This is a genomic window from Halobacillus litoralis (assembly GCF_009856415.1).
Taxonomy (GTDB): domain Bacteria; phylum Bacillota; class Bacilli; order Bacillales; family Halobacillaceae; genus Halobacillus; species Halobacillus litoralis_C.
Map to the genome: position 1 here is coordinate 1 of NZ_WMEZ01000003.1, position 56709 is coordinate 56709.

At 46.6% G+C, this 56709-nt stretch carries 61 protein-coding genes, 1 riboswitch and 1 other annotated feature (1 of these 63 only partly in view); of the genes, 13 read left to right on the top strand and 48 right to left on the bottom strand.

All coding sequences use genetic code 11. The features are described 5' to 3' along the window. Together GLV98_RS09665 and GLV98_RS09670 are read right to left on the bottom strand one after the other, a co-directional pair. The coding region (locus tag GLV98_RS09665; protein ID WP_160914556.1) for an MFS transporter at nt 1-1114 on the bottom strand (1114 nt) is incomplete at its 3' end. A 60-nt stretch (nt 1115-1174) separates the two neighbouring features. Continuing rightward, on the bottom strand, nt 1175-1765 hold the full coding sequence (locus tag GLV98_RS09670) for a metalloregulator ArsR/SmtB family transcription factor (protein WP_160914558.1): 591 nt from the start codon (nt 1763-1765) through the stop codon (nt 1175-1177). 220 nt (nt 1766-1985) lie between these two features. On the opposite strand from GLV98_RS09670, the gene GLV98_RS09675 reads away from it, so the two are divergent. Further along, complete coding sequence (locus tag GLV98_RS09675) at nt 1986-2246, top strand: hypothetical protein (RefSeq protein ID WP_160914560.1); 261 nt, start codon at nt 1986-1988, stop codon at nt 2244-2246. A gap of 99 nt (nt 2247-2345) precedes the next feature. Here GLV98_RS09675 and GLV98_RS09680 read toward each other — a convergent pair whose 3' ends face one another. The 7 genes from GLV98_RS09680 to GLV98_RS09710 form a co-directional block, all read right to left on the bottom strand. Then, entirely contained in the window at nt 2346-3050 is a 705-nt protein-coding gene (locus GLV98_RS09680) for a LutC/YkgG family protein (protein WP_160914562.1), read from the bottom strand. Continuing rightward, nucleotides 3047-4474, bottom strand: a complete 1428-nt coding sequence (locus tag GLV98_RS09685; protein WP_160914564.1) for a LutB/LldF family L-lactate oxidation iron-sulfur protein — start codon at nt 4472-4474, stop codon at nt 3047-3049. Before GLV98_RS09685 ends, GLV98_RS09680 begins: the two co-directional genes overlap by 4 nt. Nucleotides 4475-4489: 15 nt before the next feature. Beyond that, nucleotides 4490-5206, bottom strand: a complete 717-nt coding sequence (locus GLV98_RS09690; RefSeq protein ID WP_160914566.1) for a (Fe-S)-binding protein — start codon at nt 5204-5206, stop codon at nt 4490-4492. Nucleotides 5207-5284: 78 nt separating this feature from the next. Beyond that, complete coding sequence (locus tag GLV98_RS09695) at nt 5285-5989, bottom strand: FadR/GntR family transcriptional regulator (protein ID WP_160914568.1); 705 nt, start codon at nt 5987-5989, stop codon at nt 5285-5287. A gap of 79 nt (nt 5990-6068) precedes the next feature. Next, the gene (locus GLV98_RS09700) at nt 6069-7652 is read right to left on the bottom strand and encodes an L-lactate permease (RefSeq protein ID WP_160914570.1); all 1584 of its coding nucleotides are present in this window, start codon (nt 7650-7652) and stop codon (nt 6069-6071) included. Between the two features lie 188 nt (nt 7653-7840). Beyond that, nucleotides 7841-8473 carry a flavodoxin family protein gene (locus tag GLV98_RS09705; protein WP_160914572.1) on the bottom strand — a complete coding sequence of 211 codons (633 nt, stop codon included), beginning with the start codon at nt 8471-8473 and terminating at the stop codon, nt 7841-7843. A gap of 87 nt (nt 8474-8560) precedes the next feature. Beyond that, a complete protein-coding gene (locus tag GLV98_RS09710) occupies nt 8561-9421 on the bottom strand; it encodes a DUF1028 domain-containing protein (RefSeq protein ID WP_160914574.1) in 861 nt (286 codons plus the stop codon). Nucleotides 9422-9701: 280 nt separating this feature from the next. On the opposite strand from GLV98_RS09710, the gene GLV98_RS09715 reads away from it, so the two are divergent. Next, nucleotides 9702-10049, top strand: coding sequence for a general stress protein (locus tag GLV98_RS09715; protein ID WP_160914576.1), 348 nt, complete (start codon nt 9702-9704; stop codon nt 10047-10049). Between the two features lie 39 nt (nt 10050-10088). Here GLV98_RS09715 and GLV98_RS09720 read toward each other — a convergent pair whose 3' ends face one another. The 4 genes from GLV98_RS09720 to GLV98_RS09735 all read right to left on the bottom strand — a co-directional run bounded on the left by GLV98_RS09720 (nt 10089) and on the right by GLV98_RS09735 (nt 14688). After that, nucleotides 10089-11537 carry a phospholipase D family protein gene (locus GLV98_RS09720; protein ID WP_160914578.1) on the bottom strand — a complete coding sequence of 483 codons (1449 nt, stop codon included), beginning with the start codon at nt 11535-11537 and terminating at the stop codon, nt 10089-10091. A 718-nt stretch (nt 11538-12255) separates the two neighbouring features. Next, nucleotides 12256-12822, bottom strand: coding sequence for an energy-coupled thiamine transporter ThiT (gene thiT / locus GLV98_RS09725; RefSeq protein ID WP_160914580.1), 567 nt, complete (start codon nt 12820-12822; stop codon nt 12256-12258). Between the two features lie 88 nt (nt 12823-12910). Next, nucleotides 12911-13011: riboswitch (TPP riboswitch) on the bottom strand. 80 nt (nt 13012-13091) lie between these two features. Continuing rightward, complete coding sequence (locus GLV98_RS09730; RefSeq protein WP_160914582.1) at nt 13092-13832, bottom strand: alpha/beta hydrolase; 741 nt, start codon at nt 13830-13832, stop codon at nt 13092-13094. After that, complete coding sequence (locus GLV98_RS09735; protein WP_160914584.1) at nt 13786-14688, bottom strand: SDR family oxidoreductase; 903 nt, start codon at nt 14686-14688, stop codon at nt 13786-13788. The genes GLV98_RS09730 and GLV98_RS09735 overlap by 47 nt, the downstream gene beginning before the upstream one ends. A gap of 217 nt (nt 14689-14905) precedes the next feature. Here GLV98_RS09735 and yfkAB point away from each other — a divergent pair, with 217 nt between their 5' ends. Continuing rightward, on the top strand, nt 14906-16030 hold the full coding sequence (gene yfkAB, locus GLV98_RS09740) for a radical SAM/CxCxxxxC motif protein YfkAB (RefSeq protein WP_160914586.1): 1125 nt from the start codon (nt 14906-14908) through the stop codon (nt 16028-16030). A gap of 18 nt (nt 16031-16048) precedes the next feature. Then, nucleotides 16049-16630 (top strand): YgjP-like metallopeptidase domain-containing protein, encoded by a 582-nt coding sequence (locus GLV98_RS09745; RefSeq protein ID WP_160914588.1) that lies wholly within the window; start codon nt 16049-16051, stop codon nt 16628-16630. Between the two features lie 44 nt (nt 16631-16674). Here GLV98_RS09745 and zupT read toward each other — a convergent pair whose 3' ends face one another. Then, nucleotides 16675-17481 carry a zinc transporter ZupT gene (gene zupT / locus GLV98_RS09750; protein WP_160914590.1) on the bottom strand — a complete coding sequence of 269 codons (807 nt, stop codon included), beginning with the start codon at nt 17479-17481 and terminating at the stop codon, nt 16675-16677. Nucleotides 17482-17697: 216 nt separating this feature from the next. After that, nucleotides 17698-18363, bottom strand: coding sequence for an SIMPL domain-containing protein (locus GLV98_RS09755; protein ID WP_160914592.1), 666 nt, complete (start codon nt 18361-18363; stop codon nt 17698-17700). Between the two features lie 127 nt (nt 18364-18490). On the opposite strand from GLV98_RS09755, the gene GLV98_RS09760 reads away from it, so the two are divergent. Next, nucleotides 18491-19948: a flavin monoamine oxidase family protein gene (locus GLV98_RS09760; protein WP_337193740.1), complete on the top strand. Its 1458-nt coding sequence runs from the start codon at nt 18491-18493 to the stop codon at nt 19946-19948. Between the two features lie 261 nt (nt 19949-20209). On the opposite strand, the gene GLV98_RS09765 is transcribed toward GLV98_RS09760, so the two are convergent. Then, nucleotides 20210-21367: a S1C family serine protease gene (locus tag GLV98_RS09765; RefSeq protein WP_160914594.1), complete on the bottom strand. Its 1158-nt coding sequence runs from the start codon at nt 21365-21367 to the stop codon at nt 20210-20212. 11 nt (nt 21368-21378) lie between these two features. Then, nucleotides 21379-22530, bottom strand: a complete 1152-nt coding sequence (locus GLV98_RS09770; protein ID WP_160914596.1) for a zinc-ribbon domain-containing protein — start codon at nt 22528-22530, stop codon at nt 21379-21381. A gap of 442 nt (nt 22531-22972) precedes the next feature. Between GLV98_RS09770 and GLV98_RS20385 the strand changes: the two genes are divergently transcribed. Continuing rightward, complete coding sequence (locus GLV98_RS20385) at nt 22973-23467, top strand: 3D domain-containing protein (protein ID WP_160914598.1); 495 nt, start codon at nt 22973-22975, stop codon at nt 23465-23467. A 201-nt stretch (nt 23468-23668) separates the two neighbouring features. On the opposite strand, the gene GLV98_RS09780 is transcribed toward GLV98_RS20385, so the two are convergent. Beyond that, complete coding sequence (locus GLV98_RS09780) at nt 23669-23905, bottom strand: hypothetical protein (protein ID WP_160914600.1); 237 nt, start codon at nt 23903-23905, stop codon at nt 23669-23671. Between the two features lie 565 nt (nt 23906-24470). Between GLV98_RS09780 and GLV98_RS09785 the strand changes: the two genes are divergently transcribed. Continuing rightward, the gene (locus tag GLV98_RS09785; RefSeq protein WP_160914602.1) at nt 24471-25718 is read left to right on the top strand and encodes a YeeE/YedE family protein; all 1248 of its coding nucleotides are present in this window, start codon (nt 24471-24473) and stop codon (nt 25716-25718) included. Nucleotides 25719-26043: 325 nt separating this feature from the next. Here the strand turns inward: GLV98_RS09785 and GLV98_RS20390 are convergent, their stop codons facing one another. From GLV98_RS20390 to GLV98_RS09815, 6 genes are all read right to left on the bottom strand, one after another. Next, complete coding sequence (locus GLV98_RS20390; protein WP_146813494.1) at nt 26044-26148, bottom strand: putative holin-like toxin; 105 nt, start codon at nt 26146-26148, stop codon at nt 26044-26046. A 156-nt stretch (nt 26149-26304) separates the two neighbouring features. Then, the gene (locus GLV98_RS09795; protein WP_160914606.1) at nt 26305-26700 is read right to left on the bottom strand and encodes a secondary thiamine-phosphate synthase enzyme YjbQ; all 396 of its coding nucleotides are present in this window, start codon (nt 26698-26700) and stop codon (nt 26305-26307) included. A 4-nt stretch (nt 26701-26704) separates the two neighbouring features. Further along, the gene (dapF, locus tag GLV98_RS09800; protein WP_160914608.1) at nt 26705-27673 is read right to left on the bottom strand and encodes a diaminopimelate epimerase; all 969 of its coding nucleotides are present in this window, start codon (nt 27671-27673) and stop codon (nt 26705-26707) included. A gap of 75 nt (nt 27674-27748) precedes the next feature. After that, entirely contained in the window at nt 27749-29773 is a 2025-nt protein-coding gene (locus GLV98_RS09805; RefSeq protein ID WP_160914610.1) for an iron ABC transporter permease, read from the bottom strand. A 14-nt stretch (nt 29774-29787) separates the two neighbouring features. After that, nucleotides 29788-30810 carry an ABC transporter substrate-binding protein gene (locus GLV98_RS09810; RefSeq protein WP_202410006.1) on the bottom strand — a complete coding sequence of 341 codons (1023 nt, stop codon included), beginning with the start codon at nt 30808-30810 and terminating at the stop codon, nt 29788-29790. Between the two features lie 191 nt (nt 30811-31001). Then, entirely contained in the window at nt 31002-31823 is an 822-nt protein-coding gene (locus GLV98_RS09815) for a helix-turn-helix domain-containing protein (protein WP_160914612.1), read from the bottom strand. A 390-nt stretch (nt 31824-32213) separates the two neighbouring features. Between GLV98_RS09815 and GLV98_RS09820 the strand changes: the two genes are divergently transcribed. Then, nucleotides 32214-32510, top strand: a complete 297-nt coding sequence (locus tag GLV98_RS09820; protein WP_160914614.1) for a hypothetical protein — start codon at nt 32214-32216, stop codon at nt 32508-32510. A gap of 25 nt (nt 32511-32535) precedes the next feature. Here GLV98_RS09820 and GLV98_RS09825 read toward each other — a convergent pair whose 3' ends face one another. The 12 genes from GLV98_RS09825 to GLV98_RS09880 all read right to left on the bottom strand — a co-directional run bounded on the left by GLV98_RS09825 (nt 32536) and on the right by GLV98_RS09880 (nt 42357). After that, complete coding sequence (locus GLV98_RS09825; protein WP_146813506.1) at nt 32536-32742, bottom strand: hypothetical protein; 207 nt, start codon at nt 32740-32742, stop codon at nt 32536-32538. A 20-nt stretch (nt 32743-32762) separates the two neighbouring features. Further along, complete coding sequence (gene qoxD / locus GLV98_RS09830; RefSeq protein WP_160914616.1) at nt 32763-33128, bottom strand: cytochrome aa3 quinol oxidase subunit IV; 366 nt, start codon at nt 33126-33128, stop codon at nt 32763-32765. 1 nt (nt 33129) lies between these two features. Then, nucleotides 33130-33735 (bottom strand): cytochrome aa3 quinol oxidase subunit III, encoded by a 606-nt coding sequence (qoxC, locus tag GLV98_RS09835; RefSeq protein WP_089651036.1) that lies wholly within the window; start codon nt 33733-33735, stop codon nt 33130-33132. Nucleotide 33736: 1 nt separating this feature from the next. Continuing rightward, nucleotides 33737-35680 (bottom strand): cytochrome aa3 quinol oxidase subunit I, encoded by a 1944-nt coding sequence (gene qoxB / locus GLV98_RS09840; protein ID WP_160914618.1) that lies wholly within the window; start codon nt 35678-35680, stop codon nt 33737-33739. A gap of 24 nt (nt 35681-35704) precedes the next feature. Next, nucleotides 35705-36652: a cytochrome aa3 quinol oxidase subunit II gene (gene qoxA / locus GLV98_RS09845; protein ID WP_160914620.1), complete on the bottom strand. Its 948-nt coding sequence runs from the start codon at nt 36650-36652 to the stop codon at nt 35705-35707. 431 nt (nt 36653-37083) lie between these two features. After that, nucleotides 37084-38118 (bottom strand): zinc-binding dehydrogenase, encoded by a 1035-nt coding sequence (locus GLV98_RS09850; RefSeq protein ID WP_160914622.1) that lies wholly within the window; start codon nt 38116-38118, stop codon nt 37084-37086. 101 nt (nt 38119-38219) lie between these two features. Next, nucleotides 38220-38660, bottom strand: a complete 441-nt coding sequence (locus tag GLV98_RS09855; RefSeq protein ID WP_160914624.1) for a GyrI-like domain-containing protein — start codon at nt 38658-38660, stop codon at nt 38220-38222. Between the two features lie 40 nt (nt 38661-38700). Further along, a complete protein-coding gene (locus tag GLV98_RS09860; RefSeq protein ID WP_160914626.1) occupies nt 38701-39123 on the bottom strand; it encodes a GNAT family N-acetyltransferase in 423 nt (140 codons plus the stop codon). 92 nt (nt 39124-39215) lie between these two features. Further along, the gene (locus GLV98_RS09865) at nt 39216-39716 is read right to left on the bottom strand and encodes a DUF4188 domain-containing protein (RefSeq protein ID WP_160914628.1); all 501 of its coding nucleotides are present in this window, start codon (nt 39714-39716) and stop codon (nt 39216-39218) included. A 313-nt stretch (nt 39717-40029) separates the two neighbouring features. Beyond that, nucleotides 40030-40497 carry a thioesterase family protein gene (locus GLV98_RS09870; protein ID WP_337193741.1) on the bottom strand — a complete coding sequence of 156 codons (468 nt, stop codon included), beginning with the start codon at nt 40495-40497 and terminating at the stop codon, nt 40030-40032. Nucleotides 40498-40510: 13 nt separating this feature from the next. Continuing rightward, on the bottom strand, nt 40511-41464 hold the full coding sequence (locus GLV98_RS09875; RefSeq protein WP_160914632.1) for a 3-hydroxyacyl-CoA dehydrogenase NAD-binding domain-containing protein: 954 nt from the start codon (nt 41462-41464) through the stop codon (nt 40511-40513). Between the two features lie 2 nt (nt 41465-41466). After that, nucleotides 41467-42357, bottom strand: a complete 891-nt coding sequence (locus tag GLV98_RS09880; RefSeq protein ID WP_160914634.1) for a 3-keto-5-aminohexanoate cleavage protein — start codon at nt 42355-42357, stop codon at nt 41467-41469. A gap of 364 nt (nt 42358-42721) precedes the next feature. Here GLV98_RS09880 and GLV98_RS09885 point away from each other — a divergent pair, with 364 nt between their 5' ends. Both GLV98_RS09885 and GLV98_RS09890 read left to right on the top strand, forming a co-directional pair. Beyond that, nucleotides 42722-44266, top strand: coding sequence for a BCCT family transporter (locus tag GLV98_RS09885; RefSeq protein WP_160914636.1), 1545 nt, complete (start codon nt 42722-42724; stop codon nt 44264-44266). A 16-nt stretch (nt 44267-44282) separates the two neighbouring features. Continuing rightward, nucleotides 44283-44684 carry a carboxymuconolactone decarboxylase family protein gene (locus GLV98_RS09890; RefSeq protein WP_160914638.1) on the top strand — a complete coding sequence of 134 codons (402 nt, stop codon included), beginning with the start codon at nt 44283-44285 and terminating at the stop codon, nt 44682-44684. Nucleotides 44685-44738: 54 nt separating this feature from the next. On the opposite strand, the gene GLV98_RS09895 is transcribed toward GLV98_RS09890, so the two are convergent. Next, a complete protein-coding gene (locus GLV98_RS09895; RefSeq protein WP_160914640.1) occupies nt 44739-45281 on the bottom strand; it encodes a TetR/AcrR family transcriptional regulator in 543 nt (180 codons plus the stop codon). A gap of 56 nt (nt 45282-45337) precedes the next feature. Beyond that, nucleotides 45338-45580 carry a hypothetical protein gene (locus GLV98_RS09900; RefSeq protein WP_160914642.1) on the bottom strand — a complete coding sequence of 81 codons (243 nt, stop codon included), beginning with the start codon at nt 45578-45580 and terminating at the stop codon, nt 45338-45340. Between the two features lie 220 nt (nt 45581-45800). On the opposite strand from GLV98_RS09900, the gene GLV98_RS09905 reads away from it, so the two are divergent. Next, entirely contained in the window at nt 45801-46832 is a 1032-nt protein-coding gene (locus tag GLV98_RS09905; protein ID WP_160914644.1) for a hypothetical protein, read from the top strand. 103 nt (nt 46833-46935) lie between these two features. On the opposite strand, the gene GLV98_RS09910 is transcribed toward GLV98_RS09905, so the two are convergent. The 4 genes from GLV98_RS09910 to GLV98_RS09925 form a co-directional block, all read right to left on the bottom strand. Beyond that, nucleotides 46936-47124: a hypothetical protein gene (locus tag GLV98_RS09910; RefSeq protein ID WP_160914646.1), complete on the bottom strand. Its 189-nt coding sequence runs from the start codon at nt 47122-47124 to the stop codon at nt 46936-46938. A gap of 51 nt (nt 47125-47175) precedes the next feature. Continuing rightward, nucleotides 47176-47727 carry an ATP-binding protein gene (locus GLV98_RS09915; RefSeq protein ID WP_237417104.1) on the bottom strand — a complete coding sequence of 184 codons (552 nt, stop codon included), beginning with the start codon at nt 47725-47727 and terminating at the stop codon, nt 47176-47178. After that, nucleotides 47720-48199 (bottom strand): VanZ family protein, encoded by a 480-nt coding sequence (locus tag GLV98_RS09920; protein ID WP_160914648.1) that lies wholly within the window; start codon nt 48197-48199, stop codon nt 47720-47722. Before GLV98_RS09920 ends, GLV98_RS09915 begins: the two co-directional genes overlap by 8 nt. Before the next feature lie 126 nt (nt 48200-48325). Next, nucleotides 48326-49552, bottom strand: coding sequence for an MFS transporter (locus GLV98_RS09925; protein ID WP_160914650.1), 1227 nt, complete (start codon nt 49550-49552; stop codon nt 48326-48328). Nucleotides 49553-49613: 61 nt separating this feature from the next. Further along, nucleotides 49614-49861, bottom strand: a binding site (T-box leader). Between the two features lie 128 nt (nt 49862-49989). Between GLV98_RS09925 and GLV98_RS09930 the strand changes: the two genes are divergently transcribed. Continuing rightward, on the top strand, nt 49990-50985 hold the full coding sequence (locus tag GLV98_RS09930) for a hypothetical protein (RefSeq protein ID WP_160914652.1): 996 nt from the start codon (nt 49990-49992) through the stop codon (nt 50983-50985). An 82-nt stretch (nt 50986-51067) separates the two neighbouring features. Here the strand turns inward: GLV98_RS09930 and GLV98_RS09935 are convergent, their stop codons facing one another. The 4 genes from GLV98_RS09935 to GLV98_RS09950 all read right to left on the bottom strand — a co-directional run bounded on the left by GLV98_RS09935 (nt 51068) and on the right by GLV98_RS09950 (nt 54426). Then, a complete protein-coding gene (locus GLV98_RS09935) occupies nt 51068-51937 on the bottom strand; it encodes an SDR family oxidoreductase (RefSeq protein WP_160914654.1) in 870 nt (289 codons plus the stop codon). A 73-nt stretch (nt 51938-52010) separates the two neighbouring features. Beyond that, on the bottom strand, nt 52011-52382 hold the full coding sequence (locus tag GLV98_RS09940) for a VOC family protein (protein ID WP_160914656.1): 372 nt from the start codon (nt 52380-52382) through the stop codon (nt 52011-52013). Nucleotides 52383-52537: 155 nt separating this feature from the next. Further along, nucleotides 52538-52957 (bottom strand): NUDIX domain-containing protein, encoded by a 420-nt coding sequence (locus GLV98_RS09945; RefSeq protein ID WP_160914658.1) that lies wholly within the window; start codon nt 52955-52957, stop codon nt 52538-52540. Nucleotides 52958-53061: 104 nt separating this feature from the next. Further along, a complete protein-coding gene (locus GLV98_RS09950; RefSeq protein WP_160914660.1) occupies nt 53062-54426 on the bottom strand; it encodes a DUF2254 domain-containing protein in 1365 nt (454 codons plus the stop codon). 432 nt (nt 54427-54858) lie between these two features. Between GLV98_RS09950 and GLV98_RS09955 the strand changes: the two genes are divergently transcribed. After that, nucleotides 54859-55728, top strand: a complete 870-nt coding sequence (locus tag GLV98_RS09955) for a DMT family transporter (RefSeq protein ID WP_160914662.1) — start codon at nt 54859-54861, stop codon at nt 55726-55728. 85 nt (nt 55729-55813) lie between these two features. Here the strand turns inward: GLV98_RS09955 and GLV98_RS09960 are convergent, their stop codons facing one another. Next, nucleotides 55814-56167, bottom strand: coding sequence for a DUF2200 domain-containing protein (locus GLV98_RS09960; RefSeq protein ID WP_160914664.1), 354 nt, complete (start codon nt 56165-56167; stop codon nt 55814-55816). Nucleotides 56168-56312: 145 nt separating this feature from the next. Then, a protein-coding gene (locus GLV98_RS09965) for an STAS domain-containing protein (RefSeq protein WP_160914666.1) crosses the window boundary here: on the bottom strand, nt 56313-56709 show its 3' end. Its footprint extends 440 nt past the window's final position; 397 of the gene's 837 nt are visible here — the last part of the coding sequence; its start codon lies beyond the right edge, outside the window; the stop codon is at nt 56313-56315.

The window sequence follows — 56709 nt, forward strand, 5'->3', positions numbered from 1 at the left end:
TTCCTCCAGTTATCCCGATCCCTCCCCCCCATAAACCGAGAGTCCGGGGGGTGAAAATATCCAAAAACCAACCAGAGACGAACATCATCAGTCCAAGTTGAACGTTCGTCCATGATTCCACCCTGCCGAAGACACGTCCTTGTTCTTCTGCCTTCACATTTTTCATGAGAATTGTATCCAGGAAGGCCCCCATTACGCCACCGGTCAAGGCGATGGATACAAACGTCAGCCATAAACCAGGAAAAGAGGCTATCCGGCTCGCCCGCATATGGAGCACACCTTCAAGAATGAGAAGAGCCAGACAGAAAGGCATACCATAAGTTTTGATCTTACTTGAAAATAAGAAGCTCACCACCAGTCCTGTGCCGAGGGCTCCATACAAGAAGCCGACGCCAAGTTCTCCAAGTTGAAACGTTTCTGCTCCATACACACTGATTAAAACATTGAACGCTCCGTCCATCGTAGCGCCGACAAGCTGGATGGCAAGCACAAACATCATCCATCCTTCCCAACGGATGCGCTTGGTATTTTCTTTTTCATCGAAAGGACTATACGATCTATTTTTCTTTAAGGGAAGAACTAGTAGAGCTGCCGCGATAAAGGACAGGCCGTTCAGCCAGAAGGCGAAAGAAGTTCCGAAAATGTAAGCGACCAATCCCCCTGTAATGGAACCGGCAATCAAAACCACTCCGAGAAGAAGCTGCTCCCAACCGTTCACCTTCAGCAAATTCTCTTTTTCTACGATCGTAGCAATATAGCTCTTCCGCACAGGTTGATAAACGGCCTCACCGCAAGCTAGGACAAACATCGCCGTGAAGGCGAGCCACACCATCTCCTTCGTATCCACTAACAAAAAACTGAGAGCAAACGGAATTCTGAAGACATCAGTCAGCACGAGCATCCACTTTTTGTGAAAGCGGTCAGCGAGCTTTCCACCGAGTGGAGATAGCAGCAAGTAGGGAATCACCCTCAAACCAAGAGCCATCCCTACGGCCACCCCTGAACCAGTGAGTTGCAATAGGAGTGTTAAAACAGCGACCTGACTGAACCGGTCACCAATCCCATTGACGATCCCTGAATAAAACAAATAACGGTAAGAATGACGGCGAATCATAAAAACCACAACCAGTTAGATATACATCTAATTAGATTTTCAAAAAAAGGAGCCAAGTCGTCACCTTTGGACGACGACCGGCCACATTTCTACAGGGTTCAGCTCATATTGATTGTTCTCCCTGTACATGAACTGCTGCATGATCCATTCCCGTCTGACGGTCGCAAAATCATCGAAGAATGTTTTGATATATTCATTGACTTCTTTCTCGTCATAGGTTTTCCCATGCTCAAACCATTGGACAAAATAAGAGAGGATCACATTTTTCTTCTTCAGCTGGCTTGGCATCTGTTTCAGTTTCCCTTCAACCGTGACAAAGTTCTTAACAATTTTCGCCTGATCCTTGGCATCGACTTTCAATTCTTCGGCTACCACTCGTTCATCATCTCCAATCCTTAAGATGGCGGTCGTCATGAATTCCAAATTCTGTTCATTCAAATAGAAATAAATCGTATTTTTATCCCTTCTCGAGTAGACCGCTCCTGTATCCTTCAACTTTTTCAAATGATGGGTAATCGTCGGCGGACGCAGTCCTAACTTCCCTGCAATCGCCTGCCCGTGCAGCGGACCCTTCCGGAGAAGCGCGATAATCCGCAGTCGTGTCGGATCTCCCACCGCTTTATGAAACGCGACCATTTTTTCTAATTGCATCTTTCCACCCCGCTAATTAAATGTATATCTAATTAAACAGTAATCTAATTAGATGATAGTGTCAATACCAATTCCTGATTCAAGTCCTATGGACGGAAGGATTCCTACCTCCACAAAACGATTTGTATAATTTTTCTAGTTCTGAAATAATAGAGTCCAAGCCTTATGTATGTTCTGATAAATGAAGAAAAACTTCGTCTATGTAGGAGAGGAGATTCTTATGAAAAAGCTATTTTTCCTTTTTCTATTATTTGTGAATGTATTTTATATCGCGAACGCCCTATTTGGCTTTGGACTCAAGATGTCCCTGGAGTGGAACGTTCTGCTCGGTCTTTTACTCATAACGAGCCTTCTCTATTCCAGCATCCATCTCTTACGCTCCAAAAAATACGCTCTTTTGAGCGTGGCTGTCTTATCGCTCAGTTTAGCCTCACTTGGTTGGTTTACGTTCATCAACTATCTCTCTTTGATCATGGGGTAATGGAGGCAGGAAATAGAGCGAGGCTGAAGACGTTTCTTTTTCATTGAGCAGACACTAAAAAGCACCCTAAACCGGGGTGCTTTTTCATTAGGAACATCCTTATAAATCTTCTACCAGAATATAGGTCGCTTTCACAGGTCCATGAACACCGACGATCAAGTTCATTTCAATATCCGCGCTGTTGCTCGGTCCAGTAATAAAACTGACGCATGACGAGACAGGATTCCCTTTCTGTTCCTGTTCATGAATGACCCTGGCCGCCTGCGTCATTCTCGGTACGAGCGTACTTTTCGGAATGATGGCAATGAACGTTTCCGGGAGAAGGCTGATGGATCTGCCATTATGTTTATCGTTGAAAAGGGTCACCGTCCCGGATTCTGCAAGCGTGATGTCACTAAAGACAATTCCGACGCCTGCCTGTTCAGCGAAAGGAATGTCACCATCCTGATCATTCCAAATGCGAAAGTCGAAGCCTTCTTTTCCAAGCTCTTCATACATCCCCCGCATGCCGAATTCATCCAACCTCGGACCTCCAGCGCTGATGACTTTTCTAGAACCCTCAAAGGTTGCGAGTACTTTTTGTAGGGAGTCACCCAAGTCGGCTAGCGTTGTCCGTTTGAAGGAAGTATGGATGACCTGACATTGGGCTTCCAGCTTCTCAATCAGTTCGTCCTGGGTGGCTCCTTGGAAAACACGGTCCTGTGGCTGTACGGAATAAACAGGAGCTTTCACTTCTGTCCGCCGCTCTCGTCCAAGATTCTCGGCGACACGATCCAGAAACGATGTCCGGTTATGAACGGTCATGCCTCTCCCCTCCTTTTTTCTCGTTGTTTATACCATTCACGGAAGTTCTTTTTCGCAGGAGCAGGAAAGTCCCTGCTCTCCGTCCATCCCTTCAGCGGACCCGGTCCTTTTTCAATCTGTTCGTCTTTCGTCCAAGGTTTCATGGCTGTCCTCGCCATTTTCGTACTCAACTTATAGGCGGCAGGCGTGGAGGCCCATTTGGCGAATCCTTTCATCATCCATTCCTCTGACTTCGCTCCCATGTGTTCCCGTTCGACGATGATCTCACGGTGGCGGATCAAATGTTCATGGAGGGGAATTTTCACAGGACACGCCTCTGTGCAGGCGGCGCACAACGTGGATGCATAAGGCAGATCTTTATGGTCTTCGTAACCATCGAGGAGGGGTGTCAGGACCGCACCGATCGGACCTGGATAAATCGATCCATACGAGTGGCCGCCCACATGACGGTACACCGGGCAGGCGTTGATACAGGCCGCACAGCGAATACAATGAAGCGCCGACTGAAATTCCGTCCCCAAAATTTTCGAACGGCCGTTATCGACAATGACGAGGTGAAAATCCTCCGGGCCGTCCGTTTCGTCTTCTAACCGTGTTCCTGTAAGTGCCGTGATGTAACTCGTCAGTTTTTGGCCGACGGCCGCTCTCGTAAGTAAACTGACGACGACTTCAAGCTCTTCCCACGTTGGTACGACGCGTTCCATACCCATGACGGCGATATGAGTATCAGGGAGAGAAGTGACCATGCGGGCATTTCCTTCATTCGTGACGAGCGTCACGGCCCCTGATTCGGCGACAGCGAAATTGCATCCGGTCACACCTAAATCAGCTTCCAGGAAATCTTTTCGGAGCTGTTCGCGGGCAAAAGCGGCCAGTTCCTCGGGCTGATCCGTTTTCGTATAGCCTTTTTTATTCGCAAACGTTTCGCGGATCTGCTCTTTATTTTTGTGAAGGGCAGGCGTGACGATGTGGGACGGAGGATCTTCATCAAGCTGCAGAATCCACTCCCCTAAGTCTGATTCCACTACTTCACACCCGCTTTGTTCCAACGCTTCATTCAAGCCGATTTCTTCTGTGACCATCGACTTTGATTTCACCACTTTGCGGGCCTGCTTTTTCGTTGCGACTTCCTGGACGTACGCATTCGCTTCCTCAGCGGTTTCAGCAAAAAATACCGTTCCGCCGCGTTTTTCCACTTGCTCACTGAGCTGATGCAAATAGTAATCCAGGTTTTCCATCGTATGATGACGGATTTCTTCGCCAAGCGTCCGCCAATCTTCCCAATCGCCGAGTTCTTCAGCGGCTTTCAGGCGTCCGGTTCGGAAGCGGCCCTGCGCCGAAGATACGGCCTGTCTCATAAAGCTATTATCAATCCCGGCCTGAATCCGTTCGGCATATGGCTTATCCCCAATTCTTATCCCCATGTGACCTCTCCTTTCTTATTGGCTGTTCAACACTTGAGCGATATGCAGCACTTGCACGTCCTGTTTGTTGCGTCGCATGCAGCCACCCATGTTCATCAGGCAGCCCATATCGCCGCCGATGAGATATTCCGCTCCGGTTTCCTCGATATGCTGGGCTTTTTCTTCCACCATTTGACCAGATACGGCAGCATTTTTAACCGCGAACGTTCCCCCGAAACCACAGCAGTCTTCCTTCATCGGAAGCTCGATCAAGTCCAATCCTTCCACGTTTTCCAGTAAAATTCTCGGCGCATCCTTCACTCCTAGGAGACGGGTCATATGACAGGACGGATGATACGTCGCTGTCCCCTGGAACGTCGACTTCACATCCTCCACGTGTAAAACCTCTACTAAAAACTGCGTCAGTTCATACGTCTTTTCTGCGACCGCCTGGGCACGTTCACTCCATTCCGGGTCACCATTCAACGCATGAGGATATTCTTTGATCATCTGTACACAGGAACCAGATGGACCGACCACGTATTCGGATGTTTCAAAGGCTCTAATCATCTGCTTCATCGCTTGCATCGACTCTTGTTTATACCCACTGTTGAAAGCCGGTTGTCCGCAACAGGTCTGGTTCTCTGGAAAATCCACCTCACACCCGAACCGCTCCAGCAGTTGGACCGTGTCTTTCCCGACGTCTGGTGTGAACGTGTCGCACAGACAGGTAATGAATAACGATACTTTCAAGGTTATGTCCTCCCTTTTAAACATAAGGTCATCAGATGACTTATTTTTTGAGAAAGGATACTGTCAACAGAATCCTTTTCATGTTAAATATTCAGCTAAATGTTCTTCGACACTTTGCAGGTGACGGACCATCGCCTCTTGGGCAAGGGCTTCATCTTGAGCTGTCACGGCATCCAGAATTTGTTTATGCTGCTCCAGCAGGCGGCTCGTTCCTTCGGGCGTATGCAACAGTTTGCGGGTCTCCCTCATGGCCTGCATCATAATTTCTGAAACGCTGTTCATCAAATTGATCAAAATCTGATTCTGTGTCGCCTGGACAAGGGCGATATGGAATTCGAGGTCCGCTTTTTCGCCGAGCTCTCCGTTTCCTTTCGCTTTTTCCATATCGGACAAGGCCTGCGCCATCGCTCGGAGATCCTCCTCCTGCCTCGTACGCGCAGCTGTTCCGGCTGCGCCTACCTCCAAGATATGTCTCACTTCCATCAAGTCCTTCATATCTTCTTTTTTCATCAAAAAGGCGACGGATACGGGTAAAGAAAAACGCGACGGATCGAAAGCCTTCACATACGTCCCTTCTCCCTGGCGCATTTCAAGAATGCCCATGGCTCTCAGGGCGCTTAACGCCTCACGAATTGCCGACCTTCCAACACTGAAACTGCCAGCCAGGCTCTCGACACTGTCCAGTTTATCTCCTGGCTTCAGTTCTCCTTTTTTCAATGAATCCAAAAGTGAATCAGCCACTTGTTCGTATATTTTTTTCGTCCTTATCGGTTTATAATTCATGATGTTTCCTCCAAAGTTTCGCTTGTCTCTTCCTTCTATTCTAATGGAAAACCATACCCTTTAAAAGAGAAAGCGATTTCTAAGTAAAGAAGAGATAAACGAGTGAAGCGGTCCCGACAAGCAGTCCATACAACAATGCAGGGCCGATCGTTTTCCGGATGATATCCCCTTCTTTTCCTGCCAGTCCAACGACCGCTCCTGCAGCTACGACATTATGCACACAAATCATATTTCCGGCCGCTGAACCGAGCACTTGCAAAGACAGGACCGTATCTTTAGCCAGCGCTGTTTCTTGAGCAATGCTGTACTGAACGGGAGAAAACGTCAACGTCGATACTGTAGCGCTTCCGGTAATGAATGCTCCGAGCTGCCCTAAAAACGGTGCAACCATGACCCACATGGAGCCGAAGCCTGCAGCAAGGGTCTGGGCGATATACTGGGGCATGCTCACAAGGTCTTGGGCGTTCATTCCAGAATTCGTAAACACCTGGACAAGCGCAAGGGTCGCCACTAATGCCAAAGCCGCATCCTTCATGGATAGAACGGATTCTTTCGCCGCCTTCGTAAACCGGTCAAAGGATTTCCTTTGCACCACAACCGCCATGATGGCAGCAAAGACTAATACAGATCCTGGAGAATAAAGCACTTGCCAGGATGATGTAATGCCTTCGACACCTAAAATATCCGCCCAGGAAAGATCAACCCAGGTCAACGCAAATGTTTTAACTGGTTGTACGATCCTTGTCACAAGTAAGAGCAGGACAATGATCACATAAGGCGCCCAGGCTGCCCACAAGCTCATAGAAACTGGCTCATCGGCTCCCTTTTCCTCTTGAAGGGCTTCCTGCCAAGGTTCATCAGGAAGTAGCAAACCTTTCTTCGCCGTTAACGTAGCAACGAGCAGACCGGTCAACGAAGCTAAAATCGCAACGAACTCATGACCGAACAAGCTTGCATAAAGATAGGCAGATAATGTATAGGTGAAACCAATCAAAAGTGTCCACGGAATCATCTGCTTTATATCTTTAAGCTTCCGCTGCTTCCCAAAAAAGAGGGTTAAAATGACCACAAGAATAAGTGGAATGAAACTACCTGCAAACAGATCAAAAAAAGCGACTTGTACTCCGATTTCTTTGTAAAAAGAAAGATCTGCTCCTGGAATATTGCTCAATCCGACCTGGATCGGTGTTCCGACAGCTCCATACGAAACCGCCGAACTATCCGCGATCAACGCAATGGCTGCGGCAGCCAGTGGTGAAAAACCTAAAGCCACCATCAACGGCCCGGTCACAGCCGCCGGCGTACCAAACCCTGCAGCCCCTTCAATCAAAGCACCGAACAAGAAAGCCACAATGACAATCTGCACCCTCATGTCTTTGGAAATGCTCCGGAACCCTTGATTGATGCGGTCCACCGCTCCGGTATTCCTTAACGTGTTCAAAAGAACAATCGCTCCGAATAAAATAAACAGGATGGTCAACGTCTTATGCGCTCCCTCTAATATAGAGGCAGCAATCACCTTTTCCCCCACACCCCACACGAAGTAAGCAAGGCCGATCACAATGATCGCGCTATACAACATCCCCTTTTTTGCAGGCATCCGTAAAAGGACTAAAAAGATAAAAGGAGCGAGTATCGCGCTTAAAGCCACAAACAAAATCATGTTGTTCCTCCCCCATCACACGAATTGTCAACGCTTTCAAATCATGTATAAAAGTAAGGTCATCAGATGACCTGCTTTAATTATATTTTATACCTGGGATGGAGTTTTTGCAATCGCTTTTATGACAATCATGGAAAAAGACCAGAGGCTTTTGAAGCCCCTGGCCTTGTCCATTCCTTGAGAAAGGATTACTCCATCTGGTTTCCCTCCGCTGGAATCGGATTTTCTCTTAACATTCGTGCAAAATGAAGCGTGTTGTAGGCGAGCATTTCGACGTGTTTTTTCGTGAACTCGTTGTTTTGACCCTCCCCCTCTAAATAAGAAGGTCCAGGTCCGGCTTCGCCCACCCAGTATGCATCAACATTCGGCGGGACAACAAAACCGATGTGCGACATTCCATAAAGGACCGATGCTGCCGCATGCTTCGCGCCATCTTCGTTTCCTGTAATGATGACGCCTCCGACTTTGTTGTAAAAGATCGACTGCCCCTTGTCATTCGTTTCCCCGCTGCTGCCGTATAAGCGTTCCATCGCTACCGTAGCGAGACTACTTTTCTCACCAAGCCACAGGGGCGTTCCGAACAGGACGATGTCGGCTTCTTTCACTTTTTCAAAAATTTGCGGCCACATATCCCCGCCACCTAAATCTTCGCTGATACCATATGGAATATGATAATCCGCCAGGCGGACGATTTCGGTTTCAACGCCTTCTTTTTCAAGAATCTCCAGCACTTCGCGGCTCAGACCTTCTGTATGGGAAGGTTCTTCTGCCTTCGTCTGTTTCAAGGATGCATTCAGAACGATCGCTTTCAGTTTTGTCATGTCATCAACCTCCTATCCTGCCCCTTTCCCCTTTGTAAAAACGTTCAATCAAAAAGCCGCACATCTATCATGTACGGCTTTTCTCCATCATTGATTTTTCATATATTCAAGAACTTTCAAGTCGATCTTTCCGCGCTCTTGCTCACGGCTTTCAAAATTTTCCGTGTGCAGGTAGGTCGTGAACGAGTCGTAAAACTCATCAGGAGTGACGTCCTCTGTAGAGAGGTAATCGAGACGACGCAGGTGATGCTGGACCTCTTTTTTCACGTCCCCTTCCACTTCCACCACTTCATCAGGCTTCGATGCCCCGAAATAAAGTTGATGAAGCTGATAAATGCGGTCCAGTTCTTCAATTGGTTCCGGATGATCATCCACACGGAGATCGACGGCGACGTCACTGAGCTCTCCATAACCTGCTTTATCTTTGACGACGAGGATGGCTGCCGATTGCTTTCCACGGCTGTCTCCCCCCGCACGCTGGGCCGCTTTGATCGCAGTCATTAAACGGTCAGCAAGAGAACCTTCCGCCTGTTCAAAAGCCTCCCCCATATCGGTGACGGTTTCTTCATTCACAAGGATGTTGCCTTGAGCCGCATAGTGTTTGCCGACTTTGCCGCCTGCCCAATCGTAGCATTCTTTCCCCGTAAATGTAGCCCCGTTTCCTTTCGCATCGACAATCCCCACTTGGCGGTCTTCCTTTTGAGGATCGTCGGAAGTTAGCCGCTCGATCACTTCTTCAGCTGAAAACCCTTGTTCGAGCAGCTTCAGCCCGTCCGGTCCGTACTGCGGGTTGCCAAACGCCTGTGTAGCAATTGCCCCGACACCTGCCTTTGCCCAAGGGACAATCGATCCGACACCTAAAAACTTCGACTGTACCGCAACGCCCCACTCTCCCGTTTCAGGATCGTGGGCACAAATAGAAAACGTAGCAATTATTTTTGATTTCATTTTCTTCCCTCCAATCTTGTATGTAATTCGAGATGTTTGGACAAATTCCTGCAACATTCCGGTTTACGGTTGAACGCTAAGAACCTTAATTGATCTCTCTTCATTCTAATTGATATATTGAAAATTTAATTGATATATGAATTTTTCAGTTGATATTTTTATGTTTTGATTGATATCCTTTTCGGTTTGGATAATAATCATGACCCATTCAGAAGTTTATCCCACTTCAATCCGGGTACATTCCATACCGTAGCAGCTATAAAAAAAGGAGCGATTCTATATGAAACCAACAGTAAGAGAATACACAAATGATGAAAGACTGATGGAAGATGTGAAGCGCTTGAAAGATGAAGGAATCGACAACAAAGACATCTACATCCTGTCCCACGATGATGACCGCACCGATCGCATTGCGAAGAATGTCAATGCTAATACCATCGGCCTCTCCGAACAGGACATCAAGAACGTCATCAGTAATCTTTTCAGCAAACAGGGCGATGAACTACGTACAAAACTGCAGGAAATCGGCTTTTCTGAACAGGAAGCAGAAGAATACGAAGAAGACTTGGATGAAGGAAAAGTTCTCCTTATCGTGACAAACCCTGCAAAAGCAGAAACCCTATTATAAATAGAAAGGAGCGCACGGCATGTGCGCTCCTTTTTTTCATTAATATGTGGTAAACCATGTCCACTTCTGCAAATAGTAGGTAGCATAACGGATGAATGTTAAATTGTCCTGGTATTCTTTATAATCCGCCGTATAATGTCCCTCTTCGTTGTTCCAAATACGTGTAAAGTATTCATTGACATCTTGGAATACTTGCTCTTCCCCATTCCCTTTGATGACCACATCGGCTTCCAAATTCAAGTTGGATAGGTTGCGACGTGTATAGTTCGCTGACCCAGCGATGATGACATCATCTCCAGGATGATCAATGTAAAGCATCTTCGTATGATACTGCTCGATGTTGACATCGTACCAACGCAAATGGATATTTTCGTTACCCAGACGCTGCAGCTCGGCAGCTACAGGTAAATTGGGAATGCCGGTTTTTTCGTGACCAAACGCCTTTTTATTTGGGTCCATCACAATGTTCACCGTAGCTCCGCGGTTGGCTGCATCATCAAGCGAACTCATGATTTTCTTATCCGCCAGATAGTACATCCCGAGCCAGACGGTATCCCCTTCTCCTGCTTCCGACAATTCATCAAGAATCGCTCGATAAATTTTCCCTTCTGTTACAAATTGTGTCGTCAGAGGGCCTTCCTGCTCCTCCCAATTACGATTTTCATAATCAGGAAAATCTGCCTCACCCGAATAGTTAACGACCGCTTCTTCAGCTTCTAAAATATCTTTAATGATCGGTCCCTTCATCTTGAACGCGACGTTTTCATGATAACCACTGGCATCATGGGGATTGGCTGTCGAGACGATCGCAGATTTCTCCGTCACAAGGATTTTTCTATGATTGGCCTTGATGTTCAGCAACTTCATATAAGACCTTAGGGTCACATCCGGAGCTTCCTTAGCCATTGGATTGCTGATCCAACCATTTTCACCGGTGCCCATCCAGGAAAACAACAGACGCCAGACACTTGAATATAAAGGATTCGAATCTCTCAATTTATTCAAATTCGTCAAAACGACATCGACCCCGCCATCCTCCAGGCGCTTGATCGTCTCCGATTCATACGATCCATAAACCGTGTTGATCTGATCGGTTATGAAAACAACTTTCAAGTCAGGGACTTCCTCTTTCCTTTTTAATATGGCGTCCACCAAATTACTGGAGATCTTCGGAAACTCGTTTTTTCCATTCGTGTAGCCATTGAATAAAAACATATCCGCCACAATGAAATCCTCAGCTTCTGAGATCGTCTGGTTGATCTCTTCAAAAACCTGAAGATCATGTACCGTCTTTCCAGCTTCATTTTCGTATGTTAAATCACGGAAAAACTCGATATTTTCCATCTGGTGCGTTTCCCCTTCATAAGAAATCCCCTCAGGTAGAGCTTTCCATGAAGTGTGATAAGCAATCGTGACACTTAAAATAGCTATAATGATAACGATGATCCAAAACCACTTACTTTTCCCAATCCGCTTCAAACGGTCCATGATGTAGCCTCCTAATATAGAGTGCTTATCTTATTTTCACTATAATTGCCCCTTTCAAACCTTGATAGGAGAAAAAAATAAATTCGAAGGGTTTATTGAACAATATGGCAGGATTCTTGAAGACTTGATTTCGAGACGTTTCGGGGTTCGTTGCTTGGGATGAGCGTCAGGGGGTGGCTGGGAAGCTACTCGCTTTCCTGTGGGGGAGTGGTGAGCTTCCTCGGACTAAGTCCTGCGGGATCTCACCTATCTCCTTTCTCCCACGGGAGTCTCGCAGCTTCCCAGCCACCCCATTTGTCGTGCGGGTAACGAACCCCTACACCGGGAGAGACTGTCTTCCACTATCCTGGTATTATACGCATAAAACACTCTATAGCAAGCTTTACGCACTCAAAATAGCTCCCGTGGGAGGTAGTTTTCCTTCTGTTTTCACTGAATAAAGCTGCTTATTCTGGATGTGGTTTCGAGACATTTATATGGTAAAGGGGCGGAGGGAAACGGTGAGACTCCTATGGGACGTGTGGGACAGGTGAGACCCCGGAAGGCGTAGCCTGAGGAGGCTCACCGCCCGCCCCGTGGAAAGCGAACGGTTTCCCGCAGCCCCTATCCACTCAACAAAAGTCTCGAAACTGAGTCTTCCACAATAGGGAGCGTTTGTGGAATTAAACAATCATAAAAACCCCCGCTCGATGTCGGTACATCAAACGGGGGATTCTTATTAATGGCTTAAAAGTGTCGGTCGTTTTACGAATAGGAGACTGACGACGATACTGCTTAAAATGAACGCCGGGAGCATGTACCCGCCATTATAAACGAGAGAATACAACCACACCGGCTGACCCTCAGGAGCGAACTCGCCGTAAAAAACGATACCTGCGAAAAAGTGACCGAAAAAGCGCAGCACACTTCCGATCAGACAGCCGACAATGATCCATCCGACCAACCGACGGGACTCTTTCGATTTGATCGCCTTCCATAGCGGTTTCGCCACTAAACCAGCCGCTCCGATTACAGCAAAGGCGATGACATAGTCGAGAAACGCCTGGAGAGGGGTCATAATATAGGCACCTGTCATTATTTGATAGATTCCTAGTAACAGACCGGTGGTGACGCCCCCTTTCAAGCCCCAGCGAAAGGCCATGATGAATACTGGGACCATGGCAAAGGAAACCGATCCTCCCTGTGCCCACAGTTTAAAAGATAAAAACGGGATGATATCCAACAATAGTGCGAGTGCTGAAAAAATCGCAACCTCTACGAGAAATAAAACGCGACGATTTCTCATTTCAACATTCCTCCTAAAAAAAGACACAAAAAAAGCAACGCCAAATAGGGAAGCTTCCTGATGGAGGAGTCCCAATTCTGCATTGCACCATCAAAAAAGCCGCCATCCCTACGCCAGTGCTAACTGACAGGTTCGAAGGGTCAGAACATTTACGTTCACTCTCAGCCGGAGGCTCCCCTTGAAGGCTTTATACCGTTTACTTTTCTTGATTTGTCTCTATTATAATAAACTTTTTACTAGATTACAAAACCTTTCTATTTCCCGGGCAATCACTTTGTGTTCGTGTACATTTGGAAAAATTCCAGTGTACGCTCAATAATCATATCCTTATCATGGTCAAGCGTGGCCACATGGTAACTGTTTTCCAGATGGATAATCTCTTTATGTTCAGAAAATACCGATTCGAATACAACTTCTGAATTGTGAGGAGGAACGACGTGATCCTCATCCGATACGAAAATCATGATCGGGCAGTGGATTTCATCCAGCCTGTTCTTCACTTTACCCATCAAGCCGACGAGCTCGCCAATCGATCTCACCGGCGTGCGATCATACGCAAGCTCGACAGTTGCAGGATCCTTGATATCCGAGCCGATCGCATCTAAAAAGCGTTCGTCCGTTCCCTGGCTATTTTCCAATGCCGGAATATCAATCGCTGCATTGATAGGAATGACTCCCTCTATGTCCCGGTACTCACTGGCCATATACAACGCAAGGGTGCCCCCCATCGATAACCCGACGGCAAATATTTTCGAACACCTTTCATTCAACCAGGTGTAGGCTTCTTCCACGGATTGCACCCAGTCCAGATGAGAGGTTGACTCCATGTCTTCCGGGGTCGTTCCATGTCCTTTCAACCGTGGACAGCAGACGGTGTAACCCTCACGTGCATAGGCTTCGACTAGTGGCTTCATGCTTTGTGTTGTTCCTGTGAACCCGTGAGACACGAGGATGCCGACTTCATTACCCTCGAAGCGCATCTCCTCCGCTCCATGCATCACTTTTTCCATTCAACCCCACTCCTTTGGCTTTCTCTTTTCCAAGAATTTTTTCTAACACGGTCTTTTCCAGCCAGCTCCATGGCAGCAAGCGCTTGAACCAGACATTCGCCCTCACACCGGGACCGATCGGATAGCGTAATTTCCCAAGCGTTTCTTTTTCCATCAATCCGGTCATCAGGTCCGACACGTCCTGAGGATTGCCATGGGATTCACTATTCAAAGCATTCCACAACCCTTTTATGTATTCAGCATAAGGAGATTCAGGGTCCTGGACTTCTTCTGGCATCACAAGTCCGGACGACCAAATATTCGTCTGATAAGAGCCTGGCTCGATCAATGCGACATCAATGCCGAACGGTTTCACTTCGAAACGGAGACTTTCCGATAATCCTTCCAGCGCGTGTTTCGATGAGACATAAGCCGATAAGCCTGGAAAACCGATCAGCCCGCTCACACTGCTGACATTTAAGATTTTCCCTCTTCCCTGGGCACGCATTAATGGCAGAACTGCTTTCGTAACGGCAATCACACCGAAAACATTGGTATCAAACTGCTTACGGTACGTTTCAAGTGGCACCTGTTCAAGAAATCCTCCGACAGCATAACCTGCGTTATTGACGAGAACGTCCAATTGTTCCAGCGTGTTCACTTTTTCTGAAAAGCGCTCGATGGACTGTTCATCCGTCACATCCAATTGCCAAACATCAATGCGATTGCGGACCTCCTCCTCAAGCGTCTCATACGCGGATGCTTTTTCTATGTTTCTCATCGTGGCGATGACACGAAACCCTTTTTCTGCACATTTCACAGCTGTATGGAAACCGAATCCGCTGGATGCTCCTGTAATGAGTACGGTTTGTTTCATGTTCTGACTCCCCCTTGTGCTAATCGTTACCCCATATCATTCGCTGTCACACCCTTATTCTCCTCTTTCCATAAAAGCTTGGTAAAACCGAAACAGGTCTCCAGAGGGTATAACTGCACAATTCCGATACATAATGTATGGTTTTAGGCATATTAATGATAGAATGGTAAAGGTTATCGACCGAATAAATATTAATAGAAAGGAAGTTTCATATTTTATGAGTACGAACATGAAGCTTCAGGCGCTTACCCCCTCTTATGACCCGTGGGAAGCGTATATGGACATGGAAGAACACGGAAAAATGACGTTATCGAACATAGAATTTACGACGACGACGCTCTGCAACATGCGGTGTGAGCACTGTGCAGTCGGATATACGCTGGGTGCGAAGGATCCGGACGCATTGCCGATGGACTTGCTCCGGAAGCGGCTCGATGAAATCCCTCACCTGCGTACGCTAAGCATTACGGGCGGGGAGCCGATGATGTCAAAAAAATCGGTAGAAAATTATGTGGTGCCTCTCTTGAAATATGCCCACGAGCGCGGAGTACGGACACAAATCAACTCCAACTTAACGCTCCCTTATGAGCGTTACATTCCGATCATTCCTTATTTGGACGTTTTACATATCTCCCACAACTGGGGAACGATCGAAGAATTCATCCATACCGGATTTGCCCGGATGGAACGAAAACCATCGGAAGAAAACCGGAAGAAATTTTTTGACCGGATGGTGGAAAATTCTCAGCGTCTCTCTGATGAAGGGGTCATGGTCTCAGCTGAAACGATGTTGAACCGTCGTACGTTCCCTTACCTAGAATCGATTCATGATCATGTCAAAGAAATGAAATGTGCCCGCCACGAGATTCACCCCATGTATCCCGTGGACTTTGCCAGCAGCTTGGAAACGTTGAACCTGGAACAAATGCGTGAAGGCATCAACCGTCTCCTTGATCACCGGAATGACGACATGTGGATGTTGTTTGGAACACTGCCCTACTATCCATGCAGTTCTTCCCAGGACGATCTCGATATGCTGAAGCGCTTGTACAGCGAAAATAATGTGACGGTAAGAAACGATCCAGACGGGCGCTCCCGCTTGAACGTGAACATCTTTTCAGGCGATATCATCGTGACAGATTTCGGTGATGAGCCTGGCCTTGGGAACATTCAGGACACGAAACTTGGCGATGCTTACGAGAACTGGCTTTCCACGAAAACAGCGAAAAGCCTCAACTGCCATTGTCCGGCCGTAAAATGCCTCGGTCCGAATGTCCTTGTGAAAAACACGTACTATGAAGGTGTCGATTTCCAAAAACGGAAATCGAAGATCTCGTTATAAGTCAGAAAGGAGACCACGATGCCGACGGTTACGTTTGCAGAGAAAACAATCGCTTATACTGTAGAAAAGCAAGACGTCTCTTTTATCAAGATCTACCTTGATGATTTGAATGGAGTAAAAGTGACCGCTTCCCCTCTAAAAAAGGAGGAAAAGATTCAAGCCTTTGTTGAGAAAAAAGCGGAGTGGATTTTTGAAAAATGGCAGAAGACACATGAAGATTTATACGCCGTCGATGCCCTTATCGCTTCCGAGAACGAAAAGATTTCTTACCTTGGCCGCTCGTACCGGCTGAAAATGGAACATAAGGATGAGGCACACTTCGCTTTCCGAAAAGGAACTTTCCTTTTTGCCTATCCTGAATCATGGACAGGAGAAGAAGCGAACCACAAGCTCAGAACAGAAGTGAGCCAATGGCTTAGCCAGAAAGCGGAAGAGAGGTTTTCGACGCTTTCGGATTGGGAGGTCGTGTCAGAACCAGATTCCCTCAGACTTGGTGTGAAAGACCAAGACCGCATTCATCTCAACTGGCGGCTCGTTCAGAGACCGAAGCAAAAGATTCAAGAAACCATCAAAGATCTCATCAATGAAAAGACATGTTAACAAAAAAGGCCCAGCAAGCGAAATCGCTTGTTGGGCCTTTTCTTTTAGATGAATAACAAAAGACTCAAAGCCATGACAGCCATCCCAGCGACGACTCCATAAATCGATAAATGAGCTTCTCCATATCTTCTTGATGCAGGAAGAAGTTCATCTAGGGAAATGAACACCATAATCCCTGCCACCCCTGCAAATAAAATACCGAACACCATGTCGTTCAAGAACGGCATTAATAATAGATAAGCTAAAATCGCTCCCACCGGTTCAGACAAACCACTCAAGAATGAAAGCTTGAATGCTTTCTTCTTGTCACCAGTGGCATAGTACACGGGAACGGAAACTGCGATCCCCTCAGGAATGTTGTGAATCGCAATCGCCGCAGCAATAGCAATTCCAAGGGCGGGGTCATTTAAGGCAGCCGTAAACGTCGCGATGCCTTCTGGAAAGTTGTGAATCGCAATGGCAAGCGCTGTGAACGTTCCCATCTTGAGTAAATCTGGATCCTTCACCGCCGTCTGCCGGTTCGCCATGTCTTCCACTTTCTTCACTTCGTGAGGGTTCCCTGACTTCGGTATGAATTTATCGATGAGTGCAATGACGAGCATTCCTCCGAAGAAGGCTCCGACTGTGGTCCACTGGCCTGCTTCGTTCCCCATCGCATCAACGAGTGAATCTTGTGCTTTGAAAAAGATTTCCACCATAGATACATAGATCATGACCCCTGCCGAAAAACCGAGTGCAAGGGAAAGGAACTTCGTATTCGTCGTCTTCGCAAAAAATGCGATCAAACTTCCTACACCTGTCGCTAATCCTGCAAGCAAGGTGAGCCCGAAAGCCAATAACAAGTTTTCCATTGTACCTCTCCTTCAATTCGAACATTTTCTCTAAGCACATTGTAACGGAGGTTTTTCCTTAGAGCAACTTTTTTAGTTTCAGTTATATTTTATGAGCCCATAAAATAAGTGCTACACATTATTCTCAACTTTTATATTCATATTTAGATCCTCCCGTGCATAATCTATCCTTTTTCGCCCACAAAAAAACCACTTTCCGGTTTGGAAAGTGGCTTCCTATGGCAAATATTGAAAATGCGCTTCCACCCTGGCGACCGTCTCGAGCGTCCCCGGTTCAATCGGTGTGGCGGTCGCTCCGAGGACGTCCGCTTTTTGAAAGCTTTGTACCGGAACGGCAGGCGTTGTGCCCAGTTCAATGATTTTGACAGGGGTTTGATCCAAGTTCAGTCCCATCGTATTGGCAATGGTCTGCGCATTGGCGAGAGCATTGCCGAGGGCGATCCTTAACGCCTCCTGATAATTCTGATATGGATCACTCACCGTAAAAGCAATATATGAAATTCGGTTCGCCCCGCTCGCTACCGCTGTATCGATGACGTACCCGGTCTGACTCACATCGTCAATCGTGACTTTTAGAGTATGCGTCACTTGATAGCCACGGAACATCTGCTTGCCGTCCACATAATCATACTCCGGGAAAATGAAGTAGTCCGCCGTCTGAATATTTTCTTCAGGAATCCCGGCAGACACCAATTGATTGCGTACGTTTTCCATCGTCTGAGCATTTTCCTGCTGTGCTTTTTCCAAATTTTTGTCCTGTGTTACAACACCGATGTTCACATTCGCAACATCCGGACGCACCTGAACTTTACCGATTCCATTGACTTTAAGAAGCCTGCTTTCTCCTTCTCTTCCTCCCTGTCTCATTCCAGGATAATACATATACCGCATCGCCTCCTTTTTTATTAAATGAAGGAGGACGCGGGATTATGTCCTTTCTGGATATAAGGATTTTTCCCCATACTTTTATTTCCATATTTTGAATAGATAGTAAAAGGGGGTGGCGATTGTGCATCGTGCATATGAAGAAAGCTTACAAGAATATAAATCCTATATTGTCGAGGGGTTACCGACTTACGGGCGTAAAAAAAGAATTATTATTTTAGGAGCTGGCATGGCTGGTCTTGTGGCAGGTTCCCTATTGAAAAAAGCGGGGCACGACGTCATTATTTTAGAGGGTAATGATCGAGTCGGAGGAAGGGTCCATACCATCCGGGAGCCTTTTTCAAACGGAAACTACATAGACGCAGGCGCGATGCGTATCCCCGAAAATCACGAATACGTCCAAACTTATATTAAGAAATTCGGGTTATCCACCAACCGCTTCATCAACTCAAAACCGAACGACCTGCTGATGATTAATGGACAGAAGGTACTCCGATCCCAATACGAAAAAAACCCGGATTTATTGCAATATAACCTCCAGCCACACGAACGAGGGAAAACGGCGAAGCAATTGTTTCTGGATGCTGTCCAGCCGTTCTTAGACCTCTATCGCAATAGCTCAGATGAAGAGAAAAAAGTGTTAGAGGATAAATTCTCAAATTTTTCCATGGCAGAATACTTGAGAAACAACCCATACGGACCCTCGATGTCCAATCCTGCTGTCCGCATGATCAAAGTCGTGCTTGGCATCGAAGGCTTTCCTGAATTTTCTTTTCTGGACATTTTAATTGATATTACTTTCCCTATCTTTAATGGCCAAACAGAGTTCGTAGAAATCCAGGGCGGAAATGACCGTCTCCCCCATGCCTTTCTTCCCGAATTGATCGATAATATTTATTTTGAACAAAAAGTGACAAAGATCGTCCACAACCATGACCGTGTCACTGTCCATACCGAAGACCAGCGTTTTTCCAAACCATCGTGCTGGAGCGGTGACTTTTTACTGACGACCATTCCTTTCAGCGCTTTTCAATTCATTGACGTTCTCCCCTTTGGCTGCTTATCCCAGAAAAAGTGGCAGGCCATTCGAGAAGTCATTCACGTGCCTGCCGTTAAGATCGGCATCGAATTCAAGACTCGTTTTTGGGAAAGGTATACGGTCGGAAACCTCATTTCTGACTTACCTATCCGCTTTGCTTACCAAGCCAGCCACCACCAGGGCATGCCAGGTCCCGGCATTCTTCTTGCCAGTTACACCTGGGGACAGAACGCGCTGCTCTTCAACAGCCTCAGTCAAAAAGAAGCGACCAAGGAAGTACTTGAAAATCTCGAACGTGTCTACGGAAACGTCGTGTATGAGGAATACATGCAAAGCGTGGTTTACAATTGGAGCCAAAACCCTTTCTCCGCCGGGTGCTTCACCTTGTTCACCCCGGGACAAAGCCGTGACCTCGAAGAAGTGATGCCTCTCCCGGAAGGTCGCATCCACTTCGCTGGAGAACAAACCTCCTCCTTCCACGGTTGGATTGAAGGAGCGATAGAATCCGGCATCCGCGCTGCGAAAGAAATCAATGAACGGTGATTGTTGCGTGCCTGATGTTGAAGGGGTGCCCTTGATGGGGTGCCTGGCACCGAATTCCATATAGGAGTGCCTGGCACCATCCTGTGCACTGCTGGTGCCTGACACCGTTCTGCGTACGGGAAGTGCCTGGCACCGAATTCCGTATAGCAGTGCCTGGCACCACAATAAGTCTACCTGGTGCCATGCTTACTGTTCACCATTTCACATACACCCACAAAAAAATCCCTTTCCACTATTCAAAGTAGAAAGGGATTTTTATAATCAGGAAGCAGTTTCTTCCTGTTCGGCACTCAACTCTTCGCCGGAACCGCTCCAGATTTTGACAGATTGGTTCTCTTTTTTGACCGGATAGACGACTTTGTATTTCTTCATCTGCACTTCCCCATCGACTGTTTCTTCAGCCGTGAGGAAAGCGGTGACTTCGACCATATCGCCCTGTGGGTCTGCGACAAGGTTATCCACTTTCACACTGAGCGTATTGTTGTAGCCGGAACGGAAGTCTTCAAACGAAATGTCTTCCTGCCAGCTCGCGCTCAGTAAGGAATAAGCGGTGACGAAATCGCCTTGATTGATGCTGTCATAAAAATACTGCACCATATAACTCGCCTGCTCAGCATCCGTCCCTGTCACCGGCGAGTATACCTCACCCGTCAGCTCTGGAAATTCCGGGAGGGAGCGCATCGGGGATTCACTCCAGCGCCTCACCATCGGCAGCACATCGGCAACCGGAATGCTGAAACCGATCGATTCGTCATCCATTTTTGCAGAGTTGATCCCGATCACTTCACCGGTTTCCCGATCAAGAAGGGGTCCGCCACTGTTTCCTGGTGAAATCGGTGCTGAGATTTGGTATAAGTTTTTATAATGAAAAGGCTCGATATCGAGCGTCCGTTCTAGGCCGCTGATTTCCCCGCGCGTAACCGTGTTCTGAAGCCCGAGTGGACTTCCAAGCGCCAGGACTTCGTCAAGAAGCTCTGCTGAATTTTCTTCTCTAATCGGCAGCGGTTCCTTCCCTTTCAAGCCTGGCACGCGTACGACGGCGACATCAATATCCCGGCTGACTCCGATCACGTTGCCGGGCAATTTTTTCCCATCTGATGTAATGACATTGACACTTTCTGTATTTGCAACGACATGCGCGTTCGTTATGATATCTCCTTGATCATTGTACAAAAACCCTGAACCGACCGAACCGTCTTCGAGCTCTAGTTGGACGACAAGCTTTTGTGATTCAAAAATGATCTCCTGTGTTTCTTTCGGTACTTCTCCCTCTTTCTCATCCTCAGCGGGTGGTTGGTTCAACACAGCTGAAACCGTCACGTCCTTCTGAACGGTATCCATGACGTAGAAAACGCCCGCAATCCCGCCACCTAGGATCAGAAGAGTGGCGAGAAGGCTGATGATCCAAGAGCGTTTCATCTTCCATCCCCCTATTCTACGAGCCACTCCATCTCTGTCATTTCGACGGAGTATTCGCCTTCTTCTAATTCATAATGTACTTTTTCAAACGTTCCCTGATCTCCAGGGTTCATATAGTTCGGAAAAACTTTCACAGATTCAGAACGGACGACCTTTCCTTCTTTATCAAGGATGTCATACTTCACGGTGACCGTACTGATGATTTGGGTCGCTACACTTTTCAGAGACCCTTTCACTTTGTAATCGCCGAACTCATCTTTCGTTATCGAAAGATCGATGACCTCAAGCGCCTGCGTCTGGTTGCGCAATTCATCCTGGGCCGCTTGCTGCATCGCGCTTTCGAGCCTTTGCTGTTCTGCTTGTTCGAAGGCCGTCTTTTCCTGCTGGATCCGTTCTTTCAACTGAATCAATTTTTCATCATTGGAAACATACTGCAAGCCCTGATCGATGATGGCAATCGCTTCAGCATAGCGCTTTTCTCCCGCTGCCGCTTCCGCTTTTTTCGTCGATTGGTTCACGATTTTTTCAAAGATTTTGTCCCGGACTTTGGAGGCTTCCTCCAGGTTGAGTCCGGATAATGTATTCAACTTTGCTGCCAGTTCATCTACATCTGTGATTTTTGAAAGTTCCTGATTGATTTCCTTCAATGTCAATCTGGAATCCATTTCATTCATTTTTGGAACAAGGGTCACAAGCAGACGGCTGTCTTCCTGGCGCAAAGACTCTTGAATGGCTGAAAGCTTTTCACTCGCTTTTTTCAACGAACCTTCTTCAATCCACTGGCCGACCTTCTCAAGCTCCTGATCCCAGGTCAATGCTTCCTGCACAGATCCAAGCTCCTGTTGAAGGGCTTCAAGCTCCGGACGCTGGTCGATCGCTCCGACGAGCAGCTTTTCCGCTTCCCGGTACTCACCGGCAAGAGCTTCCTGCTCCGCTTCTTGTTTCATCGAAACGACTTTCTCATTCACATCTTTTTGGTAGTCATAAACAAAATAAAGGGCTACCCCCATTACGACAAGCGTGACGAAAGGCGTAATGATTGGCAACCACGATCGTTTAGCCGTGTTATTCGGTTCAGGTGTTTCCTTCAAGTTCTTTCCGCATTGGGAACAGTAACGGGCACCGTCATCCACCATATGGTTACAATGAGGACATTCAGTCATGGTCCCGTCCTCCTTTTCTATCACTTTCATAATTCTGGAATCTCTAAGAATCCTTATCTATTATAGCATGCCTTCCACTGGATGAGTAAACGACATAGGTCCCTTTTTTATAAAAAAATTGCCGATGCAGGATAAGCGCACGGCCCGTTCTCATTTGTCCGCATAAAATGAGATATCCCAAAACTTGAGAGGAGGGTCCTCATGTCGAATCGTCCTAATGAAAACAAGCCGAGCAGAAAACCCTCAAAACCGTGTTGTGGACGTAAACGCAAAGGAACGTCCCGCTGAAAATAGCAGGAGCCGCACGAAATAAGCGGCTCTTTTTCAACTGGGTGTCATTTGTCACGGAAATGTAATCTTTTTGTAGGTATTTTGTCTTTGTATGATGGCTTAGTGGTTGTTACAATGGGCGAAGTGAAATATTGAAAGGGGACCTCTACTTATGAACAAACGTCTTTTTTCCCTTCTTCTTTTGCCTATGATGATTTTCGGTCTTGCCCTTCCAGTCGCTGCTGATGAAGTGGACAAGCCCGCTCAAAATATTGAAACGAAATCACTCTCTTTAGATAAAAAAACAAAAGATCTTGAACGTTTTCCGGAAAAAGAAAAGAAAGCCGTCACAGCATCTGCTTCAAAAGATGACGTCAAGCGTACCGTTGCTGTTGAAGCGACGGCCTATACCGCTTTTTGTGAAGGATGCAGCGGAGTCACGTACACAGGGATTGATCTCCGTGCCAACCCGGACCAAAAAGTGATCGCTGTCGACCCTAACGTCATCCCACTCGGCTCTAAAGTCCGCGTGCCCGGCTATGGCGTAGCCGTCGCTGGTGATATCGGTGGAGATATTGAAGGTCACCGCATCGACCTCTTTATGGCACAGGAGAAAGACGCGTTCGACTATGGGCGCCGCCAAGTAAAAGTTGAGATCTTGAACTAAACTCTTCCTTTTAGGGAGAGTTTTTTTTGCGTTGCCTAGAGCATGGCGAGCCAAGTCTCGACAATGTCTATAAAAGAAGGACAACGGGTGTCAATGATGATAGAAGTGGTCAGGATAGGCATTGCCCTTCGTATCACAGCAAATATATAAGATACTAAAAAAAACGCAGCTTCCTTATCACAGGAATGCTGCGCTCTTTTTTTAATCTCTACTGAACCTCGTTTTTCTCGCACATTTATCTAAATAAAAGCTTTCAACTCCGCTTGTATGAAGCGCAACGCCATCTTCCAGGAACCACCACGTTCCGCGGTCCAACTGCTTGATAATGAACTCAGACGCTTCACGCTCGTCCATCTCTTCACTCAACTCAAGATCGTGCGTCACAACACGCTTACTGTCCAGCAGGAAAATGACATGCCACTCTTTTTTCTTCGCCACGTTATCACTCCTTTTTCTTATGTAAGTTACTATTCCTTACCCGGCTGTTTTTTAGTTTAATCTTAAAATCCAAACTCATACATCAACTTCGAGTGCTTTTTCGCTAAACTCAGGCATAAGATAGCAGCGTTGTTCCATTAATCAGCGCTTCTGTAATCATATTAGCGACTTCTTCCTGAATATTAGCAGCTTGCCCGAAACAACAAAAAAGCCACGCCGGCAGCGTCGCTTTTGATCAGTCTTTATGTAGGGGGAGGTGCGCCAGATGTACGCCAAGAAGTTCTTCGATTTGCTTTCCCACAAACAAAGAAAAACCAGCGAGTGACATATGAGCGAGCGACAGGTATAAGACATCCCTCCAATAAGTGTTTTAGGTCGTCCTGTCTACACATTTATTTTACCACTTGTCCACGTTGAACCATGTTAATTCTACGTAAAGACTGAGCTTTGTTCTCTTTGTACAACCATTGTATGCAACATGATTTACAAATAGACGAGTCTTCGTTACAATATCAAAAGTTCAATTAAAACTGAGTAAACAAATCGGATTTAGGAGGAATGAAACATGCAACAACAGACAGTCCAGCAGACGGTCGAAGAAAACACCCGTTCGACCATTGTCGCTCCGTTAGATCCGGTACAAAAGCCATTCGTATGGATCGGAGCGATTTTAGCGCTGCTTTTATTTATAACCATTGTATCTGTCACCACCTTCACGCAGGGAGTGCTGTTCTTAATCGGACTTGCTTTCGGACTCGTACTCTTGCACGCAAGATTCGGCTTTACTTCCGCATTCAGACGGCTGATCTCCGTCGGGAATGTACAGGGCCTTCAAGCGCATATGTTGATGCTCGCTGTCGCTACAACGCTTTTCGCCATCATACTCGGAACAGGGTTCAGCTTTACAGGTAACGCCCCTCAAGGCTATGTCTTCCCTGTCGGCATCAGCGTTGTCTTCGGTTCCTTCATCTTCGGAATCGGCATGCAGCTCGGTTCTGGCTGTGCATCCGGAACGCTTTATACTGTCGGCGGCGGGAAATCATCGATGATCCTCACACTGCTCGGTTTCATCGGAGGATCGGTGCTCGGTGCGTACCATATTGGATTCTGGCGCGAGACACCGACCCTGCCGGCAATTTCTTTAGCCGAGTCCACCGGCTTCGGCTATTTTGGCGGCTGGATATTACAACTGGCGATTTTCCTTGGCATTTACGGCATTACCGTTAAGCTTGCAAGGATGAAGAACCCGCCGAAAATGGCACCACTTAAAACGACGACCGGTTTAAAAAAATTGTGGCGCGGGGCGTGGCCGTTGCTTCTTGCCGCCGTCATTCTCGGCGTATTGAATGCCATCACCCTTGCCGTCCGCGGCAATCCATGGGGCATCACATCCGCCTTTGCGCTATGGGGATCCAAGTTCATCCAAATGTTCGGTGTCGATGTCGCGAGCTGGACGTACTGGTCCAGTGACCCGGCACCACTTAATCAGACCGTCCTTGCCGATTCTACAAGTGTGATGAACTTCGGTATCATCCTTGGTGCGTTCATCGCCGCAAGCTTTCAAGGCAACTTCAAGCCTGGAAAAATCAAACCCGGCATCGGGGCCGCTTCCATCATCGGCGGCGTCCTGATGGGATACGGCGCTCGCCTTGCGTTCGGTTGTAACATCGGCGCGTATTTCGGCGGCATCGCCTCCTTCAGTCTTCATGGCTGGGTATGGATGATCATGGCGCTCGCCGGCACGTACCTTGCTTTGTTCCTGCGTCCAATGTTCGGCATGAAAAACCCCAATCCAAAAGATTCAATCTGTTAAAAGGAAACCCTCCAGCTTCCGGGCTGGAGGGTTTTTGGATATGTTGATATATAGAATATTCAACCGATATCACCTGCTTTTCATTGATATATTGGTGATTTAACCGATATATTTTAAATTCAACCGATATAATCGAAATTTAATTGATATCCGCTCCAACCTCCCACCTGTTTCTTTTTCAAAAAATGTGGTATGATAAGAGCAGATAAAGGATACACATAAGAAAAGGACCACAGCTGGCACTGCGGTCCTCCCGGATCAGCGCTTCAGCCAAAGGGCGCAGCCTTAAAATAGACTCACCCGCATTCACGTCAGAATAGGGAGTCTATTTTTTTATGCGTAAAATCGCGACAACTAAGCCGAGAACGGAAACGATGAACGAACTGAAAGCGATCATCACCATCAACGATTCATACATACTCAGAGGCATCACCCCCTTTGCTATGGGGTTAGCCGACACCCTATTCAATTGGCATAAAGCGTGATCCACTTTAAATTATACCATGTCCTTCCAAGGAAGCAGACAGTCTTTTTGGACTATCCCATATAAAAAAGGAAGGCACCGACATAGTGCCTTCCTCTTCTCTTATAACAACTTCGCAACAAACTTCCGGCTTCTCGGTCCATCGAACTCGCAGAAGTAAAGCCCCTGCCACGTTCCAAGCACAAGTCTGCCATCTTCGACAAGCAGCGTTTGAGCATGTCCGACGGTGCTTGTTTTCATATGAGCAGCCGTATTTCCTTCAGCGTGGCGGTCTTCCGGATGGTCCCATGGATATACTTCACGGAAGCGGCGCAGCATATCTGTCTTCACATCAGGATCGGCATTCTCATTCACGGTCAGACCTGCCGTCGTGTGCATCGACTGTACAACGACGACACCGTCTTTCACGCCTTCTTCACGGATCCAGTCCTGGACCTGACTGGTTACATCGATCATTTGATCATGGTGATCGGTTTTCACATGAAACGTCTTCAACATATCATCAACCTCCGATTTCTGAAGCGGCGAACGCTTCTAGTTTTTCATAGGTCGCATTTTCTTCTTCAAAAAATTGTTTCTCGGAAACTTCGTATGTGCGGGCTTCCAAATCGATGTCGACCTCTGCTTGATAGACATTGGTTCCATTCCCGCGCAGTTGGATCGAGAAACGTCCATCTTCTTTTTCTACGACACAGTTGACGAGCCCACCTTTGTTGATGACGACGATCGGTGTATCCAGCTCATTCGGTCCTAGAATCGTCGATACTAATGAAGAGGCACTCATCGCGGTTCCGCAAGCATTCGTCAAGCCGACTCCGCGCTCAAACGTCCGGACGAAAATTTTGTTTTTCTCCAACACCTGCACATAGCTCACATTCACACCATTCGGAAAAACTTCTGGCAAAGCATTCGCCTTTTTCCCAACAGACAGCAGCTCCTCCTGATCGACGGAATCAACGAGGCTCACGATGTGCGGGTTCGGCACGCTCAAGGCTGTGAACGTACGCGTCTCGGACAGCTCTGGAATCTTCACATCCACCGCTTCTTTTCCATCAAAAACCATCGGCAATGAGTCCAACTCAAAGCTTACCGGTTCAATCTTGACAGAAAACGTATCGATCTCAGGGAAAATCTCTTTCACTTGCGAAACCGGCAGCACGGCTTTCTCTGTTTCAATCGCAATTTCCTTCTTACCAAGCTTCTCAATCATATGACGCGCGACACAACGCAGGCCGTTGCCACACATTTCCGCTTCTGTACCATCGGAATTAAACATACGCATCCGACCTTCTGCTTTTTCACTCGGCATCACAAAAAGAATGCCATCCGAACCGATCCCTTTAGCTCGGTCACACAATAGTAGTGAAAGCTCCTCACGCTCTTTTTCTGAAAAACGAATGTCGTTTTCTATCTCATCGATCAGGATGAAATCGTTCCCTGATCCGTGGCATTTGATGTATGGAATCTTCATAGTGTAACTCTCCCCTGGCGTTCATTTTTTCATTATCATAGCATACATACGCGTAAAAAAAGAAGCGTGTGACCGTTAAGTCGCACGCTTTTTCATCAACCATAAAAAGTAAGGCGCACCAATCAGGGCAACGAGGATCCCTGATGGAATTTCATTCGGCGCAAGAAGTGTCCGACTGAACAAATCCGCAACGACCAGCAGCGCCCCACCGATCAGCATCGTGACAGGCAGAAGCTTCTGATTGACGCTCCCCACAAGCAGCCGCGCAAGGTGCGGGGCGATCAGGCCGACAAACCCGATTGAACCGACAGCAGCGACACTGCAGGCAGCAAGAAGTGTGGCAATCAAGGCCATTTGGAAACGGACGTTCACGACACGAAGTCCAAGTCCTTTGGCCGTATCGTCTCCAAGGGACAGGACGTCGAGCGTTTTAATGTAAAAAGCAAGCAGCGGGATGAACAACAAGACCGGCCAGATCAGGTATTGCAGCAGCTCACTCCACCCTTTGGCATAGGTCGTCCCTGAGAGCCACGTCAAAGCAGAAGCCACTCCGATATCCGCCTGGACGACCATGATTTGAATCAAGGCTGAACCAAAGGCTGACATCCCAATCCCCAGTAAGGCGAGCACGGTCGGTTGGAATTCCGCTTTTGCCCCTAATGCCATGACGACGATGAAGAACACCAACGCACCAGCCATCGCACCGACCGGAATCCACACAGCCGATACACTGAACCAGTACATCGTCATCAACGCACCGACCCCTGCACCGGAAGTGATCCCGATAACAGAGGGATCAGCAAGCGGGTTCCGTAACACCCCTTGGAAAATGAGCCCACTGACCGCGAGAACCGCCCCACTGAACAAAGCGACAAGGGCACGAGGCAGCCTCAAGTCGATGATCAAATTCTGTAAAAAGGTATTCGCGTCCCCGAAGAACGCGTTGTAGGTGACCAACGGTTCGAATCCGTAGTTTCCTGAAGCAAGGCTGACGAGCAGCGTTACCGTAATGAGCGCAAGCAGAACGGGCAGCAGTTTTTTCATGGAAAGAGTTGCGGAATTCTTCCCAGCCATGATGGCACCGCTGTCTTGACTGCCTGTCCGTTTCATCCGCATGACAAGCCAGATGAGCCACGGCGAACCGACGAGTGCCGTAATGGCTCCGACGGGCAGTTCATTGAAGGACGGATCGATCACACTGGCAAGCACGTCCGCTAAGAGAAGCACATTTCCTCCCCATAAAAACGATCCTAAGATGAGAGGCAGGTGGGCCCGGTAACCGATCAGTTTGATCAAGTGCGGCGCGACAAGTCCAACGAATCCGATCGGTCCGACAATACTGACCGTCACACTGGTTAAAAGTACAGCGGCGATAATCGTCACGACTTTAACACTGCGCACATTCTGCCCGAGCGCCGTCGCGACATCGTCACCCAAGGTCAGCGTGTCAAGCTTGCTCGAGTAAATCAACGTCACGACGACACCGACGATGATTACGGGAAGCGAAAAGGTGACGCCATCCCAATCATTCTGGATCAACGTCCCTGAGCCCCACAAAAACAGCCCCTGCGTTTCATTTTCATAAAAAATCTGCAGGACCGAAGTGAGCGCTGAGAACAGGAACGTAACGATCATCCCGGCAAGCACCATCCGGACAGGTGTTGCATCGGAACCACCGGATAGAACGTAAACAAACAGGAACGTCAGAATACCACCGAGGAAAGCAGTCATGATTCCATTCCCGACCATAGCGGTCGGCAGGAAAATCGTTGTCACAACGACAGCAAAATACGTTCCTGAATGAATGCCGAGCGTACTTGCAGACGACAACGGGTTTTTCGTTACAGTCTGCAAAATCACACCGGAAACCGCCAAGGCCCCACCAGCAATGATTCCCATCACGGCACGCGGCATCCGTAATGTCCGGACGGTATGGTGCTGCAGGGTATCCTGAGGATTGATGATCGATTCAACGACGACACCCAGTGGTATCTCGACATTCCCTTGATTGATATGTATAAATGTTAAAAGACACAACAATGCGGTCCCACCTCCAAAGGTGAGAACCGCAATCATTGTGTTCTTAAGCGTAGAATTCATAACATCCACTCACTTTATTTTTCTTCAAGTGCTGCGTTGACCACTTGTTCAGCTAAGACTTCTGCGGATAATGGTCCACCAAATGTCCAGGCATCCCCAGGCATTTGATACGTACGATCTTCTTTTACGAACGCAAGGTTTTCCCATACCGGGTTGCCAGCCAGCTGATTTTCAAAAATGTTGTCTTCTTCCTGAACGATGTAGAAGAAGTTGGAGTCCTGATAGTTTTGAAGTGCTTCTACTGTTGTTTCCGTGTAGCCGTATACTTCAAGCTTTTCAGACTCATAATCGTTCTTCATGCCCATGCTGTTCATGATCTGTGCGACCATGGAGTTGTCTGTGAACAAGCGAAGTGTCGGTGTTTCCTGCATCGTGAACGCTTGTGTGATCACATAGTTCATGCCATCTTTACCGGCCTCTTCAAGACGGGTCTGCTGCTCTTTGAATGTATTCTCCATGTCAGAAAGGACTTGTTCAGCCTTGTCCTCTTTATCGACGATTTTCGCCATCGTGTTAAACTCATCTTTCATGTTCTGGAACTGATCCTGTGCCGCCTCTTCAGAGTATGGCGCAAACATAACTGTTGGTGCGATGCTTTCCAAGTCCTCTTTGATGGCATTGTGACGGAAATCAACACCAATGATCAAATCAGGGTTCAGACGGGAGATCGCTTCCAGGTTCGGCTCCTGACGTGTACCTACATCTTCCACTTCTTCGCTGAATGGAATTCCAACATTGACCCAGTCGCCATATTGATCAAGACCCGCCACACCGACCGGCTCCATGCCAAGCGCCTGAAGGTTTTCCGCATAGGTCCACTCTAGGACAACGACTTTCTTCGGTGTCCCTTCAATCGTCTGTTCTCCGTTTGCATCTTCAATCGTAACCGAGCGAGTTTCCTCTTCTGTAGACTCTTCTGTTGTTTCTTCTTCCTGATTTTCTGTTCCTTCGCTCTCTGAACCTTCCTCAGATCCGCCACCGCAGGCAGCGAGAACGACTAGCCCAAGCATAAGGGCAAACAACCAAAACTTCTTCATGTTCGACATCCTTTCACACGTTTCTTTTATGTAGAATCCTTTATCAGGCGCTTCATCTTTATACCCTTATATAGAAAAACTTAACAACTGATAAAGATTCTCATTATCATCACAACCCCTATCCTACCTCAGACTCAAATTTCTGTCAATGAAAACTTTTCTCAATTAAACATTAGGCGCAATCTTCACAATTACGAATGCATTTCATCCAGCCAGTCATAAAAAATCAACCCATCCCCCGACTCGAAGCCTTCCTTCCGCACCTCCAATTTGAACACTTCCATCAGACCGCCATAAAAATAGCGCAGCAATTCTGTACGCACCATTCCTTTTTTATAAGCAAATACCGCCTGCTTGAAGGTTTCGTTGATCTTATCGATGTAATGCTCGATCGGCTGTTGCAGCTTCCATTGTTTATATGCACTCTGGACCGTACGCCAAGATGGCAGCACCTGTTCCACGCCTCCAAATGGTAGAGAAGTTTCTATAAAAGAAGCAGGAATGAACGATGGCAGAAACGATGCATCAAACGGTACAACACTACTAATAGAAGCTTTTCCCTGTTTTTTCTCTGTTTCAGGTGTGGTTTTGATCGCTTGAGGGTTGTCCTGTTGAGGGGTTTCCGTTTTTTGTGGGGTGTCAGGAAGGGTGTCACGAGGGGTGTCATCGGTAGGTAAAAAAAGATCCGGCTGCGGGAGGAACACGATCAGGTTGCCACCCTGTCGTCCGTTCGGTTTCTTCGTTGTTACTTTTTCAATCAGCTTCTCGGTCACTAAGCACCTTAATGCACGAACCACTGTGCTCTCACTCAACCCAGTCCCTTTCACGATCGTAGCTCTTTTAGGAAAAGCAACACCGGGAAACTTGACGGCATGACGCCAGATGTACTTTAAAACTTTGAGTGTCCCCTCTGACAAGGCCGCCTTTCTTTTGTATAAAAAGCTGCGCACATGCAGATCGAGCTCGGTTTTATCTTTGAAACGCTGATGTTCCTTTAAGCTATTCCAATCCATATTTCTTCCACTCCTATTTTATCGTCTCAAACTATAATCGATAGAAGTGAGCGTTTGGTGTCTAAGAAAATGAACTTTTTCATAAAATTTAGAGTTCAGACACTTTGGATTGGCTTTAGGTCACTTTCAAGCTGCGTTAAGTCACTTTGCCTAATCGTTAGGGCACTTTCCCGCGACGTTAAGTCACTTTGACTGCCTGCCCGGTCACTTTCACACATAGCCACACATCCGAAACCTCCGAAAAACCTGTTTAAACAAGCCTCAAAGCGGTAATTCTAAAATTGTCGGCCCAATTTATGAACATTTTGTGTCCAAAGTGCGAATTTTTTGTTACAATAATATCAAAGAAAACGTTTACAACGAGGAAACATCAATAAGGAGATGATTTTCATGGGTGCGATCGTAATGTTCTTGATTTTGGCGACAGTGGCTCCATTTCTATTTTTACAAGCGAAAAAGATGGCTTTCGCCGTCGCGCAATCGATTCTGCTCATCGGCATGTGGTTGTATTTCTTCCAGGTGACGATGTACACAGATCCAGGAGTATTCTCCATCACATGGTCGATGTTCTATCTCGGTTTGATCGGCGCGCACGTGGCCTGGGTGATGTTCATCGTGGCAACGGTCAAAACAAGTCCTGGATACCAAGACAGTTTAACCAAAGAAAAAGAAACGCTCCTTTCCTGATCTCAGGAAAGAAGCGTTTCTTTTTTTAGTCTCTCGGCTGCAGTTTGTACAGTTGGATCATCGCCTGTACGAAACTGAAGCCAGTCAGAATATATAAGACAAATTTAGGGTCATAGGAGGAATAAAGCGCTCCGCCTAAGGAAAAAGCCGTCAGCAGTATGCAAAGAACGAATCCAACTAAATCTTTCCACGGCCATCCGGCCTCCATCGGCATGTTTTGTTTTTGTTCCATCCTGATAACCCCCATTTGTTTTAGTGACCGCTGTGGTCTTCTGATTGTTGCTCTTCGTGCTGTTGGTGTTCACCTGTATCTCCATGGTCATGCCCGAAGGACATAACGAAAAGGGAGCCCGCGACAAGGATTCCAGCGAGTGCGAAACCGTGGAACATCATGTTCCATGGCACATGTCCATTACCGCTGGATGCTTCCGTGACGTGCATGAACATGAACAATTGAACGCCTGCTTGCAAGAGAGCCAAAATCATGATGCCGATGATGACCCATGTGACAGGCAGATCAGATTGAATCGCTGCCCATGCGGCGACAAGCGTCATGACGAGTGACAAAATGAATCCAATGACGTGATTCATCGGTACGCGTTTTTTCGAATCGGCCATGTTAAATCACCATCCCAATCAAATAGACACTCGTGAAGATGAAGATCCAAATGACATCAAGGAAGTGCCAGTATAAGCTGATGATAAAGAATTTACGGCTTGTGACGTTCGTCAGTCCACGCTGCTTGATTTGGATCAAGAGCAGGATCGCCCAGCCGATACCAAGCGTGACGTGCAGTCCGTGTGTTCCGGCGAGAATAAAGAACGCTGACCAGAAAGCACTGGACTGGATCGTTGCGCCTTCATGTGCATAATGGACGAATTCGTAAATCTCAAAGCCAAGGAAGCCAAGACCAAGAGCTAACGTAATGACCATCCAGAGGATCAGACCTTTGACCGATCCCCTTCTCATTTCATGAATGGCAAGTCCACATGTGAAACTACTTGTCAAAAGCAGGAAGGTCATGACAAGCACGATGCCTGGCTCAAACAGTTCGCTTGGCAGTGGTGCATCAGCTGTACGTCCGAACAATACGGCATAGGTCGCAAAGAGTGTTGCGAAGAGGACGACTTCGGCTCCGAGGAAAATCCAGAAGCCCATGATGCCCATCTGACCTTCTTGGGTGCGATATTCTAAAGGACCTGTTTTCAGTTCTTCCGCAGCCATATCATAACCCCCTCGCTTTTTTCTCAGTGCGTTTGATTTCTTCCACCGGTACATAATAACCATCGTCATAATCGAAGGAACGACGGATCATCATGAACACGGCTCCGATCAGTCCGAAGACAGCGACATACATCCATTCGAAGACGAGACCGAAACTCGCAAGTCCAAGAAGAGCCATCATGATGAACGGCTGACCTGTGTAACTTGGCATGTGGATCGGTTTCACTTTATCTTCTTCAAACGTCGTCTTGCCCTCTTCTTTCATACGGATATATGGATCGATTTCATCGACATATGGAACCGTTGCAAAGTTGTAGTAAGGAACGGGTGTCGTTGTCGCCCATTCAAGCGTACGGCCGTTTCCATTCCAGGAGTCGCCCGTTGCTTCGCGCTCGCTGTAACGGAAGCTGTAGTAAACGTTGTAAACGAATACGATGAAACCAAGTCCCATTCCGAAAGCACCGACGGTTGAGATGACGTTCAATGGAAGCCACTCGGCGACGTTCGTGATGAACAAACGACGCGGCATGCCGTCAAGTCCTAGGAAATATTGTGGGAAGAAGCAGACATGGAAGCCGAAGAAGAACAACCAGAATGCCCATCTACCCAAACGCTCGTTCATCTTGTGACCGAACATTTTCGGATACCAGAACACAAGACCTGCGAAGCAGGCGAATACAGTACCTGCGATCAGCACGTAGTGGAAGTGCGCGATCAGGAAGTACGAGTTGTGGAACTGATAGTCCGCTGCCGCCATACCGAGCATGACACCTGTGACACCACCAAGGATGAAACTTGGGATGAAAGCAAGGGACCAAAGCATCGGTACAGTGAACTCGATTTTCGATTTATACAAGGTCGCAAGCCAGTTGAAGATCTTCACTCCGGTCGGTACGGCGATCAACATCGTCGATACAGAGAAGACGGAGTTGACGAATGCGCCGGCACCCATCGTGAAGAAGTGGTGGACCCATACTAAGAAACTAAGCAATGCAATGACGATCATCGACCAAACCATCACATTGTAGCCGAATAGACGTTTTTTCGCGAATGTGGCGATGACTTCGGAGAAAATACCGAAGGCAGGAAGAATAACGATGTATACCTCCGGGTGTCCCCACATCCAGAACAGGTTCGCCCACATCATCGGCAGGCCTTCCCCTGTTAACGTAAAGAATTGTGCACCGAAAATACGGTCAATCGTAAGTAGTGCAAGAGCTACTGTCAAAATCGGGAACGCGAACACGATGATGAAACATGTCACCAATGTCGACCATGTGAAGATCGGCATATGGAAAAGCTTCATGCCAGGGGCACGCATTTTCAAAATCGTCACCATCAAGTTAATCCCTGTAGCAAGGGTACCAATTCCTGATAGCTGCAGTCCCATCAAATAGAAGTTTTGTCCAGGTCCCGGGCTCATCGCTGCACCGGAAAGCGGGGTATAACTTGTCCACCCGGCATCCGGAGATCCTCCGATGACGAAGGAGATGTTGAAGAGCGCCATTCCGAAGAAGAAGGACCAGAAACTTAAGGCGTTCAAATATGGAAACGCGAAGTCACGCGCTCCGATTTGTAATGGAACGATGATGTTCATGAGTCCGATCAAGAACGGCATCGCCATGAAAATGATCATGATCGTTCCGTGCGTTGTGAAAATTTCGTTATAGTGCTGGGAGTTCAAGAATCCCAAATCAGGAAATGCCAGCTGCACCCTCATCATCATGGCGTCGACGCCACCACGGAATAACATGAGAAGGGCACTTAAAATATACATGACACCGATTTTCTTGTGGTCAACGGTCGTCAACCATTCGCTCCAGAGCCATTTCCATTTTTTGAAATACGTCAGAATGAAAAGGAGGGCGATCCCTACTAGGGCCATCGATACCATGGCACCATAGATGATCGGTTCACCGGTGACGAGAATATCTGTAATGTGCATGTCTTCACCTGCTTTCTTTACGTTCTATTGGAAGCTTTCTTGTTTTTCAATTTCATATAAATGAAGCTTCTCTTTGAATTGTTCACGGTACTTTTCAACGACGTAGCCCATATCTTCTCTCGTATGGTGCTTCACATAATCCAAGTGTGTGCTGGAATAGGATTGTACGTCGGTCATCCCAGGTGCAAGCAGCTCATCGTAACGTTCTGCTGTCAGCTCTGGAGCTTCATTTTTTATTTCCTCTGCCCACGTATTGAAATCTTCTTCGCTCTCGGCATAGACCTTGAACGTTTGAGCAGCAAAACCTTCCCCATTGAAGTTGGAGTTACGTCCATCGTAGACCCCTTCTTCATCGGCCTGCAGATACAATGTCGTCATCATACCGGCCATGTTGTACTTTTGACCGCCGAGTGCCGGAATCCATAGCGCTGACATGGAATCTGCGGATGAGAGTCTGAATTCGATCGGACGGTCGGTCGGGATGTGTAAGTAGTTCACGGTTTCAATATCCTGTTCTGGATAACTGAAGAACCATTTCCAATCCGCCGTTGTTGCGTAAACGACTAAAGGTTCCTTCTCCTCTTCACCTGCGGCAGGTTCCGGAGCTTTTTCCAAGTCGAACAATGTCGTTACGGTCGGGATGGATAGAAGAATGACAATAATGAACGGAATAACCGTCCAGATGACCTCGATGGTCGTATTTCCATGCAAGTTCGGGTCATAGTCACTTTCTTTACGTCCCGGTCGGTTCTCACGGTACTTGATGAGCATGTAGGCAAACAGTGCAAACACGACAACGATGATACCAAGCATGAACCAAAGGGAATATACAATCAGGTCATATTGACTTTGAGCGACCGGCCCTTTGGGATCGAGCACAGTCATTTCCAACTGCCCGCACCCGCTTAAGAAAAGAATCAAGCCGAGCGGCAGCAAACCTAACCATCTATTACGGAGATGTTTAGCTTTCATGAATCTTAACCCTCCTATCAATCTGTTAAATTATAAGTATAAAACTCGGAAACTAGGAGCTGTTATACGTATCAGGGCTTGACTGATTATATCAGATTTTGCGTAATTAGAAATACATGTTCACAACTTTGTCATACATCGTTCACGAACTTTTAATAAATCCGCCACATGATGGACGCTTTCAAGGAAATTACTAACAATTTAATAAAAAATAGGATAGGTCAGCAGGAAGGGATTGGCATTTTCAAACGTCGAAAAAACGAGAACAATCGGGGATGGTGAGCTTCCCACTCCCCTTACCCTACTTCCAGATGTAACGAAACCCTTTTCAGCCAATACGGGGTTATAAACATTTCATCTTTTAGATAAAAAAATAAGAACCTGTTTCACTATTGAAGTGAAACAGGTTCTTTATATGGATGAAACACCTTCTATGGAAGAAGAACGATTTTTCCTTTTTTGCCCGATTCTTTGAAATACTGCTGAGCTTCTCTGGCTTCCTCTAATGGAAATGTCCGGTCAATCACAGGCTGTATTTTCTTTTCAGAAATCGCTTTTAACATCCGTTGGAATTCTTCACGTGTCCCGAGAACAGATCCATACATGGTGATATGTTTCAAATAAAGGGTACGGAAATCAAGTTCTGTTTTTTGACCACCCGAAGAGCCGGATGTGCAGAATTTGCCGCCCTTTTTAAGCACGGTTAGCGCTGTAGAGAACAGTGCGTCTCCAACGACGTCAAGCACGGTATCAATCGGACCACCGTTGGCAGCTAAAATTTCTTCTTCCAGGTTCTCAGATTTATAAGACAAAACGTGTGTCGCTCCGAGTTCCTTCATTCTCTCTTCCATACTCAAATCTCCGACGAGTGCAATGACGTCCGCTCCAAATACTTTTGATGCGATCTGGACATTAAGCGAACCTACCCCGCCGTTGGCTCCTGTGACCATCACGGTTTCGCCCGGTTTCGGCTGCACTTGCTCGACCATATGCCAGGCGGTCATGCCACTGACGGAAAATACACAGCTTTCCGTGTAATCCTCAAGCGGCATATCAAAACAAAGTTCTGCCGGCCACACCACATATTCGGCATACCCACCATCATATTCTGAACCGATGAAGGACATGTCTTCCGAAATGTGTTCTTGTCCATCCGGGCCACTAGACGTGAATGGAAAAAGAACAACATCCTTGTCCATCATCGACTCATCCACTTGAGCACCGACCTGGACCACTTTTCCGGTAATATCAGAACCCGGGGTACGCGGGAATTGAACGCCTTCCGGACGCCAGCCTGACTTGCCGCCTTGTCCGTAAGCCCCTTCCCTCATCCAGATTTCTGTATTATTGATGGCACAGGCTTTAACCTGGACGAGCACTTCATTTTCTTTCGGCTCCGGGGTAGGAATGTCTGCCAGCTTTAACTGATCCACATCGCCATACCCGGTTACTTGAACAGCTTTCATCTCGAGGCACCTCTTTCCGATTCGCTTTTCTCAACTAATATGCGACATTCATCATAAGGTTATTCAATGTTCTCATCAAGTGATCGGCTCACAACCTTCATTCAGGAATCGATGATCGGCAGGTAGACCTCGACATCTTCGCTATTTTCCGTTGGGTGATACGTTTCTACAATATAAGTCAGCCAATCACGCGTGAGTTTATGTTCAGATGTCCACTGCCCTACTTCTTTATAAAGGATGTCAACGTGATCGATGGACCCTCTAGCCGAGACATATGTGCCGGAAACCTCCAAATATTCCATCCCTTTAGGCACATGGCTTGGCTTATCTTTAACCAGCACCCCTACATAATAGTGACCCTCGAGGTGACCTTCTCCCATCTTTGGCTCAAAGAGGGCAATTTCGGTATTGGTATGATGTTCGATTTCCCTTGTCCGATGCAAAAGCTGACGGGCAAATTCCGGGACTTCAGTTGCAAAATTTTTAAAAGCACCATGGCCCTTGATGCCGACAATTTGAAAGGTGCGATTGATTGTTTGCATGGTAGAACTCTCCGTTCTGAAGGAACCGTATGGCCATCGCCTAGAGTTTCTTCATTAAATAGTAGTGTTTAAACTCTTTTCCGACATGATTCAGTACCCCAAACTCGTGATATCCATGCTTTTTGTAAAAATCCAGCGCTTGAAAGCTGAGAGTATCCACTTTGATAAAATCGCATTCCTTTTTCCTTGCGATTCGTTCTGCTTCCATTAATAACTTTGTTCCATGCCCGGACCCGCGAAACTCTTCGTCCATCATAAGGGTGTGGATCTCTAGCCAGTTCCAGCAGATTTCACCGAGAAGACCTCCACGTACATATTCATCTGCGTCTTTTACATAAAGCTGGACTTCCTCATACCGACCTCTCAGGTCTTCCGGAAAGTGCTTCAAGTTGTATTCGTACAATTGTTGATCGATTTTGTCTTTGTTCTTTCTTTGGTGTTCCCATGATATTTTCAGTTCCATCATTTCTCCATCCCTCGATTCACATTGAGACGAGTTTCTTCCATTAATAATCTTTGGGACGATGTCCATGGTAGATCGCGCCTTCCGCTTTATTAATGGGAATCGACATATCGCCTTTCTTCCTTTTTTCTTAACCTTTGGTTAGCTGAAGCTGTGTAGGGTTGGACAGGGACATGCTGGTAGGCTTTGGCGAGACCAAACAAGGGCATATTTCCGTATATGACTTCATGCTCCCCGTCCTTCACTTTGTACGTTTCATGATAGATGCCGACAGCCGAGTTATCCTTCACTTTTCGATTGAAGTTTCTCCACGCCTTCAAATGCTTCGGGGCTTTGGCATAAGCATATAGCTCATCTTCCGACCGCCAATATTGGATCATCAATGTTGTTTTGAGATTGAAGAAGTTTTCCGCGGAGAAGAATCCATTGTCTTTCTGTGAATAAAGTTCCTGAACCATTGGAGGCATGGCAAGTAAGACCGGGAGCCATTTATGGACAGCCCACCACTTGTTTACCCTCATCCCGATTAAAAACACGACAACCTCATCATCAGCTTCTGCTGTATAACGACCTGGGAATACTTTAGCAGCCATCTGCTTCCTCCTTTTATGTAAAACGCGCCATCAATAGCGTCGAATAATAATTCCCATCAGAAGGCCGCTTGCCTATTTTCAGCTCCCCTTCCACCTCAAAACCAAAACGCTGATACATCTCAATCGCTTTCAGTCCAGATTACGAACAGCGTAAGTACAACTCTCCATCCATGCACCACACCCTGCCACTGTCTTAGAATTCTAAATATTCCCTTTATTATATCATGATTTGTAAACGATTATAGGGATGGAAGAAAAAGTAAGACCTGGTCACCCAAGAATTGGGTGACCAGGTCTTACAGATAATTCCATATTACTTCCTACGAATGCCGATTGTGCGCCCGACTTGTTTGGGTTGTTCTTGAGCAGATGTCTTATCGTGCTCTGCTTTCACTTTCTCGGATACTTCATCAGGAAATGGTGCAGGGCGTCCTTCGTTCTGATCGATGCCCATCAGCATTTCCTCAAGTGTCGCAACGACTTCCCCGTCAGCATTGTGCATCGTCAGAAACAGATGGATACGCTTCGCATCAAAGTCCAAGACGCGGGCGGAGACTTCAAAAGCTGCCCCTTCATGCATCTCTTTCAAGTAGCACGTATGCGTCTCCAATGTGAAAATCGTGTACTGGAACTGCTCGCGCCCTTTTTCATCAAGACCAATCCAATCGATAAACGCGTCTGTAGCAAGACTAAAGGCACGATTGTACTCAGCATCGTTCATGTGCCCGTTATAATCGACCCAGTCGCTCAGAACGGTCTGTTTGTAAGAAAAGGATGACACAAAAACCCCTCCTTTACGCTTTTGTTTTTTCTGTTTCTTTTGGCCAGTATTCCTGGACAAGATCATACAAACGGATCAGGAATTCGTTACGGTTCTGATCGAGTTCAGACATGCTCATGCCGTTCGCCTGCTCTTCACAACCGGACACGACCCTGTCGTACAACTCATCCGTTAATTCCGGCGCTTCAAGCTTCGTCCACGGCTTCTTCAATGCCGGGCCGAACTGTTTCAACATGTGACGCATGCCGCCTTCTCCGCCAGCCAGATGGAACGTGAGGAACGGTCCGTACTGCGCATAGCGCATGCCCGCCCCATGGGTGAAGGCTTTGTCCACTTCCTCTGTCGTTGCGATGCCTTCATTGACGATATGCAGGGATTCTCTCCAAATCGCTTCGATCAGTCGGTCAGCGATGTGACCTTCAATCTCATGACGGACAAGCAAGACACTCATATTCAAGCTCTCATAAAATGCCTTCGCTTTGTCTACGTTCTCCGTCGTCGTCTGTTTTCCTGCCACGACTTCCACAAGAGGAAGAATGTACACAGGATGGAACGGGTGCGCAACGACAACACGTTCCGGATGCTGCAAGTTCGCCTGCAGTTCGGAAGGCATAATCCCTGACGTACTGGATCCGATCAGGGCATCAGGTTTTGCATGCTGATCGATGTTCTTCAGGACCGTCTGCTTCAACTCTTCCACTTCCGGTACGTTTTCCTGGATAAAGTCCGCATCCTTCACGGCATCCGCCAATTCTTTTTCAAACGTTAAGCGATCTTTGGATGCACCTTCTGCAAGCCCAAGCGCTTCCACATAGGGCCACGCCTGCTCCACCGCACGGCGCATGCGCTCTTCTGCTCCTTCTGCTGGATCTGTCGCGACGACGTCATACCCTTGTGCAAGCATGCGGGCGATCCAGCCGTTTCCGATGACTCCTGTGCCGACGACGGCTACTTTTTGTACGGTCATGATTACTTCCCTCCGTGTGGATTTCTAAGATTGTAGTATTCACGTGCTTCCTGTGGCGTCATTGGCTCAAGGTCAAGGCCGCGGAGCATGGTCACTGCTTTGTCGACAAGTTGTTCGTTTCGGGCTACCACACCTTTAGATAGGTAGATATTATCCTCAAGACCCACACGAATATTTCCGCCAAGCATCGCCGCTTGAGACGCCATCGGCATTTGCATACGGCCAATGCCGAACGCGGACCAGTGCGCTTTCTCTGGAATACGGTTCTTCATATAGAGCATCGTTTCCGCATCTGCTGCTGCTCCCCACGGAATGCCCAGGCAGAATTGATACATCGGATCGCCATCGATCAATCCTTCTTCCACCAATTGATTGGCAAAACGGATGTGCCCGGTATCGAAGCATTCAAGTTCCGGCTTCACACCACTTTCCTGAATCAATTTCGCTTGATCTCGAAGCCAGTCGGTCGGGCTCATGTAAATCATGTTGCCGAAGTTCGTACTTCCACAGTCCAGCGTGCACATTTCCGGCAAAAGTTCTCCCACTGGTTCATGACGCTCCGCCGGTGTTTGGATGTCTGTCCCATCGCCACCAGCTGCCGGTGTATTCAAACTCGGAATAAAATCACCGCCGCCTCCGGACGTGATGTTAATGATGACATCCGTTTCTGATTCACGGATGCGATCGACGATTTCACGGTAGTGCTCCAAGTTATGACTGATCCCACCCGTTTTCGGATCACGGGCATGGACATGAGCAACCGTCGCTCCTGCTTTAGCCGATTCAATCGCAGATTCCGCAATCTCTTTCGGTGTTACAGGTACATGTGGATTTTTCTTCATTGTATCTCCCGCTCCTGTCACGGCAGATGTCAGCAATACTTTATTTTTCATTCCAAAGGTCCTCCTTTGAATTTGTTTGTTTCATCAACCAGCACAAACTATACCATCTGGACTGTTTAGTTTCAAATGCTTTTTATGGATTTTTCTTTAAAACCTTTTTTCTTCCCCTATAGGAGGGACATCAACGAATCAGTTATTGAAGCAATTTCTACTTTTCACAGTAAATGAACAGTCATCAAAGCGCAAAACATACGAAAATCAGTGAAATATAACTTCCCATCCTATCATTCCTTGAATATGGCTTTATATTCTCCCATTTGCACCCTTATCCATGTTTTGAAACAAAACCGTCCAGATTGTACAGTTTAAAAAGTCACATACGAAACAACCGCATTAGAATAAAGGAGGAATAGCCATGAAGAAACAACTCATGGATTGGAAAACGTTCGGAGGCGCAATTGCCTTATTACTATTCGTATCATTGCCTCTGATCATTTTCCCTGAACAAGGAAAAGAGATTGTGCTGGCGGCGAATGAGGTCGTTACACAACGATTAGGATTCTTATTTTTATCTGTCGGATTAATCATGCTGCTCTTCTTACTGTTTGTCGGAGTAAGCCGCTATGGAGATATCAAGCTCGGAGACGCTGAAACGAAAGCGGAATTCAAAACAAGCTCCTGGGCAGCGATGCTGTTCACAAGCGGGATCGGAACGGGCATTCTCTATTGGGGCGTGATTGAGTGGGCTTACTATTACCAGGGACCTCCCTTCGGCGTTGAAGCAGGTTCCAATGAAGCGATCCAGTGGGCATCCACGTATGGGTTCTTCCACTGGGGTCCGATCGCCTGGGCGATGTTCGCGATCCCTGCCCTTCCGATCGGCTACATGTTTTTCGTTAAAAAAACCGATGTGTTTAAAATCAGTGAAGCCTGTCGCCCTGTCTTAGGAAAATACACCGATGGCTGGGTCGGACGCCTTGTCGACATTCTGTTCATGTTCGGTCTGTTAGGTGGAGGCGGAACAGGCCTTGCGCTTTCCGCACCGATCATTTCTGCTGGACTGAACAACTTGATTGGTATTCCCGATACAATGACGACGAAATCGATCATTCTGCTGTTCTGCACGTTGATCTTCGGCTTGAGTGCTTATTCAGGCTTACAAAAAGGGATCCGCGTCCTCAGTGATATCAACTTGTGGCTCGCGTTCATCCTGTTGATTTTCATTTTCACTGTCGGACCGACGACATTCATTACAGAATCGACGACTTCTGCGCTCGGCCGGATGATGGACAACTTCTTCCTGATGAGCTTATGGTCTGAACCGTTCAATGACCTGGCCTCCTTCACCCGAACAGGATTCCCGGAAGGCTGGACCGTTTTCTACTGGGCATGGTGGATTGTCTATGCTCCCTTTGTCGGCCTGTTCATCGCCCGGATTTCTAAAGGTCGGACGATCCGTCAAGTCGTTTTCGGAACGATCTTATTCGGAAGTTTAGGGACGATCCTTTTCTTCGGAATCCTAGGAAACTACTCCATGTATCTCGAATTGAGTGGTCAATATCCAGTCATCGAAACCTTGAACCAGCAAGGAGCACCGGCGGCGATCATCGGCACGTTGACGGAACTGCCGCTCGCAACACTCGCGATCATCGTGTTCATTCTGCTCGCCACCATTTTCTTATCGACGACCTATGACTCCGGATCGTATGTCATTGCATCCGTTGTGCAAAAACACGTCGAAGGTGAACCGCTGAAATGGAACCGCCTGTTCTGGGCCCTGGCTTTATCTATTCTGCCAATGATTTTTATGAACATGGGCGGACTGACAACCCTTCAAACGATCAGCATCGTCGGCGGTTTCCCATTACTGATCATTCTGCCGATTCTCGGATGGTCGTTCATCAAAATGGTGAACGAAGATCGCGCCAAAGAAGAAAAAGAAAACAAAAAAGCATCTTAAGAAAGGAAGACACACCATGAGTACACGTTATGAAAAAGGACTGGAAACCCTCCGTTCCTATACAGATGAAGAAAAAGGGACCAACCATTTTGAACTTATGAAAGCACTGGAAGATATCGCCCCGGATCTCGGCACGTACATCATTGAGTTTGCCTACGGCGACATCTACAACCGCGATCACCTTAGTAAACAATCCCGCGCGCTAACGGTATTGTCGAGCCTTGTCACCCAAGGATCCGGCAGCCTGCCGCAGCTTGAGCTTCACATCAATACCGCTCTAAATGCCGGCCTTTTGGAAAAAGAAATCATTGAATCCATGATGCAGCTGATCCCGTATGTCGGTTTTCCATCGGTCATCAATGCGCTCACGCAGGCGCGAAAAGTGTTCCAAGAACGCACGGAAAAAGCCATGGCCTAAACTCTTTTCTAGACCAAATAAAAATCACCAGCTCTCACAAAGAGCTGGTGATTTTTATTTAGATTTATAGGTTTGTTCATTCAAGCGTTCAAGCACTTGTTTTCTAAGCGTCGGTGGCAAATTCCCGAGGCCGAAAATCTCGGACAGCCACAGTCCATCAACCGCAAGACGAAGGATCGTCGCATCGACTTGATCGAGACCGTCATGTTCGATATGATTCTGCCAGTCCGCATATGTATCTTGAAGAGGTTTCAACAACTTGGGATTGATCCCCTGAGCGGCGAGCATCCCGGAACTGAGCGGACGGTTTTCCGTACTTTTATCGTGCATGACGTTAATGAACGACCGTGCCCACTTCCCTGTTTCCTCCTCATCTTTTTCTACTAATTCTTCCACATTCTCCCGGTAGACATCGTTCATGTACTGGACCAGCCCTTCCACGAGTGCTTCTTTTGTGGAAAAGTGATACAACAGTCCGCCTTTGCTCACTTCCGCGCGCTTAGCGACAGCGTCCAATGTGAGCGCATCGCTCCCCTGCTCACGTACGACAAGTGCGGCTGCTTCCAAAATCTTTTGCCGTTTCGATACTCTTGGCATGTGCTTCCCTCATTTACGTTCATTTTTCTTCATGGTATCAATATTCATTGGGGTTTTCAATTTGAATGAGCTCCACGATTATGCCTTTGTTGTTTCTTTTCGTATGCATTCCCTACGACATAGCTGACGGCAATCGCCAGGATTAAAGGAACGACGGAACCACCCATAGTCACCCCCGCCGCTGTTTCTTCATAAAAAGAGAACATAAACAGTTTGTAATTAAATAAGTAACCAATTCCCACCAGACTCGCACTGACTATGATGAACGACAAAAGCCCGACCATGACCGTTTTCCACATTACGACCACCTCCTATTCCTTACCTCTTTCATATATGTAACCATCCAACGGCGATAGACTATGCTTTATTGTATCAAAATTCCCCATATGTGATCATAAAGAACCTAAAACCATTCCATCCTCTCTCATTTCCTAACCATAACCTTGAAAAATTGTGAAAAAGACGAGCGTGAAAATGATAGGATAAAAGAGCACCAATACAGGGATGGGAGAGGTTTGCATGTTAATGACGTTCAATATTGAAGAAACATCAGGTTCCAAGAAGAAAATAACCAAAAGCCCAGAAGAGATCTCTAAAGTTACATACAAAAAACTTGGACTAACCGAAGAAGCCTTAGAAGACTTCCTGCAGGATCATATTGAAGTGATTACGCTAGAAGAAGAATGGGACCTGAAAATTATCGGAAAACAAGTAAGAAATGATGCCAACAAACGGACAGACCTGGTTGGACTGGATAGCAACGGAAGCATCGTCATAATCGAAATCAAGCGTGATGAGCAGGATATGAAAGCAAGACGCGATAATTTTGAATCACAGGCGATTCGCTATGCCGCTTCTTTTGCCAAAATAGAAACCATTGAAGATCTTGTTGAACAAGTGTATGGCCGTTTTTTACTACAAAATGGTGAGGTTGATGAAAGCAGGATTGTTGAAACAGGAGTGAAAGAAATCACTGATTTTCTGCAAAAGAACGAAGCGCTTGATCACTTCAATCAGAACCAACGCATCATTTTGATCGCGTCCAGTTTCGAACCCAGCGTCCTTTCTGCATCCACCTGGCTTCTGTCCCAAGGTGTGGATATTTCTTGTATTGAAGTCGCTCCCCATTTAATCGACGGAAAAGACGACAAAGAATATATCTTGAAAGTGAATAAGCTGCTTCCCCTCGGCTCCGATGATGATTATCTAAGTGAAATTGTGAAAAAAGAGTTCACTACTTCTGCTGGTAAAGTCTCAAACAGGAAACCGGGAGAGAAACATCGCGTGCTTCCTCGTTTGAATCAAATGTTAGAGGACGGACTCGTGGACATTGGTGATGAAATCTACCATGTGTCTGATGAAGAAGGAAGCAAGACGAAATCCAGTATTCACGGGCCTAAAGAAGTTCTCTGGAACGGGAAAGTGTACTCCTTAAATGAATGGGGAGCGATGTTTCATCACAAGGAAAAGGTGAATGCCTACACGAGAGCGGTAGTCGTTCGCTACGGCAAAACGCTGGAACAGATGAGAAAAGATTACTATAAGCTTTAATCTTGCAATCCTTTCACCTCATAGAAACAACAAAAGGTACACACTTGTTTTATCATAAGTGCGTACCTTTTCTATTCCACCCGATGAACCCGCCCACCTTGATTCACGCGTGACTCTTCACATTTTCCAACGCCATAAAATAATTGAGCACGAATTGGCGAACTTCCCATTCAGGGACTTCCTTCATGCCATCCGTAAACACCGACTGATGATAAGAATAATTTCCGAAATGACGACGTTTCCCTGAAATCAGATCGGCCATCACTTTGTTCGTCTTTTCCATGTATTGCATGCTCATCAATCCTTTCTATCACTAGCATAGCCAGAATACGAGATTCTTATACTAGGACAAGAGAAGATGTGCAACTTTCTCGATCACCCTTTTGACCTCTTCCTCTTTTTCAATCGTAAAAAAGTGGTCCGCTTCCTCAGCAGTCGGGGCCTTGATATGAAGCAATTCTTCTCGCTGCCTCTGCAGGACTTCATCAAAGGAAGCTGCAGTCCGTAATACCGTTGAATCTCGCTTTCTTTCAGTTACGCGTTTTTCAAGAAGGGAGAAGGGCACGTCAAAATTTACAAGGATCGTAGAAAATCCTTTCCTCTTAAAATCATCCAATATCGCCTTCCTTGCCTTTGGATTCCGATTTGAATTACAGATCACGAGGTTTCTTTCCGTCTCTTCTACCGCATAGTTGACGATTATTTTCGTCATCCTATGTTTGATCGTGTTCGGACCATCTTCAGGTACGAGACGGGAATAATGGGTATTCAAAAATGCGGCCTGATCATCCTGGTCCACCACGACCGTGTCCGCCACCTTCTCCTCAAGCCTTCTCGCAAACGTCGACTTTCCACTGTGCGTCATTCCGACCGTCATCACCACATATCTACTCATGGCTTCCCCTTCCTATCCATTTTTGTACAAGGGTAGTCTTCCACAACTTGAAACCAAGCCAGGCACCCAATACATTTAAAATAAAATCATCGATATCAAAACTTCCCCTTTGGGTAAGTAACTGCATGACTTCTGCTGAGAGGATGATCAAAACGAAGGCGAGCAGGAATGGACTCAACCGTCTCAGTTTTCTAAACAGGGAAGGCAGGAAAATGCCCATAGGAATGAATACCAGCACATTCCCGAGCAGATTTTTCACAGCCGTCCACGTATCCATCGTCCCTTTTTCCAGGGCTGTTATATAATTTTCAATTGTTTTGAACGGAACCAGGTTGGAATGGCTTTGTATATATTCAACGAGAGTCATAGAGACCCCCGCCGACCCACGTAATTGAAAAAACATGTAAAACACGAGAAATAGAAGATACCCGATAAAACCTAAACCTAAGAAAATGCGTTGAACCTTTGACATGAGAACCTCCACCAACTTTTCTAAACAATATATTCCCTATCCATACCCCGGAATGATGGCAGACCAAACAACCATCGAGACAAATTCATGAACATGTAACATTCACCACCGAATGAAACTTCACGCTCAAACGGCCGGTCGATCCACTTGTCTCTCTTTCCAATGACGGTTTGCATACCCTAAGGATAATGTTACCAAGAGCAAGATTCCAGCGCCTCCCACCACGGCCGCTTTTACCGAAACCCACTCGGCCGCGGCACCAATAACGGTCGTCGCCAGAATGACAAGTACGCTTTCCACCACCCCAAATATACTCGTCACCCTTCCCATCACTTGAACAGGGATCCACTCCTGGTAGAAGGTGTGAAAACCTGTATTCGCAAAAGCAAGCGCAAACGATAGCAAAAAGAACCCGACCGCCGCTCCTGAAAAATCCACCGAAAACGCGTAGATCAAGTAGCCGGACGCTACGAACAACCCGCCACCAGTGAGCAGCGTTTTTGTTGACAGATGATTGCCGAACCATGTAAGGACCAAAGCGCCGACGGCAATCCCTGCTCCTGCAATACTGACTAAAAAACCATACGTCGTGTCCGTCAATCCAAGTACATCTTTTGAAAAAGCGGCTTCCAGTGAATCCAGCGCAGCGGCCATCACCATCATCAGTCCGAACAGAAAATAGATGGTCATGACCAAGAGGTGATGGTTCGTAAACGTCCGTACGACGGCCCAGTCTTCCTTAAGCAAGGCCACCGACAATATACTGTTTTCTTCTCCCCCCTTTTTTCCCAACCGGGGAAGCCATAAAGAAATCACCCCTGAAACAAGAAACGTCCAGGCATTAAAATAAATTGCAAGCTCCGGCGTTCCGATCAGAAATAAAACGCCCGCAATGGCCGGCCCGATCAGAAATCCTCCGGAATCAATCAGACTTCTCAGCGCATTGAATCGTTTCCGCTGATCCCTCCTAATCAGCTTCGTCACATACGTCATCGAAGCGGGATGGAAAACAGAACTCGCCATGTTCACGAACAAAACGAGCGCGTACATCGCCAAAAGCGAGGACAATCCAGGAAGAACAACAAGCAAGAGCGCCCTGAATACATCGAGCCCAATCATGAGATTCCGCTGATTCACTCGATCCACAATAGACCCTGCCCATACGTTCGTCATAAGCGTCGCCACCGGCTTCAGCAAATACAAAACCGCGACTGCGAGTGGCGAGCCGGTCATTTCAAGTACGATCAAATTCAATGCAATCAAATAGATCCAATCACCGATATTCGATAGGCCCACTCCTGACAGAAGTAGAAACGGGTACTTCCAGGAACGCGTCCTTTTTTTCATTTCCATACGCAACCTCCTCGCAGATGTTTTGAGATATAAAAAAACCCCACCCCCAAGACCGATCAGTCTTGGGGGCGAGGTCTGTTTCATCCGCGGTGCCACCCCAGTTTCATGGATGTGTCGCCATATCCAGCTCATCAGGTACATTTCATACCCTGGCTCTATAACGGGAGCCCCCGTCTCATGATCCCCGATGGTAGGTTCCCATGAGAAGCTCAGAGGTTTGTTTCGATAAGAGAACCCCTGCCCCTTTTCAGCTTACGGAGCTCTCTGTGAAGGCTTCTGCTTATCTACTCTTCTCTTCAACGCCACTACTTATTTCTCTATACTATGCAAGAAGCTTCACCGTATGTAAAGAACAAATCTACGATTTCATCCAAAATTTTGAAACCTTTTCCATGATCAAACGTTATCTATGTAACGAACGAGGAGGAGGAACATTTGTGAACAGAAAACACCCTTGGATTCTAGTTATTCTACTATCCTTACTATTAGCCGCCTGCAGCGAGTCGGGTTCTTCAAGCAGCGGAGAAGAAGGTTCTGTGGATACAGACGTTGAAACGCACGAATTTGTGACAAAGGTAGAAAGCTTTGAAACCGAACCCTATTCTTACGATCGAGGAGGTTTTCAAAACTTCCTAACCGATGTTGAAACGTATTATGAAGATGAAATTTTTGATGATTATTTAAATTTCCCAACGTTGTCCTTGGATTATATGACCTTTGATTTTGATGGATATGGAGATACCTCTATCACGCAGACCTTCGCAGAAGACGTGTTTGTCGACACGACCATTGCAGCACCGACTTTTGAAGAAAGCTTCTCAGGAGAGGATTTTGAAAAAGTGGACATCGCAGGTCGTGAGATGCATACAAAAGAAACAGATTACGGCGAAATTGTTTATTACTGGTATGAAGGCGATCTTCAATATTACTTATCGATCGGTGAAGGAGGTCAGGAGGAAGGAATGGAAGCCGAACAAATACTGAAGGAAGCGGAAAAAAGCCATTTCGCGGGCAAGATTTCAGGCGAAGTGCTGGATGAAGTGGTACAAGCAGACGATTTCCCAACCCCTGCACCCCCTGAAGGTTCCAAACCGATCTATGATATTTTCCTGGAATACTGGCCTGGGCAGGAAATCGAATACAACTATGAGTACGGGAAATTTGCACACTATGTGAGAACAACAGATAGCAGAATGGAAGTCACGACCGATTATTATGATGAAGTATTGACAGTAGAAGGCGACGGAGAACAGGTGGATATCGGTGTGCTGTACGAAGACGGGGATGTCTATGTAGAATTTCTTTATGGCGACCTCCAATATATGCTTGAGTATGGGGAGACAACCATTAAAAACGAATCCGAGCGGCCCGATGAGGAAGAAATCCTCGAGAACATGCGTGAAATAGCTGCAGCAATCGTCGAAGCTAATTAATCCCTCATTGATCAAGGTGACAGGGTAAGACACTCGTTGTGTCCTACCGTTTGTAACCAGGAGCAGTGAAGGCTCCTTCTCTTCACTGCTCCTGGCCCTCCTCATCTGGCAGCCATTTCTGCTTGTAATCTTTAACGTACTTTTCCAAAGCAATGGGCTTAGATTTTGAAATCTTTTCGAAATCTTCCGTGACTCCCTTAGCTAATCCCAGCTTTGTTGGAAAATGAATACCGATGACTACGTTCACAAACTCTTCTTTTTCACCCTTATTTACCATGTAGGACTTAAATTCTTTGACAGAAGGGTTGGCATATACAATTCTTTCACCCAAAACAGCAGTCATAATTTCAGCTACCTCATAAAAATCAAAGGCCTTCTCCCCGGTAATGACGTGGCTCGTATTCCTGAATTCTTCAGGGTGTTGAAAAGCATGAATGGCCACCTCTGCAAGGTCGCGGGTATCCACGAAACTGGTTTTCCCTTTCCCGGCCGGAACAAATATCCTATTCTTTTCTCTGATTTCTCTTCCGAGGAAATCGTGTAGGTTCTGCATGAAATAACCAGCCCTGATGAAGGTGTAGGGGATGCCGAGTCTTTTTAACAGCTTTTCGTTCTTAAAATGATGAATAAAAGGCAGATATTGTACGTCTTTAACAGAAAGGTAGACGATGTGCTGGACACCTTTCTCCTTGATAACTTTCAGGAATTGGTGAAACTTTATTTGGTCTCCGGGTGGATACATAAGAAAAACCTGATCGATCCCTTCCAGCGCAGCCCCAAAGGTAGCAGGGTCAGAAAAATCGAGTTTCACGAAAGAAAATTTATCCCCATACATCCGCTCTGCTTTTGCAACATTCCTTACTGCACATGTAAAGGAAAGATTTCGTTCATTCATTTTCCTGGCGACTTCAATCCCTACTTTTCCATTAAAACCCGTAACCAGTACACTCATTTGAAGCCTCCCCCTGAAACAGGAGAGAGCATCATCCTGTTTCTATTTCATTTCATCAAATAGCAAACGAAACCTATCTGTGTTGATCGATAAGTATTGGGTTGCCGTCAGGGTCTTCAATCGTAAAACTATCCGGTCCTTCGCCCGATTCATCTGCTTCTGACAAGATATTAACCCCCTTCTCTTTCAATTCTTTTTGCAGTTCGCGCACATTTGTAAACGAATCGGTGTTTTCTGCATTTTGGTTCCAACCCGGATTGAACGTCAGCATGTTTTTATCGAACATTCCTTGAAATAATCCAATTACACAACTTCCATTTTTCATAATGAGCCAATGTTGGTCAGGATCTCCCCCAAAAGCTTGAAATCCTAGATTTTCATAAAAAGCCTTCGATTGATTTATATCTTTCACTGTCAAACTTACTGAAAACGCACCAAGTTCCATAAAATCTCCTCCTCTACATTTGTTCTTCCCTTTAACAGGTTCGCTTTGATAAGCTAAAAAACCTGCCAATTCCCTTTCATAATGATTTATGAAGAGAATTGGCAGGTTTGAAAAGGAAGAAAACATAACAGGCTGACATAAGATTGCAAATGTGTTCAGATGAAAATTAGATTCAAATAATCCCCATGACCTCTGATCAGTTCAACCTCATCGCTCGAAGAAATCCAAAAGAAATGAAACGTAAGCCCCTTCTCTTCTCCCCCGCCCGTGGGTTCGTGGTCCCATTCATCCTCAGCATTAGAGACCCTCAGTTTATAGAAAAATCGGTGATGGATCGCACCATCATCGTTCTTCCATAAATCTTCAGCAAGCCATTGTTCAACATGGAAATTTCTTAACCCTGTTTCTTCTTCCATTTCTCTTAGGACCGCTTCCTGAGGATCTTCGCCCGGATCCACCGTCCCCTTGGGTATTTGAATTCCCGCTTCAGCGATCGGATGTTGAAAAACTAAGACTTGTATTTGACCTTCTTTTATTCTCGTTACGTACCCATAGGCTTTCTTTACTGGATTCACTCTTTTTCTATCCTCCAATTCAATACTTATCTTATGGAACACTAGGCTTAATAAGGGTTTCTCTGTTTCCCGACAAAACTTCCAATGTCAGTCATGACTCGCTCTTATTCAAGAGAAGCACCCTCCTCAGAGGCACTCTTCGAACTCACCCGCTTCAACATATATTCGAGCAGGAAAAGATAATCCTGTTGGTGACCTGTGTTCTTTGCAAGTTCAGACAGCTGTTCCAAAATATACAGACAGTCATTTTCATACAAGCTATAATTATCAAATCCCAAGATCGTCTGACGGGCAAATTCCCATAGATCTTCATGGACATCCTCATCCATCGTTTTACTCAGCAGGGAAATCATAGTCAAGAGCTCTGTCATCACCGTCGAATTTTGGTTCGCATACTCACGGATGGAAGCGAATCCCTTGTGAAGGTAATAACGGAAATTCTTTTGGTTCAAGATGATGCGGAGCTCTTTTTCATTGTCAAAAAGATAGGGAGAAAAATTCGTCGACTGGCCGATGCTTTTCAGCAGATCCGCAATCTGGTGAATCGTATTTGTCACTGTAAGCGGGTCATTGTGACCTAACGCTTTGATGGCGACCTCAGCAAGCTTATTCAACCCGTATTCCAGATCTTGGATTTCTGTCTGCTTGACCCCGATCTCTATCGACTTGAAATAGCGCTCGGGATGAATGGTCTGGCCGTTTTCCCAATACGTCAGGATCGGTGTTCCTTCTAAAACAAACTCCCCGATTCTGACGTCGAACCGGAGCAGGCTGTCGTCACTTTTCGCCTGTTTGATCAACCTAGAAAAATCAGCGACTTGAAGATAACCCGAGTGCTTTGTCTTGATCACCTTTCCATCAGCATCAGCCGGAAGTGATTCTACCTCGATCTCCCTCTCAAGGTGGTAAGGCTTTAATTCTTTTTCCAAGGAAGCCTGGACCTGCTTCGACTTGGCATTCATATTGAAACTGATGTTGTGGACCTGCATCCAAGTGGTGGTATGGTTGATAAAATAAATGAACGTCACCGCAGCTGTAATCGCTGTGAGGATGGAGAGTACCGGCGTTGCGACAATATACTCTTCTTCTTCATGGGTCACGTACAAAAAGTTTAACAGTACATAAATGAAACTTCCGTTAAAAATACCAAGCACATGCTGGGTCGCCCGGTCACTGACAAAGTTCACAAGCATCTTGGACGAAAACTGCCCGCTGAACGTCGTCAGAGCGACAAGCAGGGAGTTAATCGTAAAGGCACTCAAGGTCAAGACCCCACCGACGAGTGCACTCAGAAGCACCTGCAGTGTCTGGCCGCTGAAACCGATGGCCGCGGGCAGATATAAACCGACATCGACCACATAATCAAGATAAAAGGTGAAAGCGGACAATCCGATCGCTCCCACGATATACCAAAAAGGCATAAACCACAGCGTTGACTTCAATTCACTTTTCCGTTGCCGTCTCGACATCTTAAAGTATTTCTTTATATAGTAAAAGAGCCCCATATGAATCCCCAATCTATTCTTAAGACTTTTGAATCCTTCTATTTCCTACCCTGCAAAGTTGGAAGTGAACCTGTTTTTTCATGTTTCTTTGAAAAATAGGGATAAATGTCGAAAACACCCCTGGGTAGAACGAATCCTCTTTTATTTTTTTGAAAAAAATTTCAATATTTATCATAAGCGTCTCCTCCAACTTCTTTCCTTATTCTTTATGGTAAATTTTCCTTTTCCACGCAGCGAATTTCATGTTTAGTTGGAAAAAGTTTGAGGAACTACCGGTAACACGTCAATTAAACGATTCGGATCAGCATTGGATGGAGCGCTCCATCCATTTACGTATATGAACTAACTTTCCATGATTTAAGAAAATTACGATGACTGAATATTTAGGAGGCACATATGAGATACGCAGGTGTAGGATTGGTTATACTGGCCGCGATATGCTGGGGCATTAGTGGAGGAATTGCAGATATTTTAATGAGCAAGGGCTGGGACCCTATTACCATTTCCTTTTTCAGAGGTGCCGTTGGATTCTTATGTTTTTTGGTATGGTTTCTTATCCGCTTTAGCAGAAAGTGGGTTTACACCCGCCGCTTATATCTCTGGTCCTTGTTGGCTGGTGTAGGTGTGGCTGGTAATTTCACTTTATATTTTCTGAGTATCGAAGCTGCAAGCGTGGCTGTTGCTGCTACTCTGATGTACACCGCACCCGTCTTTGTCCTTTTAATATCCTTTGTATTAGGGATTGAGCGTTCCTCGTGGTTGAAATGGGGATGCATCGTCGGCGTACTTATAGGAATCATCCTTCTTACAGGTGCCTACAATATCGAAACGCTATCGGCGAGTTTTCTAGGGACAGCCGCTGGACTTGGAGCCGGCATCTGCTATGCGGTGTTCATATTCGGATTTAAAAAGGCCTCTCACAAGGGCAGCGTGGAGACAGCGTTGGCCACCGCATTTTTCTTCTTTTGTCTCATTCTCTTTGTTTTTACTGACAAGCAGGAAATGACAGATGCGGTTATGTCCAGCGACATCGGATGGTTCATTCTGTTAGGGCTCGTTGGCGCTGGTGTATCCTTTATCCTCTATATCATCGGTATACGCAAGACGGCACCATCCACAGCTTCGATGGTCGCTATGGTCGAACCCGTCACAGCGTCCTTATTCGGTGTGCTGATACTAGGAGATCAATTGGGCATGATCCAGCTTGTTGGAATGGGTCTCATCTTGTTTACGATCACAACTCTGAGCGTGAAACAGTCCGATTAAAGGAAAGTATGTCAGACTCTTATGCGATTTAACAAAGAAAACACGGCCTCAATCAGCTAATAGAGGCCGTGCTTTTCATTTTCTTTTAGGATTCCCGCAAGATCTTCTCCATCGCCTTCCCTTTTGCAAGCTCATCGATCAGCTTATCCAAATAGCGGATTTCCTGCATCGTCGGCTCTTCGATCTCTTCCACCCGGACGCCGCAGATGACCCCTTTAATCATTTTTCGTGAAGGGTTGAGGCCCGGAGATTCCTCAAAGAAGGTTTCAAAGTCTGTCTTTTTCTCCAACTGCGCCTCTAACTGTTCTTGGCTATACCCCGTCAACCAACGGATGATTTCATCGACTTCGGTTTTCGTACGACCCTTTTTCTCCGCCTTCGTCACATAATGCGGATAGACGTTTGCGAAACTCATCGTATAAATCTTATGTTTGGTCATGGTCCGTCCTCCCTTTCATGTATGGTTGACTCATTATTTCCTATATTAACATTCAAATTCTACTCTTTGTTCATATGTGTAGTATACGGCCCCCGCTAACGCTTAATCATAGTGAGAACCAGGTGCCAAACAAAAAAAGTCAACATTAAATGTTGACCTTTTCATCAAGCAATTGCAATGATTGAATAGCTCTGTGGAGACTGCTGAAGGTATGAATTCCTTTCATATCGATTCCCAGACTCACCATTGTCTGTACAATATCAGGACGGATGCCACTCATGATTCCATTTACACCCGTAAGCTTTAAAGAGTTGATCACTTTAAACAATTGATGAGCCACCATTGTATCGATGATACTCACACCAGATAAATCTAAAATAATAGTCTCAAGCTCATACTCTTCCCCCTGTTTCAAGGCATTTTCCATTAACAGCTGCGCCCTCTTCGTATCTATTTCTCCAACGATCGGGATGACACCGACTGTCTCCGTGATTCGGACAATAGGAACGGAAAGTTCATCAACCGCATAATTAGCCGTTTTT

What these genes read in the sequence shown, in the direction of transcription:
- GLV98_RS09960 (WP_160914664.1), bottom strand. Translation starts at nt 56,167, where the DNA reads ATGACCAAACATAAGATTTATACGATGAGTTTCGCAAACGTCTATCCG.
- GLV98_RS09685 (WP_160914564.1), bottom strand. Translation starts at nt 4,474, where the DNA reads ATGGGGATAAGAATTGGGGATAAGCCATATGCCGAACGGATTCAGGCC.
- GLV98_RS09785 (WP_160914602.1), top strand. Translation starts at nt 24,471, where the DNA reads ATGCAACAACAGACAGTCCAGCAGACGGTCGAAGAAAACACCCGTTCG.
- qoxA (WP_160914620.1), bottom strand. Translation starts at nt 36,652, where the DNA reads ATGAAAGCTAAACATCTCCGTAATAGATGGTTAGGTTTGCTGCCGCTC.
- thiT (WP_160914580.1), bottom strand. Translation starts at nt 12,822, where the DNA reads ATGAGAAATCGTCGCGTTTTATTTCTCGTAGAGGTTGCGATTTTTTCA.
- GLV98_RS09770 (WP_160914596.1), bottom strand. Translation starts at nt 22,530, where the DNA reads ATGACTGAATGTCCTCATTGTAACCATATGGTGGATGACGGTGCCCGT.
- dapF (WP_160914608.1), bottom strand. Translation starts at nt 27,673, where the DNA reads ATGAAGATTCCATACATCAAATGCCACGGATCAGGGAACGATTTCATC.
- GLV98_RS09680 (WP_160914562.1), bottom strand. Translation starts at nt 3,050, where the DNA reads ATGACCGTTCATAACCGGACATCGTTTCTGGATCGTGTCGCCGAGAAT.
- yfkAB (WP_160914586.1), top strand. Translation starts at nt 14,906, where the DNA reads ATGAGTACGAACATGAAGCTTCAGGCGCTTACCCCCTCTTATGACCCG.
- GLV98_RS09815 (WP_160914612.1), bottom strand. Translation starts at nt 31,823, where the DNA reads ATGGATTGGAATAGCTTAAAGGAACATCAGCGTTTCAAAGATAAAACC.
- GLV98_RS09820 (WP_160914614.1), top strand. Translation starts at nt 32,214, where the DNA reads ATGGGTGCGATCGTAATGTTCTTGATTTTGGCGACAGTGGCTCCATTT.
- GLV98_RS09905 (WP_160914644.1), top strand. Translation starts at nt 45,801, where the DNA reads ATGTTAATGACGTTCAATATTGAAGAAACATCAGGTTCCAAGAAGAAA.
- GLV98_RS09805 (WP_160914610.1), bottom strand. Translation starts at nt 29,773, where the DNA reads ATGAATTCTACGCTTAAGAACACAATGATTGCGGTTCTCACCTTTGGA.
- GLV98_RS20385 (WP_160914598.1), top strand. Translation starts at nt 22,973, where the DNA reads ATGAACAAACGTCTTTTTTCCCTTCTTCTTTTGCCTATGATGATTTTC.
- GLV98_RS09925 (WP_160914650.1), bottom strand. Translation starts at nt 49,552, where the DNA reads ATGGAAATGAAAAAAAGGACGCGTTCCTGGAAGTACCCGTTTCTACTT.
- GLV98_RS09935 (WP_160914654.1), bottom strand. Translation starts at nt 51,937, where the DNA reads ATGAGTGTACTGGTTACGGGTTTTAATGGAAAAGTAGGGATTGAAGTC.
- GLV98_RS09875 (WP_160914632.1), bottom strand. Translation starts at nt 41,464, where the DNA reads ATGACCGTACAAAAAGTAGCCGTCGTCGGCACAGGAGTCATCGGAAAC.
- GLV98_RS09860 (WP_160914626.1), bottom strand. Translation starts at nt 39,123, where the DNA reads ATGGAACTGAAAATATCATGGGAACACCAAAGAAAGAACAAAGACAAA.
- GLV98_RS09695 (WP_160914568.1), bottom strand. Translation starts at nt 5,989, where the DNA reads ATGAATTATAAACCGATAAGGACGAAAAAAATATACGAACAAGTGGCT.
- GLV98_RS09880 (WP_160914634.1), bottom strand. Translation starts at nt 42,357, where the DNA reads ATGAAAAATAAAGTATTGCTGACATCTGCCGTGACAGGAGCGGGAGAT.
- GLV98_RS09700 (WP_160914570.1), bottom strand. Translation starts at nt 7,652, where the DNA reads ATGATTTTGTTTGTGGCTTTAAGCGCGATACTCGCTCCTTTTATCTTT.
- GLV98_RS09950 (WP_160914660.1), bottom strand. Translation starts at nt 54,426, where the DNA reads ATGTCGAGACGGCAACGGAAAAGTGAATTGAAGTCAACGCTGTGGTTT.
- GLV98_RS09865 (WP_160914628.1), bottom strand. Translation starts at nt 39,716, where the DNA reads ATGGCTGCTAAAGTATTCCCAGGTCGTTATACAGCAGAAGCTGATGAT.
- GLV98_RS09855 (WP_160914624.1), bottom strand. Translation starts at nt 38,660, where the DNA reads ATGCAAACAATCAATCGCACCTTTCAAATTGTCGGCATCAAGGGCCAT.
- qoxC (WP_089651036.1), bottom strand. Translation starts at nt 33,735, where the DNA reads ATGGCTGCGGAAGAACTGAAAACAGGTCCTTTAGAATATCGCACCCAA.
- GLV98_RS09915 (WP_237417104.1), bottom strand. Translation starts at nt 47,727, where the DNA reads ATGAGTAGATATGTGGTGATGACGGTCGGAATGACGCACAGTGGAAAG.
- GLV98_RS09670 (WP_160914558.1), bottom strand. Translation starts at nt 1,765, where the DNA reads ATGCAATTAGAAAAAATGGTCGCGTTTCATAAAGCGGTGGGAGATCCG.
- GLV98_RS09765 (WP_160914594.1), bottom strand. Translation starts at nt 21,367, where the DNA reads ATGAAACGCTCTTGGATCATCAGCCTTCTCGCCACTCTTCTGATCCTA.
- GLV98_RS09720 (WP_160914578.1), bottom strand. Translation starts at nt 11,537, where the DNA reads ATGGACCGTTTGAAGCGGATTGGGAAAAGTAAGTGGTTTTGGATCATC.
- GLV98_RS09940 (WP_160914656.1), bottom strand. Translation starts at nt 52,382, where the DNA reads ATGGAACTTGGTGCGTTTTCAGTAAGTTTGACAGTGAAAGATATAAAT.
- GLV98_RS09885 (WP_160914636.1), top strand. Translation starts at nt 42,722, where the DNA reads ATGAAGAAACAACTCATGGATTGGAAAACGTTCGGAGGCGCAATTGCC.
- zupT (WP_160914590.1), bottom strand. Translation starts at nt 17,481, where the DNA reads ATGGAAAACTTGTTATTGGCTTTCGGGCTCACCTTGCTTGCAGGATTA.
- GLV98_RS09890 (WP_160914638.1), top strand. Translation starts at nt 44,283, where the DNA reads ATGAGTACACGTTATGAAAAAGGACTGGAAACCCTCCGTTCCTATACA.
- GLV98_RS09705 (WP_160914572.1), bottom strand. Translation starts at nt 8,473, where the DNA reads ATGACAAAACTGAAAGCGATCGTTCTGAATGCATCCTTGAAACAGACG.
- qoxB (WP_160914618.1), bottom strand. Translation starts at nt 35,680, where the DNA reads ATGCACATTACAGATATTCTCGTCACCGGTGAACCGATCATCTATGGT.
- GLV98_RS09745 (WP_160914588.1), top strand. Translation starts at nt 16,049, where the DNA reads ATGCCGACGGTTACGTTTGCAGAGAAAACAATCGCTTATACTGTAGAA.
- GLV98_RS09920 (WP_160914648.1), bottom strand. Translation starts at nt 48,199, where the DNA reads ATGTCAAAGGTTCAACGCATTTTCTTAGGTTTAGGTTTTATCGGGTAT.
- GLV98_RS09955 (WP_160914662.1), top strand. Translation starts at nt 54,859, where the DNA reads ATGAGATACGCAGGTGTAGGATTGGTTATACTGGCCGCGATATGCTGG.
- GLV98_RS09910 (WP_160914646.1), bottom strand. Translation starts at nt 47,124, where the DNA reads ATGCAATACATGGAAAAGACGAACAAAGTGATGGCCGATCTGATTTCA.
- GLV98_RS20390 (WP_146813494.1), bottom strand. Translation starts at nt 26,148, where the DNA reads ATGCCTCTGAGTATGTATGAATCGTTGATGGTGATGATCGCTTTCAGT.
- GLV98_RS09710 (WP_160914574.1), bottom strand. Translation starts at nt 9,421, where the DNA reads ATGAAATCAAAAATAATTGCTACGTTTTCTATTTGTGCCCACGATCCT.
- GLV98_RS09755 (WP_160914592.1), bottom strand. Translation starts at nt 18,363, where the DNA reads ATGTATTATCCTGGAATGAGACAGGGAGGAAGAGAAGGAGAAAGCAGG.
- GLV98_RS09810 (WP_202410006.1), bottom strand. Translation starts at nt 30,810, where the DNA reads ATGAAGAAGTTTTGGTTGTTTGCCCTTATGCTTGGGCTAGTCGTTCTC.
- GLV98_RS09735 (WP_160914584.1), bottom strand. Translation starts at nt 14,688, where the DNA reads ATGAAACAAACCGTACTCATTACAGGAGCATCCAGCGGATTCGGTTTC.
- GLV98_RS09825 (WP_146813506.1), bottom strand. Translation starts at nt 32,742, where the DNA reads ATGGAACAAAAACAAAACATGCCGATGGAGGCCGGATGGCCGTGGAAA.
- GLV98_RS09715 (WP_160914576.1), top strand. Translation starts at nt 9,702, where the DNA reads ATGAAACCAACAGTAAGAGAATACACAAATGATGAAAGACTGATGGAA.
- qoxD (WP_160914616.1), bottom strand. Translation starts at nt 33,128, where the DNA reads ATGGCCGATTCGAAAAAACGCGTACCGATGAATCACGTCATTGGATTC.
- GLV98_RS09895 (WP_160914640.1), bottom strand. Translation starts at nt 45,281, where the DNA reads ATGCCAAGAGTATCGAAACGGCAAAAGATTTTGGAAGCAGCCGCACTT.
- GLV98_RS09730 (WP_160914582.1), bottom strand. Translation starts at nt 13,832, where the DNA reads ATGGAAAAAGTGATGCATGGAGCGGAGGAGATGCGCTTCGAGGGTAAT.
- GLV98_RS09795 (WP_160914606.1), bottom strand. Translation starts at nt 26,700, where the DNA reads ATGTTGAAGACGTTTCATGTGAAAACCGATCACCATGATCAAATGATC.
- GLV98_RS09850 (WP_160914622.1), bottom strand. Translation starts at nt 38,118, where the DNA reads ATGAAAGCTGTTCAAGTAACCGGGTATGGCGATGTGGATCAGTTAAAG.
- GLV98_RS09675 (WP_160914560.1), top strand. Translation starts at nt 1,986, where the DNA reads ATGAAAAAGCTATTTTTCCTTTTTCTATTATTTGTGAATGTATTTTAT.
- GLV98_RS09900 (WP_160914642.1), bottom strand. Translation starts at nt 45,580, where the DNA reads ATGTGGAAAACGGTCATGGTCGGGCTTTTGTCGTTCATCATAGTCAGT.